This window comes from Streptomyces sp. NPDC032745 (assembly GCF_055579465.1).
This window is the reverse complement of the sequence record NZ_JBVING010000006.1, coordinates 382,187-439,857: the sequence shown is the minus strand read 5'-3', so window position 1 is coordinate 439,857 and position 57,671 is coordinate 382,187. Positions and strand designations below refer to the sequence as shown.

Annotated in this window: 45 protein-coding genes, 1 tRNA gene and 1 riboswitch (1 of these 47 cut by a window edge); of the genes, 17 read left to right on the top strand and 29 right to left on the bottom strand. The window is 72.3% G+C overall.

Going from position 1 to position 57,671, the window contains the following annotated elements; all coding sequences use genetic code 11:
- From ACZ5WG_RS19030 to hutU, 5 genes are all read right to left on the bottom strand, one after another.
- Window positions 1–32, bottom strand: the 5' portion of a protein-coding gene (locus tag ACZ5WG_RS19030; protein ID WP_468724477.1) for an LPXTG cell wall anchor domain-containing protein. It extends 631 nt beyond the left edge of the window; only the first 32 of its 663 coding nucleotides appear in the window; its start codon is at window positions 30–32; its stop codon lies beyond the left edge, outside the window.
- Between the two features lie 158 nt (window positions 33–190).
- Complete coding sequence (hutI, locus tag ACZ5WG_RS19025) at window positions 191–1,369, bottom strand: imidazolonepropionase (protein WP_468724475.1); 1,179 nt, start codon at window positions 1,367–1,369, stop codon at window positions 191–193.
- Between the two features lie 83 nt (window positions 1,370–1,452).
- Window positions 1,453–2,793, bottom strand: a complete 1,341-nt coding sequence (locus tag ACZ5WG_RS19020; RefSeq protein ID WP_468724561.1) for a formimidoylglutamate deiminase — start codon at window positions 2,791–2,793, stop codon at window positions 1,453–1,455.
- Window positions 2,784–3,974 (bottom strand): allantoate amidohydrolase, encoded by a 1,191-nt coding sequence (locus ACZ5WG_RS19015; RefSeq protein ID WP_468724559.1) that lies wholly within the window; start codon window positions 3,972–3,974, stop codon window positions 2,784–2,786. The genes ACZ5WG_RS19020 and ACZ5WG_RS19015 overlap by 10 nt, the downstream gene beginning before the upstream one ends.
- Before the next feature lie 35 nt (window positions 3,975–4,009).
- Complete coding sequence (gene hutU / locus ACZ5WG_RS19010; protein ID WP_468724473.1) at window positions 4,010–5,674, bottom strand: urocanate hydratase; 1,665 nt, start codon at window positions 5,672–5,674, stop codon at window positions 4,010–4,012.
- Window positions 5,675–5,778: 104 nt separating this feature from the next.
- Here hutU and ACZ5WG_RS19005 point away from each other — a divergent pair, with 104 nt between their 5' ends.
- From ACZ5WG_RS19005 to ACZ5WG_RS18995, 3 genes are all read left to right on the top strand, one after another.
- On the top strand, window positions 5,779–7,143 hold the full coding sequence (locus ACZ5WG_RS19005) for a type III PLP-dependent enzyme domain-containing protein (RefSeq protein WP_468724471.1): 1,365 nt from the start codon (window positions 5,779–5,781) through the stop codon (window positions 7,141–7,143).
- 87 nt (window positions 7,144–7,230) lie between these two features.
- Window positions 7,231–7,575 carry a hypothetical protein gene (locus ACZ5WG_RS19000; RefSeq protein WP_468724469.1) on the top strand — a complete coding sequence of 115 codons (345 nt, stop codon included), beginning with the start codon at window positions 7,231–7,233 and terminating at the stop codon, window positions 7,573–7,575.
- 59 nt (window positions 7,576–7,634) lie between these two features.
- Window positions 7,635–10,598 (top strand): tetratricopeptide repeat protein, encoded by a 2,964-nt coding sequence (locus tag ACZ5WG_RS18995; RefSeq protein WP_468724468.1) that lies wholly within the window; start codon window positions 7,635–7,637, stop codon window positions 10,596–10,598.
- A gap of 13 nt (window positions 10,599–10,611) precedes the next feature.
- On the opposite strand, the gene ACZ5WG_RS18990 is transcribed toward ACZ5WG_RS18995, so the two are convergent.
- A complete protein-coding gene (locus ACZ5WG_RS18990) occupies window positions 10,612–11,454 on the bottom strand; it encodes a MurR/RpiR family transcriptional regulator (protein ID WP_468724467.1) in 843 nt (280 codons plus the stop codon).
- Between the two features lie 160 nt (window positions 11,455–11,614).
- Between ACZ5WG_RS18990 and ACZ5WG_RS18985 the strand changes: the two genes are divergently transcribed.
- The gene (locus tag ACZ5WG_RS18985) at window positions 11,615–11,980 is read left to right on the top strand and encodes a hypothetical protein (RefSeq protein ID WP_468724465.1); all 366 of its coding nucleotides are present in this window, start codon (window positions 11,615–11,617) and stop codon (window positions 11,978–11,980) included.
- 307 nt (window positions 11,981–12,287) lie between these two features.
- On the opposite strand, the gene ACZ5WG_RS18980 is transcribed toward ACZ5WG_RS18985, so the two are convergent.
- Window positions 12,288–13,670 (bottom strand): cystathionine beta-synthase, encoded by a 1,383-nt coding sequence (locus ACZ5WG_RS18980; RefSeq protein WP_266672989.1) that lies wholly within the window; start codon window positions 13,668–13,670, stop codon window positions 12,288–12,290.
- Between the two features lie 134 nt (window positions 13,671–13,804).
- Between ACZ5WG_RS18980 and ACZ5WG_RS18975 the strand changes: the two genes are divergently transcribed.
- From ACZ5WG_RS18975 to ACZ5WG_RS18965, 3 genes are all read left to right on the top strand, one after another.
- Window positions 13,805–14,857 (top strand): SGNH/GDSL hydrolase family protein, encoded by a 1,053-nt coding sequence (locus ACZ5WG_RS18975; protein WP_468724464.1) that lies wholly within the window; start codon window positions 13,805–13,807, stop codon window positions 14,855–14,857.
- Window positions 14,858–15,233: 376 nt separating this feature from the next.
- Window positions 15,234–16,454: an acetyl-CoA C-acetyltransferase gene (locus ACZ5WG_RS18970; protein WP_468724462.1), complete on the top strand. Its 1,221-nt coding sequence runs from the start codon at window positions 15,234–15,236 to the stop codon at window positions 16,452–16,454.
- Between the two features lie 396 nt (window positions 16,455–16,850).
- On the top strand, window positions 16,851–17,663 hold the full coding sequence (locus ACZ5WG_RS18965) for a hypothetical protein (RefSeq protein ID WP_468724558.1): 813 nt from the start codon (window positions 16,851–16,853) through the stop codon (window positions 17,661–17,663).
- Here the strand turns inward: ACZ5WG_RS18965 and ACZ5WG_RS18960 are convergent.
- Window positions 17,647–18,012 (bottom strand): hypothetical protein, encoded by a 366-nt coding sequence (locus ACZ5WG_RS18960; protein ID WP_468724461.1) that lies wholly within the window; start codon window positions 18,010–18,012, stop codon window positions 17,647–17,649. The two genes, ACZ5WG_RS18965 and ACZ5WG_RS18960, sit on opposite strands and share 17 nt — an antisense overlap.
- A gap of 106 nt (window positions 18,013–18,118) precedes the next feature.
- On the opposite strand from ACZ5WG_RS18960, the gene ACZ5WG_RS18955 reads away from it, so the two are divergent.
- Complete coding sequence (locus ACZ5WG_RS18955; protein ID WP_112452766.1) at window positions 18,119–18,349, top strand: DUF4287 domain-containing protein; 231 nt, start codon at window positions 18,119–18,121, stop codon at window positions 18,347–18,349.
- 181 nt (window positions 18,350–18,530) lie between these two features.
- On the opposite strand, the gene ACZ5WG_RS18950 is transcribed toward ACZ5WG_RS18955, so the two are convergent.
- Window positions 18,531–19,379: a Bax inhibitor-1/YccA family protein gene (locus ACZ5WG_RS18950; RefSeq protein ID WP_468724459.1), complete on the bottom strand. Its 849-nt coding sequence runs from the start codon at window positions 19,377–19,379 to the stop codon at window positions 18,531–18,533.
- A gap of 135 nt (window positions 19,380–19,514) precedes the next feature.
- Window positions 19,515–19,595, bottom strand: a tRNA-Leu gene (locus ACZ5WG_RS18945).
- A gap of 488 nt (window positions 19,596–20,083) precedes the next feature.
- Between ACZ5WG_RS18945 and ACZ5WG_RS18940 the strand changes: the two genes are divergently transcribed.
- Both ACZ5WG_RS18940 and ACZ5WG_RS18935 read left to right on the top strand, forming a co-directional pair.
- Window positions 20,084–20,848: an ABC transporter ATP-binding protein gene (locus tag ACZ5WG_RS18940; RefSeq protein WP_468724556.1), complete on the top strand. Its 765-nt coding sequence runs from the start codon at window positions 20,084–20,086 to the stop codon at window positions 20,846–20,848.
- Between the two features lie 59 nt (window positions 20,849–20,907).
- A complete protein-coding gene (locus tag ACZ5WG_RS18935) occupies window positions 20,908–23,460 on the top strand; it encodes an ABC transporter permease (RefSeq protein WP_468724458.1) in 2,553 nt (850 codons plus the stop codon).
- An 87-nt stretch (window positions 23,461–23,547) separates the two neighbouring features.
- Here the strand turns inward: ACZ5WG_RS18935 and ACZ5WG_RS18930 are convergent, their stop codons facing one another.
- The 9 genes from ACZ5WG_RS18930 to ACZ5WG_RS18890 all read right to left on the bottom strand — a co-directional run bounded on the left by ACZ5WG_RS18930 (window position 23,548) and on the right by ACZ5WG_RS18890 (window position 34,301).
- Window positions 23,548–24,942 carry a class I SAM-dependent methyltransferase gene (locus ACZ5WG_RS18930; protein WP_468724456.1) on the bottom strand — a complete coding sequence of 465 codons (1,395 nt, stop codon included), beginning with the start codon at window positions 24,940–24,942 and terminating at the stop codon, window positions 23,548–23,550.
- Between the two features lie 197 nt (window positions 24,943–25,139).
- A complete protein-coding gene (locus tag ACZ5WG_RS18925) occupies window positions 25,140–26,525 on the bottom strand; it encodes an NAD(P)/FAD-dependent oxidoreductase (RefSeq protein WP_266666397.1) in 1,386 nt (461 codons plus the stop codon).
- Window positions 26,526–26,972: 447 nt separating this feature from the next.
- Window positions 26,973–27,914, bottom strand: a complete 942-nt coding sequence (locus tag ACZ5WG_RS18920; protein ID WP_468724455.1) for a Ppx/GppA phosphatase family protein — start codon at window positions 27,912–27,914, stop codon at window positions 26,973–26,975.
- A complete protein-coding gene (locus tag ACZ5WG_RS18915; RefSeq protein WP_468724454.1) occupies window positions 27,911–28,486 on the bottom strand; it encodes a DUF501 domain-containing protein in 576 nt (191 codons plus the stop codon). The genes ACZ5WG_RS18920 and ACZ5WG_RS18915 overlap by 4 nt, the downstream gene beginning before the upstream one ends.
- Window positions 28,487–28,560: 74 nt before the next feature.
- The gene (locus tag ACZ5WG_RS18910; protein WP_468724453.1) at window positions 28,561–29,049 is read right to left on the bottom strand and encodes an FtsB family cell division protein; all 489 of its coding nucleotides are present in this window, start codon (window positions 29,047–29,049) and stop codon (window positions 28,561–28,563) included.
- A gap of 104 nt (window positions 29,050–29,153) precedes the next feature.
- Window positions 29,154–30,440 carry a phosphopyruvate hydratase gene (eno, locus tag ACZ5WG_RS18905; RefSeq protein WP_030156501.1) on the bottom strand — a complete coding sequence of 429 codons (1,287 nt, stop codon included), beginning with the start codon at window positions 30,438–30,440 and terminating at the stop codon, window positions 29,154–29,156.
- A 276-nt stretch (window positions 30,441–30,716) separates the two neighbouring features.
- Window positions 30,717–31,409: a transglycosylase family protein gene (locus ACZ5WG_RS18900; protein WP_468724451.1), complete on the bottom strand. Its 693-nt coding sequence runs from the start codon at window positions 31,407–31,409 to the stop codon at window positions 30,717–30,719.
- 2 nt (window positions 31,410–31,411) lie between these two features.
- A riboswitch (cyclic di-AMP (ydaO/yuaA leader) is annotated at window positions 31,412–31,583 on the bottom strand.
- Window positions 31,584–31,865: 282 nt separating this feature from the next.
- Entirely contained in the window at window positions 31,866–32,906 is a 1,041-nt protein-coding gene (locus ACZ5WG_RS18895; protein ID WP_468724450.1) for a LysM peptidoglycan-binding domain-containing protein, read from the bottom strand.
- A gap of 102 nt (window positions 32,907–33,008) precedes the next feature.
- Entirely contained in the window at window positions 33,009–34,301 is a 1,293-nt protein-coding gene (locus ACZ5WG_RS18890; RefSeq protein ID WP_468724448.1) for a cytochrome P450 family protein, read from the bottom strand.
- Window positions 34,302–34,431: 130 nt separating this feature from the next.
- On the opposite strand from ACZ5WG_RS18890, the gene ACZ5WG_RS18885 reads away from it, so the two are divergent.
- Window positions 34,432–35,628, top strand: coding sequence for a globin domain-containing protein (locus ACZ5WG_RS18885; protein WP_468724447.1), 1,197 nt, complete (start codon window positions 34,432–34,434; stop codon window positions 35,626–35,628).
- Between the two features lie 34 nt (window positions 35,629–35,662).
- Here the strand turns inward: ACZ5WG_RS18885 and ACZ5WG_RS18880 are convergent, their stop codons facing one another.
- Window positions 35,663–36,667 (bottom strand): nucleoside triphosphate pyrophosphohydrolase, encoded by a 1,005-nt coding sequence (locus tag ACZ5WG_RS18880; protein ID WP_468724446.1) that lies wholly within the window; start codon window positions 36,665–36,667, stop codon window positions 35,663–35,665.
- Window positions 36,668–36,695: 28 nt separating this feature from the next.
- Window positions 36,696–37,322, bottom strand: coding sequence for a SurA N-terminal domain-containing protein (locus tag ACZ5WG_RS18875; RefSeq protein ID WP_468724445.1), 627 nt, complete (start codon window positions 37,320–37,322; stop codon window positions 36,696–36,698).
- A gap of 193 nt (window positions 37,323–37,515) precedes the next feature.
- On the opposite strand from ACZ5WG_RS18875, the gene ACZ5WG_RS18870 reads away from it, so the two are divergent.
- Entirely contained in the window at window positions 37,516–39,945 is a 2,430-nt protein-coding gene (locus tag ACZ5WG_RS18870; RefSeq protein ID WP_468724444.1) for a YfhO family protein, read from the top strand.
- A 10-nt stretch (window positions 39,946–39,955) separates the two neighbouring features.
- Here ACZ5WG_RS18870 and ACZ5WG_RS18865 read toward each other — a convergent pair whose 3' ends face one another.
- Both ACZ5WG_RS18865 and ACZ5WG_RS18860 read right to left on the bottom strand, forming a co-directional pair.
- Window positions 39,956–41,467 (bottom strand): protein kinase domain-containing protein, encoded by a 1,512-nt coding sequence (locus tag ACZ5WG_RS18865; protein WP_468724442.1) that lies wholly within the window; start codon window positions 41,465–41,467, stop codon window positions 39,956–39,958.
- Window positions 41,464–42,090: a hypothetical protein gene (locus ACZ5WG_RS18860; RefSeq protein WP_468724440.1), complete on the bottom strand. Its 627-nt coding sequence runs from the start codon at window positions 42,088–42,090 to the stop codon at window positions 41,464–41,466. Before ACZ5WG_RS18860 ends, ACZ5WG_RS18865 begins: the two co-directional genes overlap by 4 nt.
- Window positions 42,091–42,359: 269 nt before the next feature.
- Between ACZ5WG_RS18860 and ACZ5WG_RS18855 the strand changes: the two genes are divergently transcribed.
- Entirely contained in the window at window positions 42,360–43,211 is an 852-nt protein-coding gene (locus ACZ5WG_RS18855; protein ID WP_468724439.1) for a hypothetical protein, read from the top strand.
- Window positions 43,212–43,283: 72 nt separating this feature from the next.
- On the top strand, window positions 43,284–43,466 hold the full coding sequence (locus tag ACZ5WG_RS18850; RefSeq protein ID WP_468724437.1) for an antitoxin: 183 nt from the start codon (window positions 43,284–43,286) through the stop codon (window positions 43,464–43,466).
- 105 nt (window positions 43,467–43,571) lie between these two features.
- Here ACZ5WG_RS18850 and mfd read toward each other — a convergent pair whose 3' ends face one another.
- The 3 genes from mfd to ACZ5WG_RS18835 form a co-directional block, all read right to left on the bottom strand.
- Complete coding sequence (gene mfd / locus ACZ5WG_RS18845) at window positions 43,572–47,105, bottom strand: transcription-repair coupling factor (protein WP_468724436.1); 3,534 nt, start codon at window positions 47,103–47,105, stop codon at window positions 43,572–43,574.
- A gap of 202 nt (window positions 47,106–47,307) precedes the next feature.
- Window positions 47,308–49,830, bottom strand: coding sequence for an ABC transporter permease (locus tag ACZ5WG_RS18840; protein WP_468724554.1), 2,523 nt, complete (start codon window positions 49,828–49,830; stop codon window positions 47,308–47,310).
- Window positions 49,831–49,883: 53 nt separating this feature from the next.
- Entirely contained in the window at window positions 49,884–50,660 is a 777-nt protein-coding gene (locus ACZ5WG_RS18835) for an ABC transporter ATP-binding protein (protein WP_369778606.1), read from the bottom strand.
- Window positions 50,661–51,018: 358 nt separating this feature from the next.
- On the opposite strand from ACZ5WG_RS18835, the gene ACZ5WG_RS18830 reads away from it, so the two are divergent.
- Together ACZ5WG_RS18830 and ACZ5WG_RS18825 are read left to right on the top strand one after the other, a co-directional pair.
- Window positions 51,019–52,680: an MFS transporter gene (locus tag ACZ5WG_RS18830; RefSeq protein WP_468724435.1), complete on the top strand. Its 1,662-nt coding sequence runs from the start codon at window positions 51,019–51,021 to the stop codon at window positions 52,678–52,680.
- An 87-nt stretch (window positions 52,681–52,767) separates the two neighbouring features.
- Window positions 52,768–53,646: a hypothetical protein gene (locus ACZ5WG_RS18825; protein WP_468724434.1), complete on the top strand. Its 879-nt coding sequence runs from the start codon at window positions 52,768–52,770 to the stop codon at window positions 53,644–53,646.
- Between the two features lie 38 nt (window positions 53,647–53,684).
- Here the strand turns inward: ACZ5WG_RS18825 and ACZ5WG_RS18820 are convergent, their stop codons facing one another.
- Window positions 53,685–54,542: an alpha/beta fold hydrolase gene (locus tag ACZ5WG_RS18820; protein ID WP_468724433.1), complete on the bottom strand. Its 858-nt coding sequence runs from the start codon at window positions 54,540–54,542 to the stop codon at window positions 53,685–53,687.
- A gap of 81 nt (window positions 54,543–54,623) precedes the next feature.
- Between ACZ5WG_RS18820 and ACZ5WG_RS18815 the strand changes: the two genes are divergently transcribed.
- Window positions 54,624–55,193 (top strand): CGNR zinc finger domain-containing protein, encoded by a 570-nt coding sequence (locus tag ACZ5WG_RS18815; protein WP_468724432.1) that lies wholly within the window; start codon window positions 54,624–54,626, stop codon window positions 55,191–55,193.
- A gap of 76 nt (window positions 55,194–55,269) precedes the next feature.
- Here the strand turns inward: ACZ5WG_RS18815 and ACZ5WG_RS18810 are convergent, their stop codons facing one another.
- Both ACZ5WG_RS18810 and ACZ5WG_RS18805 read right to left on the bottom strand, forming a co-directional pair.
- Window positions 55,270–56,151 (bottom strand): cellulose-binding protein, encoded by an 882-nt coding sequence (locus tag ACZ5WG_RS18810; protein ID WP_468724431.1) that lies wholly within the window; start codon window positions 56,149–56,151, stop codon window positions 55,270–55,272.
- A 135-nt stretch (window positions 56,152–56,286) separates the two neighbouring features.
- A partial coding sequence (locus ACZ5WG_RS18805; protein WP_468724430.1) for an SUKH-4 family immunity protein occupies window positions 56,287–57,671 on the bottom strand: 1,385 nt, incomplete at its 5' end.

The following is a 57,671-nucleotide window of genomic DNA, read 5'->3' as shown; positions in this document are numbered from 1 at the left end:
GCAAGCGCGGTGGAGCGTTTCCGGTCGGACACCTTCGTCTTCCCCTCGGGCCACAAGTTACTGACGACACATCAGATTGGTGGCTCAAGGTACGCCCGGGACCTTACGGAGGGAAGACACGGGACAGGCCTGGATCCACGGCCTTTCGGCCGCCTGGATTCAGGCCATGTCCGGGCGCATCGGCGGTCGTTCAGGCAGCGCGGACGCCTCGCTGCCAGACGGCGGAGACGAGCGGGACACCAGGACGGTAGGCCAGGTGGACGTGGCTCGGGGCCTCCAGGAGGGCCAGGTCGGCCCGGGCTCCGGGGGCGATCCGGCCGATGTCGGTGCGGCGCAGCGCCCGCGCGCCACCGGCGGTGGCCGCCCACAGCGCCTCGTCCGGGGTCATCCGCATGTCCCGGACCGCGAGCGCGATGCAGAACGGCATGGAACTCGTGTACGAGGAGCCCGGGTTGCAGTCGGTGGACAGTGCGACGGTGGCGCCCGCGTCGATGAGGCGGCGGGCGTCGGGCCACTGGGCGCGGGTCGAGAACTCGGCGCCGGGCAGCAGCGTGGCGACGGTGGTGTCCGCGGCCTGTACGAGGGCGTCCACGTCGGCGTCGGTGAGGTGGGTGCAGTGGTCGGCGGAGGCGGCCTCCAGCTCGACGGCGAGCTGCACGCCGGGGCCGTAGGACAGCTGGTTGGCGTGCACGCGCGGGATCAGGCCGGCTGCGGCGCCGGCGGTGAGGATCGCGCGGGCCTGGTCGCCGTCGAAGGCGCCCTTCTCGCAGAACACGTCCACCCAGCGGGCGTACGGGGCGCAGGCCGCCAGCATCTCGCCGGTGACGAGGTCGACGTAGCCGGCCGGGTCCTCGGCGTAGTCGGGGGAGACGATGTGCGCGCCGAGGTAGGTGACCTCCTCGGTGTGCGCGGCGGCGATGCGCAGGGCGCGGGCCTCGTCCTCGACCGTGAGGCCGTAGCCGGACTTGGTCTCGAACGTGGTGGTGCCCTGACGGCGGGCCTCGTCGAGGTGGCGCAGCAGGTTGGCCTCGAGCTCGGCGTCGGTGGCGGCGCGGGTGGCGGCGACGGTGGTGCGGATGCCGCCGGCGGAGTAGCTGCGCCCGGACATCCGGGCGTTGAACTCGGCGGTGCGGTCGCCGGCGAAGACGAGGTGCGAGTGGGAGTCGACGAAGCCGGGGATCAGCGCCCGGCCCTGCGCGTCGAACGCCGCGTCGGTGGCGGGGGCGCTGCCGGCCGGGCCGACCCAGGCGACGGTCTCCCCGTCGATGACGACGGCTGCGTCCCGGATGAGCCCGAGGGGACTGCCGTCGCCGAGGGCGGGGTCGTTGGTGACGAGGCTGCCGATGTTGGTGACGAGGGTGGTGGTCATGGTTCCCTTCGGGAAACTGGGGCTCCGCCCCAGACCCCGCGCCTCAAACGCCGGCGGGGCTGGAATGTGGGGGAAGGACAACGTCAGCCGCGGAGGGCCGCGATCGATTCGGCCAGGGCCGACGGGACGTCCGGGACGAGAGTGTGCGATCCGTCGCGGACGATGTGGCGGCCGCCCACCACCGTGTGGCGGACATCGGCGGCCGTGGCCGCGAAGACCGCCGTCTCGGCGCCCAGCCGCGGCAGCGGACCTGCCGTGCGGACGGAGTCCAGGGCGATGGTGGTGAAGTCCGCGAGCGCCCCCGCCTCCAGGCGGCCCGCGTCCGCGAGTCCCAGCGCCGCGTGCCCGTCCGCCGTGGCGGCGGTCAGCAGTGCGTTCGCCGTCCAGTGGCCCCGGGTCCGGCTGCTCAGGCGCTCGTTGAGCTCCATCGCGCGGGCCTCCTCCAGCAGGTCGATCACCGCATGGCTGTCGCTGCCGAGCGAGAGCGGGCTGCCCGCGTGCTGGAGCCGCCTGGCCGGGCCGATGCCGTCGGCGAGGTCCCGCTCCGTCGTGGGACACATGCACGTACCGGTCGTGGTGCCGCCCAGCAGCGCGATGTCCCCGTCCGTCAGGTGCGTGTTGTGGACGCCGGTGGTGCGCGGGCCGAGCACCCCGTGGTCGGCCAGGAGCTGGGTCGGGGTACGCCCGTGCGCGGCCCGGCAGGCCTCGTTCTCGGCGGTCTGCTCGGAGAGGTGGACGTGCAGCGGGGCCTGCCGCTCCTCGGCCCAGCGGGCGACCGTGGCCAGCTGCCCGGCCGGTACGGCGCGCACGGAGTGGATCGCCGCCCCGATCAGGGCGTGCCCGCGGGGCTTGAGCGCCGAGACGCGCTCGGCCCAGGCGTCGGCCGTCCCGTCGGAGAACCGCAGCTGGTGCGGGTTCGGGGCCTGTCCGAAGCCCGACGACAGGTACGCCGTGTCGAGCAGCGTGATCCGGATGCCCGCCTCGGCGGCCGCCTCGATCAGCGCCTCGCCCATGGCGTTCGGGTCCGCGTACGGGGCGCCGCCGGGCGCGTGGTGGACGTAGTGGAACTCGCCGACGTTGGTGATGCCGGCCAGCGCCATCTCCGCGTACACCGCCCGCGCGAGCGCGAAGTACGTGTCGGGGGTGAGGTTCTGGGCGACCTGGTACATGAACTCGCGCCAGGTCCAGAAGGTCCCGGAGCCCACCTGCACCAGCGAGCGCAGCGCCCGGTGGAAGGCATGGGAGTGCGCGTTGGCCAGCCCCGGAACGGTCAGGCCGCGCAGCACCTCGGCCCCCGGCGGCGGGGTCTCGACCCCGGTCCGCAGGGCGGCGATCCGCCCGTCGGCGCCCGCCTCGAGGGCCACGCCCGGCTCGACGTGGGTGCCGAGCCAGGCGTGTTCCAACCAGTACGTCTTCACCGGCAGGCCAGTCCTTCCAGTACGTCGGCCAGCGCGAGGACGCCGGCCACGCAGTCGTCCTCGGGGGCGAACTCCCGCGGGGAGTGGGAGACCCCGGTGGGGTTCCGTACGAACAGCATCGCGGTCGGCACGGCTGCGGAGAGGATTCCGGCGTCGTGTCCCGCCCCGGTCCCGAGGACGGGGACGGAGCCGCCGAGGATCCGGTTCATCTCGTCGCGCAGGGCGTGCTCGAACTCGACGACCGGGGTGAAGGACTCCCGGACGATGGCCAGGTCGATGCCGTCCTGGTCGGCGCGCTCGCGGGCGGCCTTCTCGACTGCGGTGACCACCGCGTCGAGGGTGGCCTGGTCGGCGGCGCGGGAGTCGAGCCAGCCGCGGACGAGGGACGGGATGGCGTTGACCCCGTTCGGCTCGACGGCGATCTTGCCGAAGGTCGCGACGGCGCCGGCGAGGGCCGCCTCGGTACGGGCGGCCAGCACGGTCGCCGCGTACGTGAGCATCGGGTCGCGGCGGTCCACGAGGCGGGTGGTGCCGGCGTGGTTGGCCTCGCCGTGGAAGTCGAACCGCCAGCGGCCGTGCGGCCAGATCGCGGAGGCGATGCCGACGGCGTCACCGGACAGGTCCAGGGCCCGGCCCTGCTCCACGTGGAGCTCGACGAACGCGCCGATGCGGGCGAGGCGCTCCGGGTCGGCCCCGATGGTGTCGGGGTCGTACCCGGCGGCCTCCATGGCCCGGGGCAGGCTGATCCCGTCGGCGTCGCGGAGCTCGTACGCCTTCTCCTTGGTCAGCTGCCCGGCGGCGAGCCGGGAGCCGACGCAGGCGAGGCCGAAGCGGGCCCCTTCCTCGTCGCCGAAGTTGGTGATGGCCAGGGGCCTGGCGAACTCCGCGCCCCTCCTGCGGAGTTCGTCCAGGGCCGCGAAGGAGGACACCACGCCGAGGGGGCCGTCGAAGGCACCGCCGTCGGGGACGGAGTCCAGGTGGGAGCCGGTGACGACGGCGTCACCGGCAAGGGGGTCGCCGAGCCAGGCCCACTGGTTGCCGTTGCGGTCGGTCTCGTACGCGAGGCCGCGGGCCTCCGCCTGGGCCCGGAACCAGCTCCGGCAGTCGGCGTCGGCACCGGTCCACGCGTAGCGGCGGTACCCGCCGGAGTCGGCGTGCCGGCCGATGGGGGCGAGCTCGTTCCACATGCTGTGGAACGAGCTCGCCCCTGCGGGGTTGTCGCTCACGCGTCGTCGCCCTCGCGCATGGGGACGCGGACGCCGCGCTCGTCGGCCACCGACTCGGCGATGTCGTAGCCCGCGTCGACGTGGCGGATGACGCCCATGCCCGGGTCGTTGGTGAGGACGCGGCGGATCTTCTCGCCCGCGAGCTTGGTGCCGTCGGCGACGGTGACCTGGCCGGCGTGGATCGAGCGGCCCATGCCGACGCCGCCGCCGTGGTGGATCGAGACCCAGGAGGCGCCGGAGGCGACGTTGACCATGGCGTTGAGCAGCGGCCAGTCGGCGATCGCGTCGGAGCCGTCGAGCATGGCCTCGGTCTCGCGGTACGGGGAGGCGACGGAGCCGCAGTCGAGGTGGTCGCGGCCGATGGCCAGCGGGGCGGCGAGGGTGCCGTCGGCCACCATCTCGTTGAAGCGCTCGCCCGCCTTGTCGCGCTCGCCGTAGCCGAGCCAGCAGATGCGCGCCGGCAGGCCCTGGAAGTGGACGCGCTCGCCGGCCATCTTGATCCAGCGGTGCAGCGACTCGTTCTCCGGGAAGAGCTCCAGCATCGCCTTGTCGGTCTTCGCGATGTCCGAGGCCTCGCCGGACAGGGCCGCCCAGCGGAACGGGCCCTTGCCCTCGCAGAACAGCGGGCGGATGTACGCCGGGACGAAGCCGGGGAAGGCGAACGCACGGTCGTAGCCGGCCAGCTGGGCCTCGCCGCGGATGGAGTTGCCGTAGTCGAAGACCTCGGAGCCGGCGTCCATGAAGCCGACCATGGCCTCGACGTGCTTCGCCATCGACTCGCGGGCCCGCGTGGTGAAGCCCGCCGGGTCCTTGGCCGCGTACGCCGCCATGTCGTCGAAGTCGACGCCGGTCGGGAGGTACGCGAGCGGGTCGTGCGCGGAGGTCTGGTCCGTCACGATGTCGATCGGGGCGCCCTCGGCGAGCATCTGCGGGAGGAGCTCGGCCGCGTTGCCGAGCAGGCCGATGGAGAGGGGCTTGCGGGCGTCGCGCGCCTCGACCGCGAGCTGCAGCGCGTGCTGCAGGTTGTCGGCCTTCACGTCCAGGTAGCGGTGCTCGATGCGGCGCTCGATGGCGCGCGGGTCGACGTCGATGCAGATCGCGACGCCGTCGTTCATCGTCACGGCCAGCGGCTGGGCGCCGCCCATGCCGCCGAGGCCGGCGGTGAGGGTGATGGTGCCGGCGAGGGTCCCGTTGAACTTCTTGGCGGCGACGGCCGCGAAGGTCTCGTAGGTGCCCTGCAGGATGCCCTGGGTGCCGATGTAGATCCAGGAGCCGGCCGTCATCTGGCCGTACATGGTCAGGCCCAGGTGTTCCAGACGGCGGAACTCCTCCCAGTTGGCCCAGTCGCCGACCAGGTTGGAGTTGGCGAGCAGGACGCGCGGCGCCCACTCGTGCGTTTGCATCACGCCGACCGGGCGGCCGGACTGGACCAGCATCGTCTCGTCCTGCTTGAGGGTCCGCAGGGTGCGGACCATCGCGTCGTACGAGCGCCAGTCGCGCGCCGCCTTGCCGGTGCCGCCGTAGACGACGAGCTTGTCGGGGTGCTCGGCGACCTCGGGGTCGAGGTTGTTCTGCAGCATCCGGAGGGCGGCTTCCTGCTGCCATCCCAGGGTGCTGAGCTCGGTGCCTCGCGCAGCACGTACGGGGCGGGGTCCTGACATGGCGGTGCCTCCTCCGGTGTTGGTCAATCTATTCACATCCTGACTTCCTGAATAGATTCAGTCAACAGCTGCGGGCCGACCCGCCGGATGATTGGCTGACGGGCATGGCTGTCGAGACGCACACGGCGGCGGGCGCGGCGGACGCCGCGGCGCGCCGGGACCTGGCCGTACGGGCCGCGGTCGAGCAGGGTCTGGTGGGCGGGGCGGATGCCGCGGAGCCGCTCGTCTGCCTGCTGGACGTGACCGGGATCCGATCCTCCGCCGCCGCCCTGACCAGCGCTTTCGCGGCCGTGCTGGCGCCCGGCACCCCCGTCCTGCACGCCTTCGCGGTGAAGGCGTGCCCGCTCGTGCCGGTGCTGCGGCTGCTCGCGGACTGCGGCCTCGGCTGCGAGGTCGCGAGCCCCGGCGAGCTGGCGCTGGCCCGGGCGGCCGGGGTGGCACCGGAGCGGACCGTGCTGGACTCCCCCGCCAAGACCGTGGCCGAGCTGCGCGAGGCGCTGGCGCTCGGGATCGCCGTCAATGCCGACAACCGGCAGGAACTGGAACGCCTGGACGCGCTGGTCGCCGAAGCCCCCACGTCGGCCCCTGTGGGGATCCGGATCAACCCGCAGACGGGCGCCGGCGCGATCGACGCCCTCTCCACGGCCACCGCGACGTCGAAGTTCGGGATCGCGCTGCGGGATCCGGGGGCGCGCGAGTGGCTCGTACGGGCCTTCCTGGACCGGCCGTGGCTCACCCGGCTGCACACCCACTCGGGCTCCCAGGGCGTACCCCTCCCCCTGATCGCGGAAGGGGTCCGCGACCTCCACTCCCTGGCGGAGGAGATCAACGCGGCGGCCGGCCGCCGCCAGGTCGACACCCTCGACATCGGCGGGGGCCTGCCGGTGAACTTCACGTCGGACGCCGAGACCCCCACGTACGCGCAGTACGCGGCAGCCCTCCGGGAGGCCGCCCCGGCCCTCTTCTCCGGCCGCTACGGCCTGGTGACGGAGTTCGGCAGGTCCCTGCTGGCCAAGCACGGGCTGGTGCTCTCCCGGGTCGAGTACACGAAGACCACCGGGGGCCGCCCGATCGCGCTCACGCACGCGGGGGTCCAGCTGGCGACCCGTACGGTCTACGCCCCGGCGGCCTGGCCGCTGCGGATCCTGCCGTACGACGCGAAGGGCACCCCGAAGGCGGGCCCGCCCGTCGCCCAGGACATCGCGGGCCCGGCGTGCTTCGCGGGCGACCTGCTGGCCACGGCCCGGGAACTGCCGGAACTGGCTCCGGGGGACCTGATCGCGGTCCCGGACACGGGCGCGTACTTCTTCACGGCCCACTACGGCTACAACAGCCTCCCGCGCCCAGCGGTCCACGGCTTCACCGTGACGGCACCGGACGAGGTGCACTTCGCCCAAGTGCGCCCGGCGCAGCCCTTGTCCGCGATCGTCACGGAGGCGGGCGGCGCCTTCCGGGACGGACTGCTCTGACCGGCCCCCTCCGGGACCCGTCACCCGAACCGGTGGTCTTGTCCGAATTCCTTCTCATCGCACGGAACCCGCTGCGACGCTTCAGCCATGGCTCAATCCATGCGGTACGTAATCGTCCTCCTGGGAACGGCAGTTGCGTTCGGGCTCTGCTTCGCCTTGGCCCACTGGGACCCCTTCGGCTGGCTGCCGGACAAGGACGGCGGCGGCGTGGAGATCGCCTCGGCCTTCGCCGGCGCCATGGCGACGGCGGCCCCCGGGGCGTGGTGGGCCGCCGGCAGGCGGCGCAAGTCCGTGCGACTGCGCCTGCGCGCCGGGGAGCGCAGCGATGTGATCCAGGAGAGCGGAATCGCGGACCCCGACAAGGTGGACCAGGAGCTCGACGCCGCCCCCGGCTCGGTGGTCCGGCAGACCGGCGGGAGGGCCGCGCCATAGCCCGCAGGAAGCGGTCGCGGCAGCAGCTCACGGCCCATCGGAACAGCCTGGTCACGCAGGTGGCGGGAGACTACGTGGTCCAGGGGGACTACGTGGTCCACCGGACCGGCACCCCGGCCGCGCCGAACGCGCTGCGCGCCCTGCCCCAGGCCCCCGACGTGCTGTCCGGGCGCGAGGACAGCACCGGCGAGCTGCTGAAGGAGCTGGCACCCGGCGGAAGCAGGGCTGCCGTGGTCTCCGGCCTGGCCGGGGTCGGGAAGACCGCGCTGGCCCTGACCGTGGCCCAACAGGCCATGGAGAAGGGCTGGTTCGAGGGCGGGGTCCTGTTCGTCGGGCTGCGCGGCTACGCCCCGGACGGCACGCTCGGCGGCGGCCAGGCGGTCTCCCTGCTCCTGGGCGAGCTGGGGATCCGCGACGAGGACGTCCCGCCGACGCCGGAGGGGCGGCTGGCGCTGTACCGCTCGGAGCTGGCCGCGCGGGCGGCCGAGGGGCGCCGGGTGCTGATCGTGGCCGACGACGCGGGCGAGGTCGGGCAGGTACGGGACCTGGTTCCGGCCGGAGACACGCACCGGCTGCTGGTGACCTCCCGGGACAGCCTGATCTCGCCGGACTTCCAGGCACGGCTCGTGCCCCTCGCCGAACTGTCCGCCACGGCCGCCGCCGAGCTGGTGTCCGGGATGCTGCTGCGGATCCGTCCGGACGATCCGCGGCCGTCGAGGGAGCCGGACGCACTGACGGAGATCACCGGGCACTGCGGGCGACTGCCGCTGGCACTGACCGTCGTGGGAGCGCTGCTGGCGAGCGACCCCGGCCTGCCTCTCACCTCCCTGTCGCACCAGCTTGCCGATGCCCAGAACCGGTTGGAGGCACTGACGTACGACGACGGGCGCGCCGTGCCGACCGGGGTGCGGGCCGCGTTCGAGCTGTCGTACGCCCGGCTGCCGGACGACCAGGCCCGGCTGTTCCGGCTGTTCTCCGTCAACCCCGGGCCGGACTGCCACGTCACCTTCGTGATGGTGCTGTACGGCGAGAGCAGCGCAGAGGCGGTGGCGCTCGCCGGCGCAGAGCACCGCATGCGGGGCCTGTTGGCCCGGCTGGGCGGCACCGGGCTGATCGCGGAACATCCGACGGGCTCGGGTCGCTGGCGCATGCACGACCTGGTGCGGCTCTACGCGGCGGAGCTGGCCCGCCGGCACGCCGAGGAGGACGGGTGGGACGCGGCAGCCGAGCGCCTGATCTGCATGTACGGGGTGATGTTGGTGGGGTCGGACGGCCGCCTCCAGGGCCGGAGCGACGAGGAGTGGTCCGCGCACATCCCCGATGCGGCCACGGCCTTGCGATGGCTCGACGAGGAGCGGGACAACCTCATCGCGCTGGTCCCCTTCGCCGCGTCCCTCGGCAAGTCGGCCGACGTGAACGGATTCTGTGCGTACCTGCAGGCCTACCTCCATCGGCGCAGGCTCTTCCCGGAGGCGGTCGCACTCAACCGGCTGAGCCTCGCGGAGGCGGAGCGCTCCGGTGACGCCGCGGCAAGGGAGACGGCGCTGCGCAACCTCGCGATGGCCGTCGTCAGGGTCGGCGGGTTCGAGGAGGCCGCCGCACTGCAGGAGCGGGTCTCGGCCCCGCACCCCGGGGAAACCCCGCAGGAGAGGGCGGGCCGCCTGCTGAACGAGGCGACCCTCGCGCTGTGCGCCGGCCGGGCGGAACAGGCGGCCGCTGCAGCGCAGGAGAGCCTGCGCCTCTTCCGCGATCTGGGGGACCGGCAGGGCGAAGGGAAGGCGTGGAACAACCTCGGCACCATCCTCCAGGAGCAGGGTCGCTCCGAGGAGGCGGCCGCAGCCCAGGAGAGGGCCGACGCGGTCCTCTCGGAGGCCGGACATCCGCACACGGCGGCCGCGGCGAGGCGCAATCTGGGCCGGGCGCTCAGTGCGGCCGGGCGCCACGAGGAGGCCATCAGGGCCTATGAGGAGGCCGTGGCGATGTTCGTGGAGCTCGTCGAGGTCCACGAGGTGGGCGTGGCTTTCGGCGGGCTCGCCGAGGCTCTGGACCGCGCAGGGCGCGCCCGGGCCGCCGTCGAAGCCCACGGGAAGGCCGTCCAGTGCTTCCGGCATGCGGGCGACCGGCAGGACGAGGCACGGGCGCTGGTCCTGCACGGCCTCGCGCTGGCAGGACGCCGGGACTTCGAGGGCGCCGCGCCGGTGCACGAGCGGGCGAGCACGCTGTACGAGGAACTCGGCGACCGCTCCGGGGCGGGCTGGGCGCAGATGTGCCTGGCCAGTGCGCTCAGCCAGTGCGGCCGGGCCGATGAGGCGCGGGCCGCGCTGCTGCGGTCCGCCTCCGCCTATGCGGAGGCGGGGGACGAGGCGAGGTCCCGGCTGGCCACCCTCATGTTCGAAGGCATCCGTGCCCAGCCGAGCCGCCGGCGCGGCCGCCGCGCAGGCCGCCTCCTGCGCCGCCGGGGCCGCCGCCCCAACGGCCCCGAGGCGGCCGCCGCGCAGGCCGCCTCCTGCGCCGCCGGGGCCGCCGCCCCAACGGCCCCGAGGAGCCGTAGGAAGCGCCCGCGACGCGGGGGCCGTGCCGACCGGGCTTCACGGGCAGCGACTACGAGGAGTCCTTCGTACGGGCCGACGTGGCCATGGACCGGGCCCCCGGCCCCCGGCCCCCGGGAGGTCTCGCCCGCCTACGGCGCGGCCGGACTCACCTCCGTCGCCCCGCTGCCCGGCGGGCCCGCCGGGCCCGGCACGGCGGCCGGGAAGCCGGTGAGGTACTCCAGTGCCTCCGCCGTCTTCCTGGCCCGCCGGGCCCGGCACGCGCTCGCCGGCGGGGATCTCGACGCCTACGAGGCCGTGCGCCGCCCCGTCGCCCTGCACGTGGCGGCCCTGACCGACCGGATGACCCGGATCGCTACCACCCGCAACCCGGTCCTGCGCGCCGTACGCGACACCGCGCTCCCCCTGCTCTCCCGCATCCCCGCCCTGCGCAACCGCCTCGCGACCGAGCCGGCCGAGATCGACCACCGCTGACGGGGAACGGGCGCTACTCCACGAACAGCCCCCGCGCCGCGGCGCGGGCGTCGAAGGCCTCCAGGCGGGCCTGGGCGTCCGGAAGGGCGTCCGCCATCGCCTCCAGCAGGACCCGGCCCAGCAGCATCGGCGCGCACGCAGTGTCGAAGGCCAGTCCCGTCCCGACGGGCGCCGGGATCAGCAGGTCCGAGGAGCGGGCCACCGGGGCGAACGCCGAGTCCGCTACCGTCACCACCTTCAGCCCGGCCGCCCGCGCGTGCTCCAGGGCCTCCGCCACCTCCCGCGGATGCCGCGGCAGCGCGAAGCACAGCAGCGCCGAGGCCCCTGCCCCGGCGGCCGCGTCGATCCGGTCGGCGAGCATCGAGCCGCCCTCGTCGAGGAGCCGTACGTCGGGGTGCACCTTGGCGGCGAAGTACGCGAAGCCGCGCGCCTGCGAGGACGCCGCCCGCAGCCCGAGCACGGGCAGCGGCCTGGACGCGGCGAGCACCCGGCCCGCCTCCTCGACCGGCGCGGGGTCGGCGAGCATCGCCGACAGCTGCCGCAGGTTCTCGATCTCACCCTGGACGGCCTGCTGGTACTCGTTGTACGCGTCCTCCTGCGCGGCCTCGGCGCGCTCGGCGGGAGCCACCTCGCGCAGGTGCCGGCGCAGCGCCGGATACCCGTCGAAGCCGAGCGCCACCGCGAAGCGGGTCACCGAGGGCTGGCTCACCCCGGCCAGCTCTGCGAGCTCCACGCTCGACAGGAACGGCACGTCCGCCGCCCCCCGCACCATGCAGTGGGCGATCCGCCGCTGGGTGGGCGTCAGCCGGTGCCCCTCGAACAGCTTCTGCAGCCGCGCTGCCGGGCTGTCGCTCATCCCGACCCCTCCGTCCCCATGAATATTCAGTCACCGAGCACTCTGCATGCGGTTATGCAGCACGGCAAGCCGCGGACCGCTCCGCGAGACGGCTGAGCGGCCCCGGGATACGGGGGCTACCCCCAGTGCCGGGGCCGGCGCCCGTTCCTACGCTGGGCGCATGGAGTCCCAGGAGCTGAAGAAGGAACTCGACGCGACGTTGGACGCCCGGCGCGAGCTGGGGCCGGACTACGAGGCCGCGCTCGTGGACTCCTTCGTGGAGAAGGTCGACACCCAGGTCCGCCGCCGGCTGGCCGAGGAGCGCCTGGCCGCCGTCCGCGGGGGCCGGGGCAGCGGCGTGCCGTCGCCGCTGGACGGCGGCTTCGGCGAACGCTTCGGCTTCGCGGTCATCACGCTGGTCCTGGCGATCCCGCTGTCGGCCATCGGCGCCACGCAGGCGGGGTTCAAGGGCCTGCTGGTCGCCTGGGCGGGCGTCGTCGGCGTGAACTTCGTCCACGCGACGAAACGCCTCCGCCACCGCTCCTGAAAACGGCCTGAAAAGAGGTGTGCGCGGGGACCGCCGCACCCTCGCGAGCGCGAGGGGCGGGACGACGGCGGTCCCCGCGAAGGACACGGGCCGGGTCAGGGCCGGCCGCGTCCATGGCGTCCACGCGGTCCGGGAGCCGCTCCGGAATCGCGCCAACGCCGTTCGGTGGTGCCGGCCGGGGCGTTTGCGCTCCTGCCGACAACCACCACTGTGCCGGAGCCGTGTTAAGCCGGTGCTGCCGTCACATGACGGGCCCGTACCTTTTGCACGACATGCCGACACGGCGTCATCCCGCCACCGGCAGCGGCTACTTCGCGCCCTTCGCGAGGAACGCCAGCAGGTCCTGACGGCTGACCACACCGGTCGGCTTGCCCTCGACCAGCACGATCGCCGCGTCCGCCTCGCCCAGCACGGACATCAGCTCCGACACCGGCTCGCCCGAACCGACCTGCGGCAGCGGCCGGCTCATGTGCTTCTCGAGCGGGTCCGACAGCGAGGCCTGCTTCGCGAACAGCGCCGCCAGCAGCTCCTTCTCCACGACCGAGCCGATGACCTCGGCGGCCATCACGTCCGGGTGGCCGGCGCCGGGCTTGACGATCGGCATCTGGGAGACGCCGTACTCGCGCAGCACCTCGATGGCCTCGCCCACGGTCTCCTCGGGGTGCATGTGGACCAGGGACGGCATGGCGCCCTCCTTGTCCGCGAGCACGTCGCCGATGCGCGCCGCCGGGCCCGCCTCCTCGAGGAAGCCGTGACCGGCCATCCACTCGTCGCTGAAGATCTTGCTGAGGTAGCCGCGGCCGCTGTCCGGCAGCAGGACGACGACCACGTCGTCCGGGCCGAGCCCCTCGGCGGCCTTCAGCGCCGCGACGACCGCCATGCCGCAGGAGCCGCCGACGAGCAGGCCCTCCTCCTTGGCGAGGCGGCGGGTCATCTGGAAGGAGTCCTTGTCGGACACCGCGATGATCTCGTCCGTCACGTTCGGGTCGTACGCGGTCGGCCAGAAGTCCTCGCCGACGCCCTCGACCAGGTACGGGCGGCCCGAGCCGCCGGAGTAGACCGAGCCCTCGGGGTCGGCGCCGATGACCTTGACCTTCCCGCCGCTGACCTCCTTGAGGTAGTTGCCGGTACCGGAGATCGTGCCGCCCGTGCCGACGCCGGCGACGAAGTGGGTGATCTTCCCGTCCGTCTGCTCCCACAGCTCGGGACCGGTGGTCTCGTAGTGCGAACGGGGGTTGTTCGGGTTGCTGTACTGGTCGGGCTTCCAGGCGCCGGGCTCGCGCGCGAGGCGGTCGGACACGTTGTAGTACGAGTCCGGGTGCTCGGGGTCGACGGCGGTCGGGCAGACCACGACCTCCGCGCCGTACGCGCGCATCACGTTGATCTTGTCCATGGACACCTTGTCAGGGCAGACGAAGATGCACTTGTAGCCCTTCTGCTGGGCCACGATGGCGAGTCCTACGCCGGTGTTGCCGCTGGTCGGCTCCACGATGGTGCCGCCGGGCTTGAGGGCACCGCTCTGCTCGGCGGCCTCGATCATCCGGACGGCGATCCGGTCCTTCACGGATCCGCCGGGATTGAAGTACTCGACCTTGGCAAGGACGGTGGCCTGCAGGCCTTCGGTCACACGGTTGAGCTTCACCAGCGGGGTGTTGCCGACGAGGCTGATCATCGAGTCGTGGAATTGCACCATGTTCTCCAGGGAGGGGACTCCACGGGTTCTCCGGGAGGTCCGGCCAGACTATGCGGAAAGGGATTGGCCGACCGGCAGTACGGGGCAGGTAGGTCATCGAGGCCAGGCAGCAAAGCGAGGTGGCTCGAGAGGTGTCCAGGGCGAGGACGGCCCGCCGGATCGCGGCGGGCGCGGCGTACGGCGGCGGCGGGCTCGGGCTGGTCGGAGCCGCCGCCGTGGGGCTGGTGCTGGCGGAGGTCCAGTTCGCCAAGCGGACCGTGGGCACCGGGCTGGGCGATCCGCCGCGGGCGGACGGGCTGTACGGGAGCGAGTTCGCCAGACCGGAAGCGGGCCCCGGGCTGGAACCGGGCACCGTCCCGCTGCGGCTCGCCATGCTGGGCGACTCCACGGCCGCCGGGCTCGGCGTGCGCCGGGCCAGACAGACCCCGGCCGCGCTGCTGGCCTCGGGGCTGGCGGCGGTGGCCGAGCGCCCGGTGGAGCTGCGCAACGTGGCCGTCTCCGGGGCCATGTCCGACGACCTCGACCGCCAGGCGGGCCTGCTCCTGGACGGCGAGCTGCCGCCGCCGGACGTGTGCGTGATCATGATCGGGGCGAACGACGTGACGCGGCGCATGCCGCCGACGCAGTCGGTGCGCCACCTCACCTCGGCCGTACGCCGGCTGCGGCTCGCGGGCACCGAGGTGGTGGTCGGCACCTGCCCCGACCTGGGCACCATCGAGCCGGTGTACCAGCCGCTGCGGTGGCTGGCCCGCCGGGTCTCGCGCCAGCTGGCTGCCGCGCAGACCATAGGGGTCGTCGCCCTGGGGGCCCGTACGGTCTCGATGGGGGACCTGCTGGGCCCGGAATTCGCGGCGAACCCCCGCGAGATGTTCGGCCCGGACTCGTACCACCCGTCGGCGGAGGGGTACGCGACCGCCGCCATGGCCGTCCTCCCCACGCTGTGCGCGGCGCTCTCCCTGTGGCCGGAGTCGGACCGGCTGGAGGTGGCGCGGAACGAGGACATGCTTCCGGTGGCCAAGGCCGCGTCTGCCGCTGCCGGGCAGGCGGGCACCGAGGTCACGGCTGCCCGCGGGCCCTGGGCCCTCCTCAAGCACCGTCGGCGCCGCCGGGTCCCGGCAGAGGACGTGTCCGCACCGCCGCCCAGCCCGGACCCCGTCCCGGGCACCCAGGTGGCAGGCACCTAGGTCGTGTCGTCAAAGTCCCTCCCCCAGCTACCGCTGGGAGGTGCCCCCAGGCCGGCGGGGGCTGGCACGCACGCTCGCCGCGTTGTCGTCGGTCAACGACGTCCCCCAGCTACCGCTGGGAGGTGCCCCCACCGCGTCGCTTCCCTCCTCCGCCTTGCGAGCGCACGCACCAGACCCCGCCAGCCCCGCCCTTCCGGGCGGCCGACGCCACTTTGACGACACTCTCTAGCCCGGGAGCGGGGCGGAACAGGGCGGCTGCGGGGCGCGTTGGACCTGCGGAGCGACCGGCATCACATGCCGAAGCCGGTGACCTCGACCGTACGGGGCGGTAACTTCGCATGCGGTCCCGCAACCACGCATCCCCCTTGGAGCCCCGATGCCCGAAGCAGTCATCGTTTCCACCGCCCGCTCCCCCATCGGGCGCGCCTTCAAGGGGTCCCTCAAGGACGTGCGTCCGGACGACCTGACCGCCACGATCATCCAGGCCGCGCTCGCCAAGATCCCCGAGCTGGACCCGCGCCAGATCGACGACCTGATGCTCGGCTGCGGCCTCCCCGGCGGCGAGCAGGGCCACAACCTCGGCCGGATCGTCGCGGTGCAGATGGGCATGGACTACCTGCCCGGCACCACGATCACCCGCTACTGTTCCTCCTCGCTCCAGACCTCCCGCATGGCGCTGCACGCCATCAAGGCCGGCGAGGGCGACGTCTTCATCTCCGCGGGCGTCGAGATGGTCTCCCGCTCCGTGAAGGGCTCCTCGGACGGCCTGCCGGACACCCACAACCCGCTCTTCGTCGACGCGGAGGGCCGTACCGCCGCCGTCTCCCAGAGCGAGGGCGCGTCCTGGCACGACCCGCGCGAGGACGGCCTGATCCCGGACGCGTACATCTCGATGGGCCAGACCGCCGAGAACCTGGCCCGCCTCAAGGGCGTGACCCGCCAGGACATGGACGAGTTCGGCGTCCGCTCGCAGAACCTCGCCGAGGCCGCGATCAAGAACGGCTTCTGGGAGCGGGAGATCACCCCGGTCACCACCCCGGACGGCACCGTCGTCTCCACGGACGACGGCCCGCGCGCCGGCGTCACCCTGGAGGGCGTCCAGGGCCTCAAGCCCGTCTTCCGCCCCGACGGCCTGGTCACCGCCGGCAACTGCTGCCCGCTCAACGACGGCGCCGCCGCGCTGGTCATCATGAGCGACACCAAGGCGCGCGAGCTCGGCCTGACCCCGCTGGCCCGGATCGTCTCCACCGGCGTCACCGGCCTGTCCCCCGAGATCATGGGCCTCGGCCCGGTCGAGGCGTCGAAGCAGGCCCTGAAGCGCGCCGGTCTGACCGTCGGCGACATCGACCTGTTCGAGATCAACGAGGCCTTCGCGGCCCAGGTCATCCCCTCCTACCGGGACCTGGAGATCCCGCTGGAGAAGCTGAACGTCAACGGTGGGGCCATCGCCGTCGGTCACCCGTTCGGGATGACCGGTGCCCGCATCACCGGCACTCTGATCAACAGCCTGCAGTTCCACGACAAGCAGTTCGGCCTCGAGACCATGTGCGTGGGCGGCGGACAGGGCATGGCCATGGTCATCGAGCGCCTGAGCTGAGCCGGAGCGGAGGGTAGGGGTCGCCGCGAAGAATGAGCGGCGGCACCTGCCCGCAGCGGTGGCGAAGATCAGCGCGACCACAAGAGGCGAGCGCCTGAGCTGAGCCGGAGCGACCGTCCGTCCAGACGCCGCAAGGGATCCGCTTGATCCCTTGCGGCGTACTGACACCGAATCCAATCCCGTCGCGGCCGACCTGTGACCGAATCTCCCCCAGGATGTGACCTTTGTCCTGGGGGTTTGGCATTTCCCCAGGTCAGGGCACATTCGCAAGCTTCCGGTGTGACCAAAGCCCTGTCCAATTCGTGACGTAATGCACTGCACGCCATTCCCAGGTCGGGACACTCTGATGTAGGAAGTCGGGGGATCGAATCAATCAGGAGTTAGTCAGTGAGCGCCATGTCTCTTGCCCTGCTGCTGACCACGGCCGCCGCCGCGGCCGTGGGCGCTGCTGCGCTGCACGCTGTACACGGCCTGCGCAAGCAGGTGGCGGCCCTCCGCGGTGAGCTGGCTCCGCCGGCCCACGTCCGCGGCGGTACGACCGTCCCGCACGCCCGCAGTGCCGTGCATTCCCCCGCCGCCGAGATACGAGCCGCCGTGGCCGAGGCCCTGGCCGAGGAGCGCGAGCGCGAGCTCGCCGAGGCGCGGGCCTTCTGGGCCGCGCAGGAGGCCCGTGACGCCGCCGACGCCCCCTCCCTGCTGGGCGGGCTGCCCGGGCTCGGTGAGGACGGCCCGGCCGTCTTCCTGCCCCGCCAGGCGGACCTGGTGGGTCTGGAGCCGGTGCTCGGCGACGAGGCGGCCGACGACTACCCCGAGGATTCCGCCGAGCTGGCCGCCGCGCGCCGGCGCCACCCCTCGCACCCCGACTTCGTACCGGTCCAGGCCTCGGCCCCCGGCGCCGACCACGAGCGCACGGTCAGCCGCCTGGAGGAGCTCGCGGAGGCCCGTACGGCCCTCGCCGACGTCCGCCCCGGCCCGCTGGGCACGCTCGACGTGTACGTCTTCACCGACGGGACCACGCTGTGCATGACCCCGGGCCACCGCGAGACGGCGGAGCGCCTCGCCGAGGCCCTGCGCTCGGGCACCGCGCCGGTCCTGCTGGGCGGCTCGGGCATCTCGGGCGCCTATGCGCTGACGTTCTCCTGCGGTGACTCCCAGGACCCGGACAACAACGTCTACATCCTCGCGGACCGCGTCATCGCGTCGCTCTGACCTCCGCCTGTTCCACCAGCCGCACGGCCTCGTCCAGCACCTCGGACGAGGCCTTCGCGCTTTCCGCGGACTCTTCGGCAGCGGCCGCGCGCAGCGCCTCGGCGAGGTCCAGCCCGGCCACCGCGACCTGGTCCCCGACCACGAAGACCCCCGCGTCGGGCATGTTCCGCGCCGGAGCCGCCCCCTCGGCCTGCTCCGGCGCCTCCAGCGCCTGGGCCCGTACGGAGAGCTCCCGGGCCAGCTCCAGCGCCTCGGCGGCGGCCCCCTGCCGGAGACGGCTCTGCGGCATGGCCCGCAGCCGGTCGGCGAAACGTTCCACGGCGGCGGTCAGAGGCGAAGTATCAAGCACCCGGCCGACCTTACGCGCCGCCGCGGCACCATTGCCAACGGGCGAACTCTCCGGCACGGTGGCGTGAAGAGAACAGCACAGCACGGCGATACCTCCGGAGGCGCCCATGTCCGTAGAGTTCTCCGAGCAGACCCACCGGAACATGATCGACAGAATCCCCCAGACCACCGGTCGTGAACTCTCCGACTGGCTCCGCACCGTGGACGACGGCCCCTCCCTCGTCCGGTTCGAGGAGAAGGTCAGCTGGCTGCGCGGCGCGCACGAGCTCTCGTACGGCCAGGCCAAGGCGATCATCCACGAGTACGACCTGCGCAGGGCGGCCCGCAAGTTCGGCTGAGCCCTCCCCGTCCAGTTCCCCTCGACCCCTCGATCCCCCGATCCCTCGATACCGGGACCTCGTTCCCGACCCCTGTCCCTGCCCCCGACCCCGTACCCCTCCGAAACGCGGGAAGGCCCCGCGAGCGGTGAGCTCGCGGGGCCTTCCCCCTGCCGGTGACGGGCACAGGTGCCCGGTACGACTAGTCGTCGCCGGAGAGGATCTGGAACAGGCGCAGCAGCTCCAGGTAGATCCACACCAGGGTCAGCGTGAGGCCGAAGGCCGCCAGCCAGGCCTCGTCGCGCGGCGCGCCGTACGCGATGCCGTCCTCGACCTGCTTGAAGTCCAGGGCGAGGAAGCAGGCGCCGAGGACGACGCCGATGATGCCGAACAGGATGCCGAGGCCGCCGCTGCGGAAGCCGAGGCCGTCGCCGCCCGCGAAGACCGAGAACAGCAGGTTCGCGACCATGAGCAGCATGAAGCCCATGGCGGCCGCCATCACGAAGCCGTAGAAGCGGCGGGTGACGCGGATCCAGCGCATCTTGTACGCGAAGAGCACGGAGGCGAACACGCACATCGTGCCGAGCACGGCCTGGATGACCACGCCGGCACCGAGCGCGGCGCTGGTGGCCGAGCTGATGACGCCGAGGAAGAAGCCCTCGAAGGCCGCGTAGCCCAGGATGATCGCCGGGGAGGCCTTGCGCTTGAAGCTCTGGACGAGGCCGAGGACCATCGCGACGAGAGCGGCGCCGATGGCGATGCCGTACGACTTGTTGACGTTCGCCGGGTCGACCGGCATGGCGATCCACGCGATCGTCGCCGTGAGGATGACCGTACCGAGCGTCATGGCCGTACGGCTCACGACGTCGTCCATCGTCATGACGCCGGCGCGCGCGGGCGCCTGCGGCATGCCGGTGGCCACGTCGGTGGCGTAAGGATTCGTCGCGTACGGGTTGGTCCCGGCCTGCTGGTGCTGCGCGTCAAAGCCCGCGTAGCCCCCGCTGTCGCGGCTGAACCCCCGTCGCGAGAAGACCGGGTTGCTGCTCCTCATCTCACTCCTCCATGGCCACCGTGCGCAGCCTTGCAACAAGAGTAATGCGCTCGCAAAGAAAGCACCCTACTGCTGGAGGAGGATCTTAGGAGAAGGCACGGCGAAGCGCCGGAGATATTCAGGAGGGTGCGGGAGTGCCCGGAGCCGGACTTGAACCGGCACGGCCTAAGGCCAGCGAGGTTTAAGCTCGCCGTGTCTGCATTCCACCATCCGGGCAGGGCGTAGCGGCTCCCGTAAAAAGCACTGAACGCTGCGCCGAGCCTATCCGGAACGCCCAGGTCGCCAGCGGCGTCTCTATCCGATGTTGTCTGATTTTATTGGCGCTTGAGAGGCCGTCAGACACGAGAACACGCGGTGGGCCCGTTACGGGCGGCGATCACCCCCGAATCGGGAATGACGGGATTTCGATGGCTCGCGCCACCCTGCCCGCCACCCTTCACGCCACCCCGGGCCACCCCGGGCCACCCCGGGCCCGCCGCCCCGCCCCGAGCACCGCCGGGCACCCGGTCCGCCCCCGAGGACCACCCGGCCGGCTGTCATACCAGAGGAGGAGGCGGGCCGCCCCGCGATCAGACTCCAGTGGGCCAGGGAACGGGCACCTCGGCTGATCCCCGGCGCGACGGGCGCGGCGACGATGGAAGAGTCCCGCCGATCAGCAGACCGCACGCCGGTCCGCAGCCCGAGGAGTCGCTTCCGTGACCACCATGAACTACGCCCCCCACACCACCCAGGCCGTGGCCGCCCGGGCCACCGGCCTCTCCAAGGTGTACGGCCAGGGCGAGACCCAGGTGGTCGCCCTCGACAACGTCTCCGTGGACTTCGGGCAGGGCCAGTTCACCGCGATCATGGGGCCCTCGGGCTCCGGCAAGTCCACGCTGATGCACTGCGTCGCCGGCCTGGACACCTTCTCCGCCGGCTCCGTCCGCATCGGCGAAACCGAGCTCGGCACCCTCAAGGACAAGCAGCTGACCCAGCTGCGCCGGGACAAGATCGGCTTCATCTTCCAGGCGTTCAACCTGCTGCCGACCCTGACGGCGCTGGAGAACATCACCCTGCCGATGGACATCGCGGGCCGCAAGCCCGACAAGCAGTGGCTGGACAACGTGATCAGCATGGTCGGCCTCTCCGACCGGCTCGGCCACCGCCCCACCCAGCTCTCCGGCGGCCAGCAGCAGCGCGTGGCCGTGGCCCGCGCCCTCGCCTCCCGCCCCGAGATCATCTTCGGTGACGAGCCCACCGGAAACCTGGACTCCCGCTCCGGCGCCGAGGTCCTCGGCTTCCTGCGCAACTCCGTCCGCGAGCTCGGCCAGACCGTCGTCATGGTCACCCACGACCCGGTGGCCGCCTCCTACGCGGACCGCGTCATCTTCCTCGCCGACGGCCGCATCGTCGACGAGATGCTCAGCCCCACCGCCGACGGGGTGCTCGACCGCATGAAGGCCTTCGACGCCAAGGGCCGCACCAGCTGAGGGACTGCCCCTCCGCCAGTCCCCCTCTGCTGACCCCCGACATCCTGGACTCCTCCACCATGTTCCGTACCGCCCTGCGCAACGTCCTTGCGCACAAGGCCAGGCTGCTGATGACGCTGCTCGCCGTCGTCCTCGGCGTCGCCTTCGTCTCCGGCACCCTCGTCTTCACCGACACCCTCAAGAAGTCCCTCTCCAACCAGTCCGCCAAGAGCTACGAGGGAGTGGCCGTCTCCGTCACCTCGTACGGCCAGGGCCGCAACCAAGCAGGCGAGAAGGAGGGCGAGCCCGGCCTCAGCCAGCAGACCCTCGACAAGGTCAAGGCGCTCCCGGGCGTCGGCTCCGTCTCGGGGCGCGTCGCCGGCTTCGCCGGCGTCGGCGACGAGAACGGCAAGCTGATCGGCTCCGGCTGGTCCAACCAGGGCGCCAACTACACGCCCGTCAAGGACGGCAAGGACCCGCGCTACGCCTTCACCCAGGGCGCCGGCCCGGCCAAGGCCGACGAGATCGCGCTCGACAGGGCAACCGCGGACAAGGGCAAGTACAAGGTCGGCGACAAGGTCCGCGTCGCCACCAACGGCCCGGTCAAGGAGTACTCCCTCGCCGGTGTCTTCACCACCGAGGACGGTGCCGTCCAGGCCGGCGGCAGCCTGGTGCTCTTCGACACCAAGGTCGCCCAGGAGCTCTACCTCAAGCCCGGCTACTTCCAGGAGATGTCGGTCGGCGCCAAGAACGGCACCTCCGCCGACAAGCTGCTGGCCGATATCAAGCCGCTGGTCGACAGCAAGAACACCAAGGCGCAGACGGGTGCGGCGCTCGCCAAGGAGCAGGCCAAGGAGATCGAGAAGGGCCTGGGCCAGATGGGCACCATGCTGCTCGTCTTCGCCGGCATCTCGCTCTTCGTCGGCATCTTCCTGATCTACAACACCTTCACCATGCTGGTCACCCAGCGCACCAAGGAGCTGGCCCTGCTGCGCGCCGTCGGCGCCAGCCGCGGCCAGGTCATGCGCTCCGTGCTCGCCGAGGCCCTGGTCGTCGGCGCCGTGTCGGCCGCCGTCGGCCTGATCAGCGGTGTCGGCCTGGCGGTCGGCATGCGCTCCCTGATCGGCTCCTTCGGCGCCAAGCTCCCGGGCGGTGACCTCGTGATCGCCCCGGGCACCGTCATCGCGGCCCTGGTCATCGGCATCCTGGTCACGACGATCGCCGCGGTGCTGCCGGCCTGGCGCACCGGCCGGATCGCGCCGGTCGCCGCCATGGGCAGCGCCCACCTGCCGGCCACCGCGAAGTCCCTGGTCCTGCGCAACGTCCTCGGTTCCGTCATCAGCGTCCTCGGCGTCGGCCTGGTCATGCTCGGCGTGTCCACGGGCGGCGACAACGGCCGTATGACCATCGGCGCGGGCGCCTTCTTCATGCTCATCGGCATGATCGTGCTGCTGCCGCTGCTCTCCAAGCCGGTCATCGGGGCCGTCCGCCCGCTGCTGCAGAAGGTGTTCGGGATCCCCGGCAAGCTGGCCTCCCAGAATGCCGTCCGCAACCCGCGCCGCACCGCCGTCACCGCCGCGTCCCTGGCTATCGGCCTGACCCTGGTCACCACCCTGTCGGTGCTCGGCATCACCGTGGGCAAGGTCGTCGACCGCATGAGCACCGAAAAGCTCAAGGCGGACTACAAGGTCTCCATGGCCGACGACATGGGCAGCCTCGACAAGTCGGTGGCCGAGACCCTGGCCAAGGCCCCCGGCATCAAGGCCGTCTCCCCGCAGGCAGGTGGCTTCTTCAAGGTCGGCGAGGACTTCCGGTCGGCCTCCGGTGTCAACCCGGCCGCCATCGGCCAGCTGCTGAACATCGAGACCGTCAGCGGCTCGGTGGACTCCCTCGGCAAGGGCGAGATCCTGGTCGCCGAGAAGACCGCGAAGAAGCAGAACCTCACCGTCGGCTCCACGCTCAAGGTGAAGTACGACGACGGCCAGGAGGGCACCCTCAAGGTCGGCGCGGTCTACAAGGACATGGAGGGCCTGCTCTCCCCGTACGTCATCGACAACAAGATCCTCAGTGAGCACAGCGAGGAACAGTACGTCCGCGAGGTGTACGTCAACGTCGACGGCGGGGCGTCCAAGGCCGGCCAGCAGAAGGTCGTCGACGCCCTGGGCAAGAACCCGGCCATCACCGTCGCCACCCAGCAGGACATGCGCAACGAGATGGGCGGCATGATCAACACCATGCTGAACGTCATGTACGGCCTGCTCGGCATGGCGCTGATCATCTCGGTGCTCGGTGTGGTCAACACCCTGGCGATGTCCGTCTTCGAGCGGACCCAGGAGATCGGCATGCTGCGGGCGATCGGCCTCGACCGGGGCCGGGTCAAGAACATGATCCGCCTGGAGGCCGTCGTGATCTCGCTCTTCGGAGCGACCCTGGGCGTCGGCATCGGCATCTTCCTCGCCTGGGCGGTCGGCACCACGATGGCGAAGGCCATGCCGAACTACGAACTGGTCCTCCCGTGGGACCGGATCGGCATCTTCCTCCTGCTGGCCGCCGTGGTGGGCGTCCTGGCCGCCATGTGGCCCGCCCGCAGCGCCGCCCGGCTGAACATGCTGACGGCCATCAAGACGGAGTAACCAAAGCGAGGGCGAGGGACACGGAAGGGCCCCGGGGCACACGCCCCGGGGCCCTTCCCGCGTTCGTACGAGCGCCTGCCGTACGGGTCACGCGCCCCAGGTGCGCAGCCGCAGCGGCAGACCCGAGCGGCCGACCGCCGCGGACTTCACCGCGAGGACCTGGTTGACGCCGAGCCGGCCGTGCTCGAAGCCCAGTGCCGAGGCCGCCATGTACAGCAGCCAGACCCGGGCCCGCCCGGGTGAGGTCAGCCGTACGGCCGCGTCCCAGTGCTCCTCCAGCCGGGCCACCCAGGCGCGCAGGGTCAGCCCGTAGTGCTCGCGCAGCGCTTCCACGTCGCGGACCTCGAACCCGGCCCGCTCCAGCTCGCCCACCGTCGTGCCCAGCGGGGAGAGCTCGCCGTCGGGGAAGACGTAGGCGTCGATGAACTCGTCGACCCGGTACGCCTCTTCGTCCGGCTCCGGCGGGCGCGCGATCTGGTGGTTCAGCAGCCGGCCGCCGGGGGCCAGCAGGGCGTGCAGGGTGCGGGCGTACTCGCGGTAGCGGTCGGCGCCGACGTGCTCGGCCATGCCGATGGACGAAATGGCGTCGTACGGGCCGTCCTTGACGTCCCGGTAGTCCTGGATCCGGATGTCGACCCGGTCGGCCAGGCCCTCCTCCGCGGCGCGCTTGCGGGCGTACACGGCCTGCTCGCGCGAGAGGGTGATGCCGGTGACGCGGACCCCGTACTCCCGGGCCGCGTGCAGGGCCATGGAGCCCCAGCCGCAGCCGACGTCGAGGAGCCGCAGGCCGGGCTCGAGGCCCAGCTTCCGGCAGACGAGGTCGAGTTTGTCCCGCTGGGCCTCCTCCAGGGTGGAGCCGGGGCTCCAGTAGGCGCAGGAGTACACCATCGAGGGGCCGAGGACGTGCTCGTAGAACTCGTTGCCGACATCGTAGTGGTGGCTGATCGCCTGCCGGTCGCGGCTCCGGGTGTGCAGCGGGCCGCCGCGGCGGGGGGCCTCCTCGGGAGGCGGCGCGGGCGCCGGCCACGGCCGGGCCAGGGCGACGAGCTCGCGCAGGGCGGCCCGGGCGGCCGGGTCGCGCAGCAGCGCGGCGGTCCCGGCGGCGCCCGCCGCGGCCCGCCCGGGCAGGTGCGGCAGGTGCGGGCGCAGGGCGGCGAGTTTGCCGAGCCCGGAGCGGCGGACCGCCGGCGGGACCTCGGGGGCGGCGGCCGGATCCCGCTCCCAGAGCAGGCCGGCCACCCGGTCCAGCAGTTCGAACAGGTCGCCCTCGACGGTGATGTCGCCGGCGACCCAGGCACGGGCCAGGCCCAGTTCACCCGGTCGCCACAGGACGCGGCGCAGGGCGCGCCGATTGGCCAGCACCAGGGTGGGTCCGGTGGGCGGCCCGGCCTCGCTGCCGTCCCAGGCGCGAATCCGGACGGGCACGGGAGCGCCCAGCAGTGTCTCGGCAAGAGTGGCCAGCCGCGGCGCGGCGTCGGTCATCGTAGGCACCTCCAGAACGATCCGACCGAACGGCCTACCCATTTCCGGGGCCCGTCAATCGGACACCGCTCCGATCGGGCGTGCCGCCGGAGGGGCCGCCGCAGGGGCTGCCGGGCACGCCGAAGGGGCCGCCCGCACCACGGATGGCAGGCGGCCCCTTCGGGGACGTACTGGAGGAGTTGCCGGTCAGGCCCGGGTCAGGAGGCCTTGGCCTTCGCGGCGGGGGCTGCTGCGGCGGCCGGAGCCGGCGCCGGCTTGGCGGCCTCGTAGAACTCTTCGCGCGGGGTCTCGAGCGCACCGAGGGAGACGACCTCGCGCTTGAGGAACATGGCGAGGGTCCAGTCGGCGAAGACGCGGATCTTGCGGTTCCAGGTCGGCATGGCCATGCCGTGGTAGCCACGGTGCATGTACCAGGCGAGCCGGCCCTTGAGCTTGATCTTCATCTTGCCCATGACGATCATCGCGACGCCCTTGTGGAGGCCGAGGCCCGCCACCGCACCCTTGTTGGAGTGGGCGTACTCGTGCTGCGGGAAGCCCCGCATGCCCGAGATGACGTTGTCGCCGAGGACCTTGGCCTGGCGCAGCGCGTGCTGGGCGTTCGGCGGGCACCAGGCGTTCTCGACGCCGGCCTTGCGGGCGGCCATGTCCGGGACCTGGGCGTTGTCGCCCGCGGCCCAGATGTAGTCGGTGCCCTGGACCTGGAGGGTCGGGGCGGTGTCGACGTGGCCGCGCGGACCGAGCGGCAGGCCGTAGCGGGCCAGCGCCGGGTTGGGCTTGACGCCTGCGGTCCACACGATGGTGTTGGAGTCGACCTCGAGGCCGTTCTTCAGCACCACGTGGCCGTCCACGCAGGAGTCCATGGAGGTGTTGAGGTAGATCTCGATGCCGCGCGACTCGAGGTGCTCCTTGCCCCAGGTGCCGAGCTTGGGCCCGACCTCGGGGAGGATCTTGTCGGCCGCGTCCACCAGGATGAAGCGCATGTCCTCGCGCTTGATGGTGGTGTAGTACTTCGCGGCGTCGCGGGCCATGTCCTCGACCTCGCCGATCGTCTCGGCACCGGCGAAGCCGCCGCCGACGAAGACGAAGGTGAGGGCCTTGCGGCGGACGTTCTCGTCCGTCGTGGACTCGGCCTTGTCGAGCTGCTCGAGGACGTGGTTGCGCAGGCCGATGCCCTCTTCGACGCCCTTCATACCGATGCCCTGTTCGGCGAGGCCGGGGATCGGGAAGGTGCGGGAGACGGCGCCGAGCGCGATCACCAGGTAGTCGAAAGGCAGCTCGTACGCCTCGCCGACGAGCGGCGTGACGACGGCGACCTTGCGGTCCTGGTCGATGCTGGTGACCCGGCCGGTGAGAACCTCTGCCTTGGGCAGCACGCGTCGCAGCGGGACGACGACGTGCCGAGGCGAGATGCTGCCTGCGGCCACTTCGGGGAGGAAGGGCTGGTAGGTCATGTACGACCGCGGGTCGACGACCGTGACGGTCGCCTCGCCATAGCGCATCTTCTTCATGATCCGCTTGGCCGCGTACAGGCCTACGTACCCACCTCCTACAACGAGGATCCTGGGACGCTCCGTGGTGCTCATGGAACGAGTATCCAGCACCCAAAGGGGTGTCGCTCGTGAGCCCCTTCACAAGGTGCCGGAAGGCCTCTGCTACACTGCGCGGCCCACGTGACGGAGGTCATGGCGCCGAACGGGAACCAGGGTGTAACGGGAGTCGTTGTTCACCCGTCCTGAACTGGCCTCCAGGCCCATAAGCGGAGTAGACCACCGGGTTGGTGGATACCTACCGACGAGGCCGGACCGCGCCCTCGAAACACACGAACGTTCAGGCAAAAAGGGCCTGCGAGCCCCGGGAGCCCCCCGAAGGGCCCTTCCCGCGGCCCATCAGGCCCCTTTTCCTTGTGAAGAACTTCACGAACTTTCTGTGCACGAGGGGACCTAAGACCCCCGTAAGGGCCCGCAGAGGTCCTCGGCAGGCCCTCCGCGACCCTCGCACGAGCCCCGCACAAGCCCCCCGCGACCCGCCCGTCAGGCGATGGACCAGGCGATTCCGTCGAGGATGTCGTGCTCCGAGACCACGACTTCCGAGGCGCCGATGCGCTCCATGATCGCGAGCAGCACCAGGGTGCCCGCGCCGATGACGTCCACCCGGCCCGGGTGCAGGACCGGGATCGCCGCGCGTTCGGCGTGCGTGGCCGTCAGCATCCGCCCACTGATCTCCCGGACCGTCTCGTACGGGACGCGCGCGTGGTGGATCGCCGAGGAGATGTACTCCGGCAGCCCGAGGGCGATCCCGGCGACCGTGGTCACCGAGCCGGCCAGGCCCACCAGCGTGCGCGCCTCGGACAGCGGGACCGTCTGCTCCACGAGGTCCAGCGCCGCCTCGATGTCGGCCCGTATGGCGGCGATCTGCTGCTCGGTCGGCGGGTCGGTGACCGCACCGTCCACGACCAGGTGGCGCTCGGTCATGCGGACGCAGCCCACGTCGACCGAAAGGGCCGCCCGTACGTGCTCCTCGCCGACCACGAACTCGGTCGAGCCGCCGCCGATGTCCACCACCAGGAACGGCTTCTCCATGTGCGTGGTGCCCGTCAGCTCCTTGGTGGCACCGATGAAGGAGAACTCCGCCTCCTGGTCACCGGAGATCACCTCGGGCTCGACGCCCAGGATGCCGAGGACCCCCTGCACGAACTCGTCCCGGTTCTCGGCGTCGCGGGAGGCCGAGGTCGCCACGAAGCGCAGCCGCTCCGCACCCAGCTCCTTGATCACCGCCGCGTACTCGCGGCAGGCCGCGAACGTGCGCTCGAGCGCCTCCGGGGCCAGCCGGCCCGTCTTGTCCACGCCCTGGCCGAGGCGGACGATCGTCATCCGCCGGTCCAGCTCGACCAGCTCGCCGGTCAGCGGGTCGCAGTCCGCGACGAGCAGGCGGATGGAGTTGGTACCGCAGTCGATGCCGGCGACCCGGGTCACGCGTCCGGCTCCTTCTTGTCCGCGGCCTCCGCGGCCTCCGCGGCCTCCGCCTTCTCCGCGCACGGGGTGACGCAGGCGCCCTTGGCCCACCACTCCGGCAGCATCGCCAGCGCCTCGTCGCCGAACGGGTTCACCCCGGGGCCGGCGGCGAGCGAGTGGCCGACCAGCACGTGCAGGCACTTCACCCGGTCCGGCATCCCGCCGGCGCTCGGGAAGCCCTGCAGCACCTCGATGGCGTCGCGGCGACGGATGTAGTCCTCGTGCGCGGCCTGGTAGGCGGCGGCCAGCTCGGGGTCCTCGGCGAGGCGGGCCTGCATCTCCTTCATCACACCGTTCGCCTCGAGCGTGCCGATCGCGGAGGCCGCGCGCGGGCAGGTGAGGTAGTACAGCGTCGGGAAGGGCGTGCCGTCGGGGAGGCGCGGGGCGGTCTCCACCACGTCCGGCTGGCCGCAGGGGCAGCGGTGGGCGATGGCGCGCAGCCCGCGCGGCGGGCGGCCGAGCTGCTGCTCGAACGCCTCGATGTCCGCGTCGGTCGGCTCGGTCCGGTCGGTCTGGGGCGGGGGCGTCTGCATGCCTGGAGGAAGTCTCTTCGTTCTCGTGGATGGGTGCGGTGCTCGGGGTGCGGTACTCGGAGTGCCGTTGCTCGTCACTCGCCGGGGCGGTCGGCCTTGTCGACGCCGTCCCAGACGTTCGAGTACCAGGGCCGGCCGGATCCGGCCGTTCCGGTGCGGTGCCGCTCGGCGGCCCCGGCCCCGGGGTCGGTCATGATGTAGCTGATCTCGCCCGGGCGGACGAAGTGCAGGTGCTTGCGCGCCTGCTGCTCCGCGTACGCGTTGTCCTGCCAGCGGGCCTTCTCGTCGCGGAGGCGTTCGAGGCGCCGGCTCGCGGCCTCGGCGGCCCGCCGCTGCTCCGCGATCTCCGAGCGCTGGGAGACGTACTGGCGCATCGGATACGCGAGGGCGACGACCAGCGTACAGAGGACGAGCACCAGGAGCGCGGCCCGGCCGGTGAGCCGGCTGCGGCGGACCTGGCGGCGCGTCTGCGAGCGGTAGACGTGGGCTGCGGTCCGCTCGCCGAGCTGCTTGAGCCTGGTCGCGGTGGAGAAGGTGGAGAACCGATCCCGGTTCCCGGCCATTGATCCCGCCTCCCCTTGTACCCGGTGCGCACTACGCAATACGTCCCCGCACACGGTACGGGACCGAGTGCGGGGACGTACGGAAGCAAGAGCGTGGTTAACCCTTAGCCCTTGAAGCGCGGGAAGGCGGAGCGGCCCGCGTACACCGCGGCGTCGTCGAGGATCTCCTCGATGCGCAGCAGCTGGTTGTACTTGGCGACGCGGTCCGAGCGGGCCGGGGCGCCGGTCTTGATCTGACCGCAGTTCACGGCGACGGCGAGGTCGGCGATGGTGACGTCCTCGGTCTCACCGGAGCGGTGGGACATCATGCACTTGAAGCCGTTGCGCTGGGCCATCTCGACGGCGTCGAGGGTCTCGGTCAGCGAACCGATCTGGTTCACCTTGACGAGCAGGGCGTTCGCGGAGCCCTCCTCGATACCGCGGGCCAGGCGCTCGGGGTTGGTGACGAAGAGGTCGTCGCCGACGATCTGGACCTTGGCGCCGAGGCGGTCGGTGATGACCTTCCAGCCGGCCCAGTCGTCCTCGTAGAGCGGGTCCTCGATGGAGACGAGCGGGTACGCGGAGACGAGCTCCTCGTAGTACTCGGTCATCTCGGCGGCCGAGCGGGACTGGCCCTCGAACTCGTACTTGCCGTCCTTGTAGAACTCGGACGCGGCGACGTCGAGCGCGAGCGCGATGTCCTTGCCCGGGGTGTAGCCGGCCTGCTTGATGGCCTCGACGATGAGGTCGAGCGCGGCGCGGTTGGACTCCAGGTTCGGGGCGAAGCCGCCCTCGTCGCCCAGGCCGGTGGAGAGGCCCTTGGTGTGCAGGACCTTCTTGAGGGTGTGGTAGACCTCGGCACCCCAGCGCAGGGCCTCGGAGAAGGACTCCGCGCCGATCGGGGCGATCATGAACTCCTGGATGTCCACGTTGGAGTCGGCGTGCGACCCACCGTTGAGGATGTTCATCATCGGAACGGGCAGCAGGTGCGCGTTCGGGCCGCCGAGGTAGCGGAAGAGCGGGAGGTCCGAGGCCTCGGACGCGGCGTGCGCGACGGCGAGGGACACGCCGAGGATGGCGTTGGCGCCGAGCGAGCCCTTGTTGTCGGTGGCGTCCAGGTCGAACATGGCCTGGTCGATCAGGCGCTGCTCGGTGGCGTCGTAGCCGACGAGCTCCGGGCCGATCTGCTCGATGACCGCGAGGACGGCCTTCTCGACACCCTTGCCCATGTAACGGTTGGGGTCACCGTCACGGAGCTCAATGGCCTCGAAGGCACCGGTGGAGGCGCCGGACGGAACTGCAGCACGGCCGGTGCTGCCATCGTCGAGGCCCACCTCGACCTCGACCGTGGGGTTGCCTCGGGAGTCCAGGATTTCCCGGGCTACGACGACGTCGATGGACGGCACGAGCATCTCCTTCTGGGATGTGACGCTGGGTGTGCGGTGGCATGTCAGGCCGTGGGACGGCCTCGCCGACTAGAGCCTAACCGGCTCCGGGCACTGGGCCGGCCGACCGCCCGCCTCCTGGGACGAAAAAGGGCCCGAATACCCGCCTTCCGGTACATAGGACTCCTGACCACCGGCGTCCCGGCCGGACAAAACGCCGCCGCCCGGCGCGTGGGGGGAAGACGCGCCGGGCGGTGGGGATGCTGCGTGTTGTGCTCGGTGCCGCAGTTGTTACGGCAGGGTTCAGCTGAGCTTCAGCTTCTGACCCGGGAAGATCAGGTCGGCGTCCGAGACGATGTCCTTGTTGAGCTCGAAGAGCTTCTCCCAGCCGCCCTTGACGCCGTTGGCCTCGGCGATGGTGCCCAGGGTGTCGCCGGGCTTGACCTCGTACGAGCCGTTGCCGGTCTTCGGGGCCGGGGCCTCGGAGCGCTCGGAGCGGGTCGTCGGAGCCTCGGAGCGCTTCGTCTCCTTCTTCGGCTCGGTCTTCTTCGGCTGGGTCTTCTTGGTCTCGGTCTTCTGCTCCGTCTTCTTCGGGGTGTCGGTCGTACCACCGCCGGTGTAAGAGGAGTTGGAGAGGCCGACGCCGCAGGACGGCCACGCGCCCTTGCCCTGGCCCTTGAGGACCTTCTCGGCGACGGCTATCTGCTGCGACTTGGAGGCCTGGTTGGCCTGCGCGGCGTACGCCTTGCCGCCGTACGCGGCCCAGGTGGAGGACGAGAACTGCAGGCCGCCGTAGTAGCCGTTGCCCGTGTTGATGGACCAGTTGCCGCCGGACTCGCACTGCGCGACGCGGTCCCACTCGGTGGCGGTGGCGGCGGAGGCCGAGCCGGCCGCCATCAGCGGGGCGGCGACGGCGACGCCGGTGACGCCGGCGAGCGTGACGATGCGGGCGGCCTTGGAGGCGCGGCGGTGCTTGCCCTTGCCGGAAAGCAGCATGGAGTTCTCCTCACCGACGCCTGCGAGGTGAGCTGTCGGGTTCGGGCGGATGAGTGCCCGGCCGTGCGACGTGGCGCACGACTTAACCCCTAGCCGTTTCCGTGACCGTCTCTCAACGGCCGGTCCCGGCGCCTACCTTGGTTCCCCCGCTCCTGCCTTCGGCGCTTGACGCGACGACTGTTCCCTCCGGCCGCCGGCAGGATTCGGCGATGCGGTCGAAGGAGCCCGCGGTGGCGGGCGACTCAGAAGGTAGGCAGGTCTCTCCCCGATGTTCAACGAGGAACACCGGGGAGAAACGGCCCCTACTTGCGCTCCCTTTACTGCCGTTTGCGCAGGTGAGGACGGGGTTTGCGGAAGGCTCCAGGCGGGACACGCCAGTTGACCGGAAGAGACACATGTCTCACTTGCAGATAACGGACATTCAGCTCTTTCCGGGTGTCCGAAGTGCCGCTATTCCTAGCTTAGATCCAGGTTCTGGCCGGGCTTGATCAGATCGGCGTCATTGCCGATGACCTGCTCGTTGGCCTGGTAGAGCGCGTTCCAGCCGCCCTTGACCTTCTTGGCAGACGCGATGGTGGCCAGGCTGTCGCCCGCCTGGACGGTGTACGAGGGCGCCGACGCCCCCTCAGATGCGGCGGTCAGCTCGAGGGCTGGCGTACCACGGTGCTTGCCGGTGCCGGAGGTGTCCGGGATGGCACTCGGGTCGGTGGAGGCGCCCGGGGTACCCGGGGCCGCGGGGGCGCCGGGGTCGGCCGGGGTGACCGGAGCAGTCGGGTCCGCCGGGTTCCCGGGCGTGGTCGGGCTCCCCGGGGTCGTCGGCGCGGTGGGCGTCGTCGGGGCCGTGGGGGTACCCGGGTTCGCGGTCGGGTCGCCCGGGAGCCCCGGGACGGTCGGCGACGTGGACGGCACGTCCGGGTCGGGCATGACGGGCAGTCCGCTGTTCGGTGCGAGCGGCGCCGGCGGGAGCGTGAAGACCGGCGTGGGGGCCTGGGTCGGGGCGCCGAAGTCCCTCGCCTTGGCGCCGGAACCGCCGGCCGGGACCGAGTCGTCGGGGCGCGAGGCGCTCGGGGCGACGGGGCCGAGCGTGCCGGGCAGGCCCGGGTCCACGGCCGCGGCGGGGGCCTGCTGGGTCAGCCCGGCCGACTCCGAGCACTGCCCCCACGCCCGGGGGCCCTGGGTGCCCAGGACCCGCTCGGCGACGGCGATCTGCTGCGAACGGCTGGCGAGGTCGGGGCGCTCGGCGAAGTCGAGGCCACCCGAGGAGTTCCACTGCTCCTGCGTGAACGAAAGTCCGCCGTACGACCCGCTGCCGGAGTTGGCGCTCCAGGAGCCGCCGCTCTCGCACTCGGCGACCTTGTCCCACGTGGAGGTGTCCGCCGCGCTCGCGCCGGTGGCGGCGAGGAGTGGCAGGGCCAAGGCGGAACCGGTGACTCCGGCGGTGACGACTATCGCGGGTACCTGGCGGGGGCGTCTGTGGCGGCCGTTCCCGGAACGCATGAGCTGCACCTTTCGCATAACGACTGGGTAACGGCAGAACCTAGCCGTCTTAGCACGTCAGTAACAACTCCTGGCGGGGGCTGACTTACGGTCAGGGACCCTTCAGATGTTTCGAGCTGTGAACCTGACGGGAAGAGTGCGCAGGCCACGCATGATCAGACCCCCGCGCCAGCGAAGCTCGTTGGGCGGAACAGCGAGTTCCAGATCTGGCAGACGCGTCAGCAAAGTCGCAAGCGCCGTCTGCCCTTCAAGTCGTGCGAGCGGAGCACCCAGGCAGTAGTGGATGCCGTGCCCGTATCCGAGGTGCTGGTTGTCACTGCGGGAGAGGTCGAGGGTGTCCGGATCGGCGAACCGCTCGGGGTCCCGGTCGGCCGCGGCGAGGACGACGAGCACCGGATCGCCGGCTGCGATCTCCTGGCCCCCGAGGGTCAGCGGCTCGGTGGCGAACCGCCAGGTGGCCAGCTCCACGGGACCGTCGTAGCGGAGCAGCTCCTCGATGCCGGTCTCCAGCAGGCCGCTCTCCCCGGCGGCGAGGGAGTCCTGGAGGCGGGTGCGCTGATCCGGGTTCATGAATAGGGCATGCACCCCGTTTCCGATCAGATTGACCGTGGTCTCGAAGCCCGCGAACAGGAGGATGAAGGCCATCGCCGTGGCCTCGGCCTCCGTCAGGTGGTCCCCGTGGTCACTCGCGCGGATCAGGTCGGAGATGAGGTCATTGCCCAGATCGTCCCTTTTACGGTGGATGAGTTCACCGAGATAGGTCCGCATCTGCTTCACGGAGCGGGCGACCCCGCCGCGCGGGCCGCCGCCGTGCCGGATCATCATCCCGGCCCAGTCACGGAAGTCGTCCTGGTCCTCGCGCGGTACGCCGAGCATCTCGCAGATGGCATAGATGGGGAGCGGGAAGGCGAACTCGTGGATGAGGTCCGCTTCCCCCTCGCCCGCGTCCCCCGCCTTTTCAACGATCTTGTCGATGAGGTGGTCGGTCAGCTCCTGCACCCGCGGGGTGAACTCGGCCACCCTGCGCGGGGTGAACGCCTTCGACACCAGCCGCCGCAACCGGGTGTGGTCCGGCGGGTCGATGTTGAGCAGATGCGTCATCAGCTCCGCCTTGCGCTCCCCCGGGATCCCGGTCTTGCCCTTGGCGTGCGCCGGCTCCGCGTGGTGCGCCGGGTTCTTGCTGAGCCGCTGGTCCGCGAGGGCCTGCCGGGCGTCGGCGTACCGGGTGACCAGCCAGGCCTCGACCCCGCTGGGGAGTTTGGTGCGGTGCACCGGGGAGTGCTCGCGCAGCCAGGCGTACGCCGGGTACGGATCGGTCGCGAACTCCCAGTCGAACAGGGTCGGGCCCTGGGGAGGAGTGCTGTCTGCGGGGGCTGCGGAGGTCGGCTCGTGCACCCGCTGACCGTATCCCGCGGGCCGGCCGGTATCCCATATGGGTCGTTCGCCGCGGCTGTCCGTAGATCTGCCATCGCTTGACCTCGCGTTCCCCGGCCCTCCTACTTTCGGTTCTGTGGATGCGAGGATCTTGAAGAGCAGTTTCGCGGTGGTGGAGAGAAGGGCCGAGCACGCGGTCAAGTACTTCTACTCCCACCTCTTCTGGCACAACCCCGGGATCCGAGAACTCTTCCCGGCCTCCGCCGAGGACATGGAACGCCAGCGCGACCGGCTCTTCGCCGCGCTGACCCACGTGGTCGCCCACCTCGACGACGAGGGCCTCCTCCCCTATCTCCACGACCTCGGCCGCGACCACCGCAAGTTCCTCGCCAGGCCCGAGCACTACGCGGCCGTCGGCTCCAGCCTGCTCGCCGCGCTCGCCCGGACCTCCGGCGAGGCGTGGACCCCGGGCGTGGAGAAGGCCTGGTCCGAGGCGTACCAGGTGATCGCCGACGCCATGATGGAAGGGGCCGCTTCGAGCGAGGACCCGCCGTGGTGGGACGCCGAGATCGTGCGCCACCTCCAGTACGGGGAGGACATAGGGGTGCTGACCCTGCTCCCGCACACCTCCTTCCCCTATCTCCCCGGCCAGTACGTGAGCGTGAGCAGCGAGCGGGTCCCGACGACCTGGCGCACGTACTCCATAGGCAACGCCCCGCGCCCGGACGGCACCCTCGACCTGCACGTCAGCCGCATCGAGCACGGCCGGCTCAGCACCGCCCTGGTCCGCGAGGCCCGGCCCGGCGAGATGCTGCGGCTCGGCGCGGCCGGCGGGCAGCTGACCTTCCGCCGCGCCGACCGGCCCGTCAGCCTCATCGCGGCGGGCACCGGCTGGGCACCGATCCGGGCCATGCTCGAGGAGCTCGCCGGGCGGCCGCCCGATCAGGACGTACGGCTCTTCGTCGTCGCCCGGGACGCCGCCCACCTCTACGACCGGCCGCTGATCGACGCGTACGCGGCCGCCTTCGGCTGGCTCGGCGTCACCTACATCACGCCCGCCCCCGGGCAGCACCGCAACCAGGCCACCGGGCGGCTCGCGACCGCGCTCGGCCACCGGGCGCTCTGGCCCGACCAGGACGTCTACCTCAGCGGCCCGCCGCCGTTCATCGAGGAGACCGCCTACCTGCTCCGGGAGCTCGGCGCCCTCCCCGGCCGGATCTTCCACGACTCCGTACCCGCCGCCGGCACCGGCCACGGCCCGAACGGCCGGCCCCTGGGCTTCGGGGAGTGGTTCCTGAGCCGCCCCGCCCCGCACTGGCACAACCCGTCGGGGCGCGCGCCCCGCTAGGTCGTGTCGTCGAAGCGTCGCCGGGCGCCGCGGGCTACTCGCCGACGCCCTCGGCGGCGCGGATCGCGTCCCGGTAGACGCGGGCCGCGGCGCGCAGCGCGCTCTCGGGGTCGACCCCCGCCGCCTCGGCGCGCGCCGCCAGCTCCAGCAGTTCGTACCCGATGCCCTCGCCGCGGGGCAGCTCCACGGCCACGCCGCCCGTGCGGACCCGGCCGGCGAGCTTGGCCGCGAGCGCGAGACCGGGCTGACCCAGCGGGATCCCGTCGGTGACCGACTCCCGCTGCTTCTCGACCGCCTTGGTGCGCTGCCAGTGCGCGCTGACGTCCTCCGGGGTCTGCGCGTCCGCGTCCCCGAAGACGTGCGGGTGCCGGTGGATCAGCTTCTCGACGAGGCTGCCGGCCACGTCGTCGACGGAGAACGGCTCCTCGGAGTGCTCCTCGGCGATGCGCGCGTGGAAGACCACCTGGAGCAGTACGTCGCCGAGCTCCTCGCGCAGCGCCTCCCGGTCCCCGTCCTCGATGGCCTCGACCAGCTCGTACGCCTCCTCCGTGGCGTACTTGACCAGTCCCTCGTGGGTCTGGCGCGAGGTCCAGGGGCATTCCCGGCGGACCCGGTCCATCACCTGGACGAGGTCGAGCAGGCGGGCGCCGGGCAGATCGTAGGAGCCGGGCAGCAGCTCGAGGTCGGGCATGTCGACGCGGCCGGAGCCGGCGAGCCGGGCCAGCCCGTCGGTGAGCCGCTGGTCGCCCTCGCCGCCCGGGATCACCACGACCGTGCGGCCGCCGGCGCAGGCCTCGACCAGCGCGTGCGCGTCCGGGGTCTCGTGCGCCACCTCGACGCCCGCCTCGCGCAGGTACGGCAGCTGCGGGTGGGCCGGGTCGGCGCACAGCACCCGGTCCGCGGCGTGCAGGGTCTGCCAGGCCGGCCAGGACAGCAGGCCGGGGGCGACCCGGTGGCTGGCGGTCAGCAGGACGATCCGGCCGGCGCCGGTTTCGTCGGCGGGCACGGCAGGGGCGGGTTCGGGGGCGTGGTCGTTCACCCTCCGAACCTACCTCTGTACCGGCGGCTCAGGCTCCGGCGGGGGCCTGCTCGGGCCGGGTCCGCTGGACGATCCACGGGGTGTCCTGGTCACCGAGCACGATCTGCTGCGCGTCCCAGACGCCGTAGCGCGGGTTCACCTCGATGTGCAGCGCCTTCGCGGCGGAAGCGAGCTTCTCGACGGCCTTGTCCTGGCTGCCGTAGTGGTCGAAGAGCTTGTCGCGCAACAGCTTGAAGCGGGCGTCGGCGTCGAGCTGGCCGGGCGCCAGCTGGGCCTGCTCGAGGGCCGCCGCGGCCAGCTTCTCGCTGCCGCCGGCCTTCTCCAGCTGGGCCTTGCGGAAGTCCTGGACCTCCTTCTCGCCGACGCTCACGCCCGCGTCCTTCGCGGCGCGTTCCAGGACGACGGTCTGGATCATCTTGTTGAGCTTGACGCGTTCCAGGCCGGGCGAGGCCTGGATGAGCTGCGCGGCGGTCGGCCCGGACCCGTTCTGCGCCGCGCGGACGTCGCCCACCTGGGCCTGGAGGGCGGAGGTGGTGATCCGTTCGCCGCCGACGACGGCCGCGGTGCCGGGGCGGGCCTGGCCCGAGCAGGCGGACAGCAGGGGGGCCGCCGCGAGCAGGGCGGCGGAGACGGAGAGCGCAGTGCGACGGTGCAAAGGAGCCTCCAGGGCCGGGAGATTGTGCGTCGGTGCACAAGGGCCGTGCGGTGATCGATGGTATGCAGTCAAGCTGATCCGAGCCACTGCTTCGACCAACGATTCCGGGGGTGTTGGGGGTACGCGTCTGTTGATGTCGCCGCCACCCGGTGGCAACCCTGTGGTCGACCGGCGGTGCCAAGGTCGGCCCACCATGTCGACACCGCACCGCTCGCCGCGCCGCCGGAGCCTGCACGGCTCGGCCCTCGCCGCCCTGATCACGGTGGTGGCCGTGTGCGCCGGGGACGCGGCCGCCCGCGTGTTCCCGTACGGACACCGCCACCGCAGCATCAACGACCTCGGCAACCAGTTCGTCCCCTTCCACGCCCACCTGTGGGACCTGCTGCACGGGCGGGCGGAGGGCGGGCTGCTGCTCAACTGGCAGTCCGGCTACGGCACGAGCTTCCTGCCCGACTTCGGCACCTACCTCTCGAGCCCGTTCGCGGTGCTCGTCGGCCTGTTCCCGCGCGAGGACATCGACCTCGCGGTGTACGTGGTCACGGTGCTCAAGATGGCCGCCGCGGCGGCGGCGATGGCGTGGCTGCTGCGCACGCAGCGCCGCGGGCCGTGGTGGGCGGCGGGGCTGCTGGCGGCCTCGTACGCGCTGTGCGGCTGGTCGGTGATCGAGGCCTCGTACAACCCGATGTGGCTGGACGGGCTGATCGCGTTCCCGCTCCTGTGTCTGACGGGTGAATGGGCGCTGCGGGGGCGCCGGCCGGCGGTCTCCGTCCTCGTGGTGGCGCTGTGCTGGACGGCGAACTTCTACACGGCCTACATGGCGACGCTGGGTGCGGCGCTGGTGCTCCTGTTGCGGGTGGTGCTGACGCGCCAGGGGGTACGGGCGCGGCTGCGGGTGCTCGGTCGCGGGGCGGGGGCGACCCTGCTGGGCATCGCGGTGTCCGCCCCGGTGCTGGTCCCCCTGTTCCTGAGCTCGAAGCAGGCGTACCCGGGGTGGACCCGGCAGTTCGCGCCGGTGTCCTGGCCGGATCTGTTCGCGCGGGTCCTGCCCGCCACCTACTCCTTCTCCTCGCCGGCGCTCTTCGTGGGTACGGGGACGCTGCTGCTGGTGGCGGCCCTGCCGTTCCACCGGGCGGTGCCGCTGCCCACCCGCCTGGGGTGGGCGGGGCTGACGGCGGCCGTCCTGCTCTCCTTCCAGTGGACGCCGACGCACCTGGCCTGGCACGTGTTCGCGACCCCGAACGGCAGCCCGTACCGGCAGACGTTCGTGCTGGCCGGGGTGGCCGTGATCGCCGCGTGGACCGGACTGGCGACGGCCGGGCTGCCGGGCCCGCGGGCGCTGGCGGCCGGGTCGGCGGTGCTGGCCGCGGCGGCCGTGGCGGCGAGCGGCAGCACGCTGGCGACGACGTGGGGGTTCGCTCTGTTCTGCGGCGGGCTGGCGCTCGCGGCGGGGGCCTGGTGGTGCCTGCGCCACCGCAGGCTGGTCCTCCCGGCGGCCGGGCTGCTGGCGCTGGTGCTGGTCGGCCAGGCCGCGGCGACGACGGCGTTCGGGCACAAGGGCAAGCTGGGCGGCCTGGACGACTACCCCTCGTGGGGGGCGGCCCACACGGCTCGCGCCGAGGCGCTGGCCGGCGCCGAGGGCTGGCCGGCGTACCGCACGGACCCGAGCCGGCCGGCCCTGTCGGGCAACGATCCGCTGCTGCTGGGCGGGGAGGGCGGCGCGTACTACAGCAGCCACACCCCGGACGTGTTCACGCGGACGATGGTGGCCCTCGGGGCGGGCTGGACCTCGCGCGGACGCAACGTGCAGAGCATCGACAACCTGGTGACGGACGCGGTGTTCTCGGTCGGCGCCCGCCTGCAGCCGGACGGCACGATCGGCCGCGCCCAGGTACCCCCGCTGATCACGATCCGTCCGCCGGGGCCCAAGCCGTCGTACGCCGAGGGCGACGGGCCCCCGTTCGCCAACCAGGAACTCCTGCTGGGCGCCCGGGTGTACGAGGACCCCGTCTCCCCCGGGGTGTGCCGCGCGGGCACCGAGGCCTACCTCTGGGCCCCGGAGTACAACGCGACGGCCCGCCTCGCGGACGGCCCCGCCTTCCGGCTGAACGGCAACGCCCCCCGCAACCGGGCGGCCCTCCAGCCGCTGGGCGCCTCCCGGGGGGCCTCCTCGGCGCTGGTCTTCGACGCTGCCGCGCCCTCGCGCTGGGCCCTGTCCTGCCTGGACCGCGCCCGCCTGGTCCCGGCGGTGGCCGCGCTCCGCGCGACGGCGCCGACGTCCCTGCGGGTCGGCTCGTCCGGCGTGCGCGCCACCGTCCCGGCGGGCACCACGGGCACGGCGGTCCTGTCGTCCCCGGCGATCGCGGGCTGGACCTGCAACGACCGACCGGCCACGCCGTACCTGGGCCTGGTCTCCGTCCCCGTGACCCCGGGTACCACGACGATCACCTGTGCGTTCCGCCCCCCGGGCCTGCTGCCGGGCACGGCCGTCGCGGCGACGGCCCTCCTGCTGCTGGGCGCGTTCCTCGCGGCTCAGCGGCGCCGCAGGCCCCGGACCGGCAGGCCGGACGTGCCGGGCGCCCGGGAGGCCGGCGCCTCCGCGGAGCTCGCCGCGACCGGGGCCTGAGCCGCGGGCGTCAGCGGACCTGGCTCAGCCAGTGCAGGGTGCGTCGGACCTCGGTCGAGAAGGGGTGCGCCGGGCCGTGGACGCGCTCCGCGTCGAACAGGAGACGGGCCAGGGTGTCGTGGGCCGCGGGGCGGTCCCCCATGGAGAGCAGCAGCTGGGCTATCCGGCGGCGGACCTCCAGCGGGAGACCGGGATCCGGGTTGGCGTAGTGGTTCTCGAACAGCGGGAGCAGGGAGCGGTATTCGGCCAGGGCCGCCCCGGGGGCGCCGAGCTGCTCCAGGCACTGGGCCGCGTCGTAGCGGAAGCGCAGCGACTGGGGGTCGCCGGCCGGGAACTCGTCGGCGAGGCGGCGCAGTTCGGGCAGGGCGCGGCGGTACTGGCCGTCGTCCATCAGCGTGGCGGCGTACTGCTTGCGCAGGGAGCGGACCACCGGTGAGTGCTCGCCGTGCTCGGCCGCCGCGGCCGGGAGGATCCCGCCGAGGATGTCCACGGCCTGGGTGAGGCGGCCCTGGTCCAGGAGGCTGCGGGCCTCGTCCACCGCGGCCGGGATGTCCGGCTTCCGGGGCGGCGTCGGCGGTGCGGTCGGCTGCGGCGGGACGGTGGAGGCGCGGTCCGGCCAGGGGGCGTGGGGGCGCAGGAAGGGGCGGGTCGGGTCGAGCGTGCCCTTCGGCGTGCCCTCCTTGGGCAGCAGCGATGCGAGGGCCTCGTACACGTGCTGTGCGGAGGCGGGCCGGTCCTGCGGGTCCTTCGCGAGGAGGTGGAGCAGGACCGCCTCGAGCTGGTGCGGGATCTCGGGGCGCATCCTGCGGACCGGGACCGGCGGCTCGTACAGGTGGCGGTGCAGTACGCCGAGTGCGGTGGACCCGGCGAACGGGACGTTGCCGCTGAGGAGTTCGTACAGCAGCACGCCCAGGGCGTAGAGGTCGGTGTGGGGGCCCACCGCGCCGCCCATCGCCTGCTCGGGCGCCATGTACGCCGGGCTGCCGATCGGTGTGCCGGTGCTGGTGAGGCGGGTGGTGTCGGTGTCCATCACCGAGGCGACACCGAGGTCGAGGACCAGCACGGTGCCGTCCGGGCGGATCATCACATTGCGCGGCTTCAGGTCGCGGTGCACGATCGGCACCGCGTGCACGGCCGACAGCACCCCGCACAGCTGGGCGACCACGGCGACCGCCCACGGCCAGGGGTACGGGTCGTGCTGGGCGAGGTGGTCGGCGAGGTCGGTGCCCTCGACGTAGCCCATGACGAGGAACAGCTCGTCGCCGTCGCTGCCCGCGTCGTGGACCGTGACCAGGCCCGGGTGGTCCACCTGCGCCGTGACCCGGCACTCGCGCACGAAGCGGCGGCGCAGCTCGTCGGCGACGGAGCCGGGGCCCGCCACCTTGTCGGGGCGCAGCAGCTTGACGGCGACGCGGCGGTCCAGCCGCTGGTCGTACGCCGTCCAGACCTGGCCCATGCCGCCCTGTCCCAGGATGGAGGCGAGCTGGTAGCGCTCGCCGATGATCCGGTCGTCGTCCGTCACCGGGCCGGGCCCTCACCCTCGTTGCCGGGCGTGTTCGGGTTGGCCTGCGCGTTCGGGTTCGCCTGCGGGTTCGGGTTCGCCTGCGGGTTCGGGTGCGGGTGCGGCGTCTGCTTGCGCAGCAGTTCGCTCAGCTCGTCGAGCTCGGCGCGCACCTGTCCGATCCGCGGCGGGGTGGCCGGCCCGGGAGCCGGTGCGGGGGCCGGGGTCGGAGTCGGGGTCGGGGTCGGGGTGTGGTGCTGGGCCGGCGGGTATCCGTACGCCGGCCGGGCCTGCTGCTGCGGCGGAACGTACGGCGCGGGCTGCGCCGGGTACCAGGGGGCGGTCGGGGCCGCCGCCGCGCGGGCTCCGTAGTGGCGGATGTCGGCGACGAGGAAGTACACGCAGGTCAGGAAGCCGGTGATGATGATGCCGAAGGCGCCGGTATTGCCCTGCCAGCCGTCGGTGTTGGGCGTCGGGTCGGCGCCGATCAACGCGATCCAGGCGACGCTGAGCGCGCAGTTGACGGCCAGCAGCCACCAGTCCCGGGGCTTGCGGGTGACGACCGCGAGCCGCAGCATCGTGCCCCAGCCCAGGAAGCCGCAGCTCAGGACGGGCAGCAGGGCGAACAGCACGCGCAGTGCCACGATTCCCCCGGTACTGGGCTGGGGGCCTTGCTGCGGCGGGAGGCCGGGGCCGTGCATCGCTGCTCCTGACGGACCGTGTCGACGAAGTTTCGGGTCTGAGCGTATACAGCGTTTCCGGCCGCCAGTGAGGGGATGCGCGCAACCGTTGCAGGGTCGCCGCACACCTCCGGCCGCCGCGGGCCGTGCCGCCGGAGCGGAAATCGTCGGGGCCCCCTGAGCGGCGGCGACTACCCTCGGCAGTCGAATTGTTGTTCCAAGGGGGAATCCACATGCGGAGCCGGACCATCGGCGTGTCGGTACTGGCCACGACGGCCCTGTTCGGGCTGACGACGGCCTGCCTGCCGGGGGGCGGGGGCAAGGCCGCCGACGTCGGCAGGGCGGCCCGCGCCGCCGAGCAGGCCTCGGGCGGGGCCACGCCGTCGCCGACGGCCACGGGCAAGGACAAGGGCACCGGCGTGCTCGCGGACCTGTCGGGCGCCGAGATCCTGAGCCAGTCGTACGAGGCCATGCGCAAGGTCGAGTCGGCGCACGTCTTCGCGAAGGTGCGCGAGGAGGGCAAGCCGATGGAGTTCGAGCTGTCCCTCGACAAGAAGGGCAGCTGCAACGGCGTGATCCGGTACGAGGGCATGGGCCGGATGAACCTCATCAAGTCCACCGACCTCATCCACTTCAAGGGCGACGAGGACTACTGGCGGGGCGCGGCCGCACAGAAGCACACCCCGAAGAAGGAGGTGGACGCGATGGTCGCGATGCTCGCCGACCGCTGGCTGAAGGTTCCGGTCTCCGACCCCCGGGCCGCCTCGATGTCCCACGTGTGCGACCTGGGCAAGCTGACGGGCGGCAGCGGCCGGGCCAACCCGCTGGCCCGCAAGGGCGAGACGGTCACCATCGACGGCAAGCAGGCGCTGGCGATCACGACGGCGGCCAAGGAGGGTACGGAGACCGACTACATAGCCACGCAGGGCACCCCGTACATGCTCAAGTCCACCGTCACGGGGGACGAGACGGGGGAGGTCCTCTTCTCCGCGTTCGGCACGCCGGTCGACACGGCCCTGCCGGCCGGGGCGGACGTCCTGGACCTGTCGAAGCTGGGCGGCGGCGTCCCCGGCGAATCGGTCTGAGACCGACCTCGGCGGGCGGATCCCCTGAAACGCGCGTAGCGTCGCAAAAGGGATACGGAAGGGAGCCCTCGCATGGGGATCTTCGACAGGGCCAAGGAAATGCTGCACGGCCACAGCAAGCAGGCGAAGCAGGCGTCCGACGCCGCGGAGCAGCAGATCAACCAGCGCACCGGCGACAAGTACGCCAAGCAGGTCGACCAGGGTCAGCAGCAGGTGGAGAAGCAGCTGGGCATCGACGACGACCCGAACAGGTAGCCCGCGCCCGAGCAGCCGGCGGCGCGGCCGGGGACCCGCAGGTCACCGGCCGCGCGCCTCGCCGTACACAGGCGCCCGCGGGCGCCTACGGGCGCCTACGGGCGCCTACGACCCGAGGATCGTGGTGAGGAATTCCCCGGTCCAGGCCAGCAGTTCCCGTCCGACCAGCGGCTTTCCGCCCACCCGGGCGGTCTTCGGCCGCGGGATCAGCACCTGCGAGGTGGCCGGCTTGAGCACCGAGCCCGGGTAGAGCCGCTTGAGCCGCAGCTCCTGCGACTCGCGCAACTCCACCGGCCCGAAGCGGATGTTCACGCCCTGGAGGGTGATGTCGCCGACCCCGCAGGCCCGCGCCAGCATCCGCAGCCCCGCCACCAGCAGCAGGTTCTCCACCGGCTCCGGGAGCTTGCCGTAGCGGTCGTGGAGCTCCTCGCGTACGGCCTTGATGTCCGCCTCGGAGTTCGCCGACGCGATGGACCGGTACGCCTGGAGGCGCAGCCGCTCGCCGGGAGCGTAGTCGTGCGGGACGTGCGCGTCGACCGGCAGCTCGATCTTGACCTCCAGCGGCGGCTCCTCCTCCACCCCGCCTTCGACGGCCGCCCGGTAGTCGGCCACGGCCTCGCCGACCATGCGGATGTAGAGGTCGAAGCCGACGCCCGCGATGTGGCCGGACTGCTCGCCGCCGAGCAGGTTGCCCGCGCCGCGGATCTCCAGGTCCTTCATCGCCACGTACATGCCGGCGCCCATCTCGGTGTGCTGGGCGATCGTCGCGAGCCGCTCGTGCGCGGTCTCGGTCAGCGGCTTCTCCGGCGGGTAGAGGAAGTAGGCGTACCCGCGCTCGCGGCCTCGTCCGACGCGGCCGCGCAGCTGGTGCAGCTGGGAGAGGCCGAAGTTGTCGCCGCGCTCCACGATGAGGGTGTTGGCGTTGGAGATGTCGATGCCGGACTCGACGATCGTCGTGGAGACGAGGACGTCGAACTTCTTCTCCCAGAAGTCCACGACGACCTGTTCCAGGGCCTGTTCGGACATCTGCCCGTGTGCGGTCGCGATCCGCGCCTCGGGGACGATCTCGCGCAGCTTGGCGGCCGCCCGGTCGATCGACTCGACCCGGTTGTGGATGTAGAAGCACTGGCCCTCGCGCAGCAGTTCGCGCCGGATGGCCGCGCCGATCTGCTTCTCCTCGTACGGGCCGACGAACGTGAGGACCGGGTGGCGCTCCTCGGGCGGGGTGGTGATGGTCGACATCTCGCGGATGCCGGTCACCGCCATCTCCAGGGTGCGCGGGATCGGGGTCGCGGACATCGTCAGCACGTCGACGTTGGCGCGCAGCTTCTTCAGCTGCTCCTTGTGCTCGACGCCGAAGCGCTGCTCCTCGTCGACGATGACCAGGCCCAGGTCCTTGAACTTGGTCTCCTGCGAGAACAGCCGGTGGGTGCCGATGACGATGTCCACCGCCCCCTCTTTCAGCCCCTCCAGGGTGGCCTTGGACTCGGTGTCGCTCTGGAAGCGGGACAGCGCCTTCACGTTCACCGGGAACTGGCTGTAGCGCTCGGAGAAGGTCCCGAAGTGCTGCTGCACCAGCAGCGTGGTGGGGACGAGGACGGCGACCTGCTTGCCGTCCTGGACCGCCTTGAACGCGGCCCGGACAGCGATCTCGGTCTTGCCGTAGCCGACGTCGCCGCAGATGAGGCGGTCCATGGGGACGGACTTCTCCATGTCCTCCTTGACCTCGGCGATGGTGGTGAGCTGGTCGGGGGTCTCCGCGTACGGGAAGGCGTCCTCCAGCTCGCGCTGCCAGGGGGTGTCGGGGCCGAAGGTGTGACCGGGGGCCGCCATGCGCGCGCTGTACAGCCTGATCAGGTCGGCGGCGATCTCCTTGACCGCCTTCTTGGCGCGCGCCTTGGTCTTGGTCCAGTCGGCGCCGCCGAGCCGGTGCAGGGTCGGGGCCTCGCCGCCTACGTACTTGGTGACCTGCTCCAGCTGGTCGGTCGGGATGTAGAGGCGGTCGCCGGGCTGGCCGCGCTTGGCGGGGGCGTACTCGACGAGGAGGTACTCGCGGGTGGCGCCCTGCACGGTGCGCTGGACCATCTCGATGTAGCGGCCGACGCCGTGCTGCTCGTGGACGATGTAGTCGCCGACCTCCAGGGTGAGGGGGTCGATGGACTTGCGGCGCCGGGTCGGCATCCGGCCCAGGTCCTTGGTGGCGGTGCGCTGGCCGGTCAGGTCCGTCTCGGTGAGGACGGCGATCTTGAGAGCGGGGTCGAGGAACCCGTTGTCGAGGGAGCCGCACGCGACGTGGACGATCGACGGCTCCAGGGTGCGCAGATCGGCCTCGAGCCGGGCCGCGATGCCCTCGCCGCCTAGCACCTCGACGGTGCGGGCGGCCGGGCCGTGGCCCTCGGTGAGGTAGACGGTGTGCCAGCCCTCGGCGATCCAGCCCTTGGTGTCGGCGAGCGCGCGGGCGGTGTCGCCGCGGTAGGCCTCGGGGGCGTGCATGCCGAGCTTGAGGGTGTCGCCGGCGCCGTTGGCCTCGTCGGCGGCGAAGGGGGACACCGACCACCACATCATGCCCAGCTCGCGCGCGTGCTCCCGTACGTCCGCGATCCCGCGCAGCGAGGCCGCGCCGACGTCGATCGGGGCCTCGCCACCGCCGGCGGTGGCGGCCCAGGAGGCCATCAGGAACTCCTGCGAGGTCGCCACCAGGTCGGCGGCCCGGGTGCGTACCCGCTCCGGGTCGCACACCACGGCCATGGACCCGGCCGGCAGGACGTCGATCAGCAGTTCCATGTCGTCGACCAGGACCGGGGCGAGGGACTCCATGCCCTCCACCGCGATCCCCTCGGCGATCTTGTTCAGCAGTTCGCCGAGCTCGGGGTGGGCCTCGGCGAGGGCCGCGGCCCGCTCCCGCACCTCGTCGGTCAGCAGCAGCTCCCGGCAGGGCGGGGCCCACAGCCCGTGCTCGGCGACCTCCAGGGAGCGCTGGTCGGCGACCTTGAAGTAGCGGATCTCCTCGACCTCGTCGCCCCAGAACTCCACGCGCAGCGGGTGCTCCTCGGTGGGCGGGAACACGTCGAGGATGCCGCCGCGCACGGCGAACTCCCCGCGCTTCTCGACGAGCTCGACGCGCGAGTACGCGGCCGCGGCCAGCGCCTCGGTGATCTCCCCCAGATCGGCGCTCACGCCCTGGCGCAGGCTCACCGGGACCAGGTCGCCGAGCCCCTTGACCTGCGGCTGGAGCACGGACCGGATCGGCGCGACGACGACGGAGACGGGCCCTGCGGCCGGGTCGTCCTTGCTCGGGTGCACGAGGCGGCGCAGCACGGCGAGCCGCCGGCCCACGGTGTCGCTGCGCGGCGAGAGCCGCTCGTGCGGAAGGGTCTCCCAGGACGGGTACTCGGCCACTTCGTCGGGCGGCAGGAACGAGCGCAGCGCGGCGGCCAGGTCCTCGGCCTCCCGCCCGGTGGCGGTGACCGCGAGCACGGTCCGCTCGGTCCTGGCGGCCAGCGCAGCGATGGCGAAGGGCCGCGCGGCCGGCGGTCCGACGAGGTCCACGTGCATCCGGTTGCCGTCGCCGGCCGCGGTGACCGCCTCGGCGAGGGCCGGGTCCCGGGTGACGGCGTCGAGCAGTCCGTGCAGGCTCATGAAAGGAGGCTTCCGTCCGGTGAAGGGGCAACGCGAAGGGCCCGACACGTCTCACGGGCCGGGGCTTCCCACCCTACGACGACGCCCCCTCGCCCGCGCGAGGGATTGCGGTCACTCCGGCGAGTGACGCTGTGACCGCCGACGGCCCCGGCCGGCCCGGATGGGCCGACCGGGGCCGTCGGCCCCCCGTACGACCGCGCAGCTACTCGCTCGCGATCGCGTTCAGTACGTTCATCCGCCCTGCCCTGAAGGCCGGGACCAGTGCGGCGAACAGGCCCACGAAGGCCGACCCGGCGAAGACACCGATGATCGTCGGCCAGGGGATCTCCAGCACCTTCAGGCCCTGGAGGGCGAGCAGCTGCTGCGCGGCGGCTCCCCAGCCCATGCCCAGGCCGAGGCCCAGGAGGGCGCCGAAGAGGGCGATGACCACCGACTCCAGGCGGATCATGCGGCGCAGCTGGCGGCGGGAGAGACCGATGGCGCGCATCAGGCCGATCTCGCGGGTCCGCTCGACCACCGAGAGGGCGAGGGTGTTCACGACACCCAGGACCGCCACGATGATCGCGAGGCCGAGGAGCCCGTAGACCATGTTCAGCAGCTGGCCGACCTGGTCCTTGAGGGCCTTCTTGTAGTCGGTCTGGTTGCGCACGTCGTACTGCGGGTACTCCGCCAGCGCGGCCTTGACGGCCGCGTACGCGGCGTCGGACTTGCCGTCGGCCTTGGCCAGCAGCATGAAGGGCAGCGGCATCCGGTCGGCCGGCACGAACTCCTGGGCCGTCGCGGTGCTGATGTACATCACGCCCTTGTCGATGTTGCCCTCGTCGGAGGTGATCGCGGCGACCTTCAGCTTCGCCGTCCGCCCCTCGGTGAAGGCGACCGTCAGCTCGTCACCGACCTTGACGTGGTGCTCGTTCGCGTAGATCGAGCCGACGGACATCGCGCCCTTGCCGTACGCCGCCGCGTGCTCGCCGGCCACCATCTTGCGCCGTACGTCCTGGACGTAGGTGGGGTCGGTGACACTGAGGCCGTCGTCCTTGACAGAGCCGTCGGGGGCGGTGATCTTCGCCGCCACCTGCCGGTACGCGGTGACGTGGTCGAGGCCCTTGGTGGCGCGCAGCGCCTGCTCGGCCTGCGGTACGACCGGCTGCTGGGCCTGCGACTGGACGATGTAGTCCGCGCCGACCGACTTGTCGAGCTCGTCGGTCGCGGAGGCCACCATGGAGGAGCCGACCACCGAGAGGCAGGCGACCAGCGCCAGTCCGATCATCAGCGCGGCGGCGGTGGCGCCGGTGCGGCGCGGGTTGCGCAGCGCGTTGCGCTCGGCGAGCCGGCCGACGGACCCGAAGGGCCGCAGCACCACGCCCGAGAGCAGCCGGACCACGCCGCCGGCGAGCAGCGGGCCGATCACGATGAAGCCGATGAGGGTGAACAGCACGCCCAGGGCCAGCCAGAGCGAGCCGGGCACGGCCTTGTCGGCGGCCGCGGCGAGGAACAGTCCCGCGCCGCCGATGCCGGTCAGGACCAGGCCCAGGACCGCCCGGATACGGCCGGCCTTCTTGTCGCCGGGGGTGCCGGCGTCGCGCAGGGCGGCCATCGGGGAGACCTTGCCTGCCCGGCGGGCCGGGATGAACGCCGAGACGACGGTGACGATGATGCCGAGCACCAGGCCCACGACCGGGGTGGACCAGGCGACGGTCAGGTCGTCGGTGGACAGGTGCATGCCCATCTGGCCCATGAGCTTCATCAGGCCGACGGCCAGGCCCACACCGGCACCGACGCCGAGGAGCGAGCCGACGAGGCCGAGCAGCAGGGCCTCGACCACCACGGACTTGAGCACCTGGCCGCTGTCGGCGCCGATGGCCCGCATCAGGCCGATCTCGCGGGTGCGCTGGGCGACCAGCATCGAGAAGGTGTTGAAGATCAGGAAGATGCCGACGAGGAAGGCGATCCCGGCGAATCCGAGCATCACGTACTTCATGACGTTGAGGAAGGAGCCGACGTCCTTGCGGTTGGCGTCCGCGGCCTCCTTCGCGGTCTGCAGCTTGTACGTGTCGGCGCCGACGGCCTTCGCGATGTTCTGCTTGAGCTGCTCGTCGCTGACCCCGTCCTTGGCGGTGACGTTGACGTGCGTGAAGAGGCCGGGGGCGCCGAGCAGCTTCTCCTGCGCGGTCGCGGTGTCGAAGTAGACGATCGCGGCGCCCGGGTTGGTCACGGTGAAGGTGGCGATACCGCTGATCCGGGCGCGGATGTCGCCGGTGACGGCGATGGTCCGCAGCTCGTCACCGATCTTGAGGTGGTGCTTCTCGGCGGTGTCGGCGTCGACCATCATCTCGGTCGGGCCGCGCGGGGCCCGGCCGGAGGTGATCTTCATCGACTTGAGCTCGTTGTCGTTCCAGTTGCCCGCGATGGTCGGGGCACCGGTGGTCGAGCCCATGTTCTCGTTCTTGGCGTTGACGACCGTGACGGACAGCGAGACGACGCCGCCTTCGGCGCCCTTGACGCCCTCGGCCTTCTTGACCTGCTCGACGACCGAGGCGGGCAGCACCTCGGGCTTGCCGCGGTCCGGGGTGTCCTCGCCGCCCTTGGCCTCCTTGGGGCTGACCGTGACATTGGAGTTGGTGACGGCGAACAGCTTGTCGAACGTGGTGTTCATGGTGTCGGTGAACACCAGGGTGCCGCAGACGAACGCGACGGAGAGCATGACGGCGACGGCGGAGAGCGCCATCCGCCCCTTGTGCGCGAGGAAGTTGCGCCTCGAGGTCTTCAGGACGGTGTTGCTCACGAGGTCCGCCCGCGCGCGTCGAAGTCCTTCATGCGGTCGAGGACCTGGTCGGCGGTGGGCCCGTACATCTCGTCCACGATCCGGCCGTCGGCCAGGAAGATCACGCGGTCCGCGTACGAGGCGGCCACCGGGTCGTGCGTGACCATCACGATGGTCTGGCCGAGCTCGTCGACCGAACGGCGCAGGAAGCCGAGGACCTCGGCGCCGGCCCGGGAGTCCAGGTTTCCGGTGGGCTCGTCGCCGAAGATGATCTGCGGGCGGGCCGCGAGGGCGCGGGCGACGGCCACGCGCTGCTGCTGGCCGCCGGAGAGCTCGGTCGGACGGTGCTTGAGGCGGCCCGCGAGGCCGACGGTCTCCACTACCCGGTTCAGCCACTCCGCGTCGGGCTTGCGGCCGGCTATGTCCATGGGGAGCGTGATGTTCTCCAGGGCGTTGAGCGTCGGCAGCAGGTTGAACGCCTGGAAGATGAAACCGATCCGGTCGCGGCGCAGCTGCGTGAGCTTCTTGTCCTTGAGACCGGTGATCTCGGTGTCGTCCAGGTGGATCTGCCCGCTGGTCACCGTGTCGAGACCGGCGAGGCAGTGCATCAGCGTGGACTTGCCGGAACCGGAGGGGCCCATGATCGCCGTGAACTGGCCGCGCTTGATGTCCACGTCCACCTCGTCGAGGGCGACCACACGGGTCTCCCCGGCGCCGTAGGCCTTAACGACCTTGCGAGCCCGGGCCGCGACGGCTTCATGCCCTCCAGTACCCCCGTGCCTGGTTTCGGTCATAGCCGTTGTCACGGTGCTTCCCCTCGTTCGTCGCGTTGCTGCGCGTGTGGCCGGTTCCGGCCTGCCGGCCGGATCCTGCGTGTGATGCCGTCGTGAAGTCTGCGGGGCGGAGGCGGTCGGCGCGCTGGTGCCCATCGCCGTATCCACCGGGGGGTTAACCCCACCCCCGCTCATATGAACCAGTTAAGGACCTCCCTGGGCCGTCCTCCTCCTCCGCCGGGACGAACGGCCCCTGGACCCTTGTGAGGAGCAACCCCTAGGGGTTCTCCACCCTTTGGGGGATCAGCTCTGGGGGATACCGCCGGATACGCCGTGATGAGAGGGTGTTCCCCGCAGGTACGTGCACGGTGAAAGGATCTTGGTGGGCGCGGAGGAGAGCACGGGAGAGCGCGCCGGGGACGCCGCCGGGGAGAGCGGCGACGCCGACGCCGGGCGTGCGGTTTCCGCCAGGACGGGCAAAGCCGGCGCCGGGCCGGGAGCGGGGGCCGGAACAGCAGCCGGAGCCTCGGCGGCCGACGGCGGCGGCAGCCGGCCGCCGCGCACCGCTCTCGTCGCCGCCCTCATGCTGAGCATGGCCCTCGCCGCCCTCGACAGCTCCATCGTCTCCACCGCCGTCCCCCAGATCGTCGGCGACCTCGGCGGGTTCTCCGTCTTCTCCTGGCTCTTCGCCGGCTACCTGCTCGCCGTCACCGTCACCCTCCCCGTCTACGGGAAGCTCTCCGACACCCTCGGCCGGGGGCCCGTCCTGCTCTTCGGCATAGCCCTGTTCATCGTCGGCTCCCTGCTGTGCGCCGTCGCCTGGAACATGGCCGCCCTCATCGCCTTCCGCATCGTCCAGGGGCTGGGCGGCGGCGCCCTCCAGGGCACCGTGCAGACCCTGGCCGCCGACCTGTACCCGCTCAAGGACCGCCCGAGGATCCAGGCCAGGATGTCCTCCGTCTGGGCCGCCTCCGCAGTGGCCGGCCCCGCACTCGGCGGACTCATCGCCTCGTACGCCGACTGGCGCTGGATCTTCCTCATCAACCTGCCGCTGGGCGGCCTGGCCCTGTGGATGCTCGCCCGCCACCTCGTCGAGCCCGTACGCTCCCCCGGGCGCCGCGGCCCGGTCGACTGGGCGGGGGCCCTCGGCGTCTTCGCCTGCGGCGGACTGCTGCTCTTCGCGCTGGTTCAGGGCGGGGTCGCCTGGCCCTGGCTGTCCGCGCCCTCCCTCGGGCTGCTGGGCGCGAGCGCGGTGCTGGCGGCCGTGGTCGTCCGGATCGAACGCCGGGCCGCGGAACCGATCATTCCCGGCTGGGTCTGGCGCCGGCGCACCATCGCCGCCGTGAACCTGGCCCTCGGCGCACTCGGCGTGCTCATGGTCGCCCCGATGGTCTTCGTCCCCACCTACGCCCAGTCCGTGCTCGGCCTCGGGCCCGTCGGCGCCGGTCTCGTCATGTCCTCGATGACCCTCACCTGGCCCGTGTCCGCCGCCTTCAGCCAGCACGTCTACCGGCGCATCGGCTTCCGCAACTCCGCCGCCGTCGGGATCTCGCTGGCCGCCGTGATCCTGTTCTCGTTCACGCTGCTCCCGTATCCCGCCCGGCCCTGGCAGCCCACGCTGATCATGCTGCTGCTGGGCGCCGCCCTCGGCCTCTTCCAGCTGCCGCTGATCATCGGGGTCCAGTCCACCGTGGGCTGGTCCGAGCGGGGTACCACGACGGCCTCGGTGCTGTTCTGCCGCCAGGTCGGCCAGAGCCTCGGGGCCGCGCTGCTCGGGGCCGTCGCCAACGCGACCATCGCCGCCCGGCTGGCCGACGCCCCGATGACCGGACTGCCGGACCACCTCGACGACGTCTCCAAAGCCCTCGACCGGCCCGGGCTGCTCCCGCAGGCCGCCGCCGACTACCTGCGCGCGTCGGTGGCCGCCGCCGTGGACCACATCTTCCTCGGCGCGACCGCCGCGGCCGTGGCGGCCCTGCTGGTCCTGCTCCTGGTGGCTCCGCGACGGTTCCCGATACTGGCGGAGCATCAGGAGAAGTAGCGGCGCACCCGGCTCCCGCTTGTCATGACCCCGGTCAACGGAGTACACCTCGAAGCCTGAATCCGAGATCCGTTCCGGGGGGACGACATGGTTTCCGCACTCTTCGCACTGGCCTTACTGGCCGCCGTGGCCGGGCCGATCGGCCTGCGGCTGCGCCGCCGTCCGGGCTTCGTCACCGGCCGCGACGGCCGGCTCTCCACCTCCACCACCCTGGCACTGGCCTGGACGGTGATCCTCGTCTGGCTGCTGCTCACGATCCTCGCGTACGGACTCACGGCCGGCGGCGGCGCCGCCTGGTTCGCCGGTGAGCACGGCCCGCTGTCCTCCCTGACCACCGTGTACCTGCCGCTGCTCGGGGGCCCGTACGTGGCCCTGATCGCGGCGAAGACGGTCGTCGGCATCCGCCTGGAGAACGGCAGCATGGCCAAACCCGCCCCCAAGCCGACGGCCTCCGGGAAGCGGCCGCTGCGCGAGCTGATCGCGAACGACAGCGGGCGCACCGACCTGGTGGACCTCCAGTACGTGGCGCTGAGCGCGGTCACGATGCTGTACGTGGTGCTGTTCTTCCTCTCCGACGTGGGCGGCGGGCTCCCCCACCTCCCCGCCGAGATCTGGGCGCTGACGGGCGCACCGGCCGGGGCGTACCTGGTGAACAAGATGGCCACGCGCGCGAATCCGGTGATCACGGGCGTGTCGGTGCAGGGCGCCGCCCTGGTGGTGGAGGGCGGCGGCTTCGGCCCCGAAGCCCGGGTGGAGCTCGACTCCACCGCCCTGGCGAGCGAGTACGACCCGGCGACGGGCACCCTGACGGCGCAGCTGCCGGCCGCCGCGCCCCCCGCCTTCACGGTGGTGGTCACCTCCCGCGGCCTGCGCAGCGACCCGTACCGCCACGCACCGGCGGCAGCGGCTCCGGCAGCGGCTCCGGCACCGGCACCGGCACCGGCCCAGCGGTCGGCGGGCCGGTAGTCGGCGGGCCAGTACGCCCGCGTCGGGGGCGGGTCAGGTCACGGGAGGTTCGCGAGGAACTCCCCGATCAGCGGGGCGATCTGCGCGAGGTGGGTCTCCAGTGCGAAGTGCCCCGCCCCCTCGAAGACGTGCACCTCGGCATCCGGCGCATCGCGCAGGTACGCCTTCGCCCCCGCCGGGGTGAAGAACGGGTCCCCCGCGCCCCAGACGACCAGGACCGGCACCCGGGCGGCGCGCAGCCAGGCCTGCCAGGCGGGGTAGTGGGCGAAGTTCGACGCGTAGTCGAAGGCGAGGTCGGCCTGCGCGTCGGCACGCCCCGGCAGCCCGAGGTAGTGCACGTCGAGCGTCCGGCCGTCCGGGGAGATCAGGCTCGTGTCGGCGACGCCGGTCTCGTACTGGAAGCGGGTGCCCTCCGGGGTGAACAGCCCCCGCACCCGCGCCTCGTCGCCCGGCACGTCCCGCCGCAGTCCGGCGAACTCGCGGGCCGCGTCGGAGAGTCCCTCCTCGTACGCGTTGCCGTTCTGCACGATCAGGCCCGTCACCCGCCCGGGCCGCCGCGCGGCGAGCCGCAGCCCGACGGGGGCGCCGAAGTCGAAGACGTACAGCGCGAAACGGTCCAGCCCGAGGGCGTCGGTGAAGCCCTCCACGATGTCGGCGAGCCGGTCGAAGGTGTACGTGAACCCGTCCGGGGCCTCGGTCCGGCCGGAGCCGGGGTAGTCGGGGGCGATCAGCCGGTACGGGGTGCCGCCGAGCGCGTCCATCAGCCGGGCGAACTGGTGCGAGGAGGTGGGGAAACCGTGCAGGAGCAGCAGGACCGGGCCGTCGGCGGGGCCGCTCTCGCGGTAGGCGACGCGGACCCCGTGCACCTCGGCGGTGCGGTGGTGGACGAGCTGCATCACATGCCTCCAATGGCTTGGGTGCCATTAGTCTCGCCGGAGATCGCTAATGGGTCAAGCGATTCGAGTAGCATTAGTTCCATGACAGCGCCCGCGACGGAACCGACGTTCCCGCTCACCGGTGAGCCCCTCGCCCTGGACCTCCTCAACACCCGGCCCGCCGGAGCGGGCGACCTGATCGCCGGCCCGGAGGGGCTCGCGGCCTGGCTGGCCGTCCAGGAAGGCCGGCTCGGGCCGGCCGGGCAGGTGGGCCCGGCGGAGGTGGCAGCCGTGCACGCCGTACGGGAGGCGGCCGGCGCGGCACTCGCGGCCGCACGGCGCGGCGAGCAGCCCCCGGCCGGCGCGCTGCACGCGCTGAACGAGGCCTCGGCGGGCGCCCCGGCCCACCGCACGCTCGCCTGGACCCCGGATACCGGCCTGACGGCCGCCCCGCACCGCACGGGCACCCCGGCCCGGCGGCTCGCGGCGCAGCTGGCGGACGCGGCGGCCGATCTCCTGACGGACCCCCGGGTGCAGGACGTACGGGAGTGCGAAGGGGCCGACTGCGTCCTGCTGTTCCTGCCGGCGCACCCGAGGCGGCGCTGGTGCGTGGCCTCGGCCTGCGGCAACCGCGCCAGGGTCGCCCGCTACTACGCCCGCCACAAGTCCTGACCGGGCGCCGGCGCCGGCGCCGGGCTCGGGACTCCCGACGCGGGACTCGGGCGCCCCCGGGATCCGCCCCGCCGGGTCAGCCCTCCGCCGGCGCACGCCCCGTCAGAGCCGCAAGGCTCGAGCGCACGTGGTTCATGTGGGCCCGCATCTCGTCCTGCGCCTCCGCGTGCTCCCGCAGGATCCGGTCCGTTTCCCGGCCGGTCCTCTCCTCCCGCACCCGGGCCTCCGCCAGCAGCTCCGCGGCCCGCGCCTCCGCGTCCTCCTGCCCGTGCCGCGCCGACTCCTCCGCCTCCGCGTAATCGCGCCGCGCCTCCGCCAGCCGGCCCTCCGCGTACCGCTCCAGCTCCGCCTGGCGCGCCTCCAGATCGGCCTCCTGGGCCGCCAGCTCCCGTTCCGCCGCGTCCCACCGCTCCACGTGCTCCTGCTCGCGGTCCGCCAGCAGCGCATCCGACCGGCGCCGCATCTCCGCCAGCGCCGTCTGCGCCTGCGAGCGCCACTCCGCCGCATCGTCCCTGGCCTCCGCCCGGACCGCGTCGGCCTCCCGCTCCGCCCGCAGCAGCCCCTGCCGCGCCCGGACCTCCGTCTGCTCGCGCACCGCCTCCGCGTCCTGCCGCGCCAGCTCCGCCACCCGGTCCGCGTACGCCTCGGCCGCCCCCGTCGCGTCCGCCGCGTCCACCCGGGCGTCCCGGCACACGGCGTCCGCCTCCTCCTCCACCAGCAGCAGGATCCGCCGGGCCCGCTCGCTCAGCTCGTCGTACGTCTGCGGGGCCAGCTCCGCCACCGCCTCGCGCAGCCGCCCCGCCTCCGCCTCCATCCGCTTCGCCAGGACGGTCAGCCGCGCCACCCGCTCCCACGCCTCGTCCCGGCTGCCGGAGAGCCGGGCGAGATACCGGTCGACCTCTTCCGTGCGGTAACCGCGACCTCGTACGGTCGCGAAACCCGGTCCGTGAGGTGACATGGGTGCAGTCATCCTGGAAGCGCCTCTCTCGGGGGGATTCCTGTCAAGGATGCGCCATTTGCTCTCAGAAGCCGGAATGGCCGGGCCGAGACCCTGTACGAGGGTCCCGGCCCGGCCATTCAACTGATCATCCGATCAGAGCAATCCGTCCCACATCTGCTCCAGAAGCACCGACCACCAGCTCTCCGGCGACGCCAGCGCCGCGCTGTCGAGCCCGGCCAGATTCGTCTGGAAATCGACGGTCCAGTGCCCCGCCTGCTCCGGCGTCAGATGCTGGCGCAGACGCCACATGTGACCCAGCATCGCCAGCGAACGGGCGAACTGCGGCAGGCTCGAATTCACGAACTGCGGCGGCACCGGCGCACCGCCCGGACCGGCCTCCACCGGAACCGCCACTATGTGCGCCGTCCCGTACTGCACACACAGCGCCTTGCCGAAGTCACTGCCCACGACCAGGTACGAACCCGCATCCGACGCCGGCTGCACCTGTCGCTGCGCAGCCAGCTCCGCCAGCGTCGGCACCGGCTGGCCCGGCACCGCCTGCGCCCAGAAGAACGGCCCGAAGTCCGTCGGCAGACCCGCCCACACCAGCGTCTGCGCCACGATCTCCGGCACACCCTGACGGGACACCGCCCGCTGGTCGAAGCGGAACACACCCTGCGGACCGAACGCCCCTGCCAGCTCCGCACCGATGGCGTCCAGCGGAATCGCCGGCTGGAGCGGCACCTGCTGCAGCGGTGCCCGTACCGGCGCAGGGCGCGCCGGGCCGTCCGCCACCTGGTGCAGCTCACCCTGGTGGGTCAGCAGATGCCGCATGCCCTGCTGACGACCCGCGTGGTCCTTGCCGTACGGGGCCACGCTCGTGATCCGGACCTGCGGCCAGGTCTCCCGGATCATCCGCGCGCAGTAACCGCCCGGCAGCTCGCACGACTCCAGCTCGGTGTGCAGCTCCAGCACCTGCTGCGGCGGCACGTTCATCGCACGCAGCTCGTGCAGGATCTGCCACTCCGGGTGCGGGGTACCCGGCGCGGAACGCCGGATGAGCTGCTGCTCGGAGCCGTCGGGCGCGCGGTAGCGCAGCACGGCCTGGTAGCCCGGGCCGACCGTGGGCACACCGGCGGGCGCCGGGGGCTGCGCCACGGGACCGGGACCGGCCTGCGGCTGCCCGGGCGGGCCGGGAGGCGCCGGCGGCTGACCCGTCACGGCCGGACCCGCCAGCATCGTCGCGGCATGGTCGAGCCCGCCCGCGGGCGCACCGGGAGCCCCCGGCGGACCGGGGGGCTGGGGTACGCCGGGACCCGCGAGCATGGTGGCGGCCTGATGGGCCGAGCCACCGGGAGCCCCGGGCGGGCCGGGAGGCGCCGGCGGCCGACCCGCACCGGGAGCACCGGGGGGGCCGGGAGGCGCAGGCTGACCCGTCACGGCCGGACCGGCCAGCATCGTCGCCGCATGATCCAGCCCACGCCCCAGCGAACCCGGAGCACCGGGCGGACCCGGAGGCGCCGGCGGCTGACCCGCAC

Coding starts and splice junctions, on each gene's coding strand:
- hutU (WP_468724473.1), bottom strand. CDS start 5,674: ATGTCAGGACCCCGCCCCGTACGTGCTGCGCGAGGCACCGAGCTCAGC.
- ACZ5WG_RS18955 (WP_112452766.1), top strand. CDS start 18,119: ATGTCCGTAGAGTTCTCCGAGCAGACCCACCGGAACATGATCGACAGA.
- ACZ5WG_RS18810 (WP_468724431.1), bottom strand. CDS start 56,151: ATGTCACCTCACGGACCGGGTTTCGCGACCGTACGAGGTCGCGGTTAC.
- ACZ5WG_RS19015 (WP_468724559.1), bottom strand. CDS start 3,974: ATGTGGAACGAGCTCGCCCCCATCGGCCGGCACGCCGACTCCGGCGGG.
- ACZ5WG_RS18990 (WP_468724467.1), bottom strand. CDS start 11,454: ATGAGCGACAGCCCGGCAGCGCGGCTGCAGAAGCTGTTCGAGGGGCAC.
- ACZ5WG_RS18950 (WP_468724459.1), bottom strand. CDS start 19,379: ATGAGGAGCAGCAACCCGGTCTTCTCGCGACGGGGGTTCAGCCGCGAC.
- ACZ5WG_RS18835 (WP_369778606.1), bottom strand. CDS start 50,660: ATGACCGAAACCAGGCACGGGGGTACTGGAGGGCATGAAGCCGTCGCG.
- ACZ5WG_RS18840 (WP_468724554.1), bottom strand. CDS start 49,830: ATGGCGCTCTCCGCCGTCGCCGTCATGCTCTCCGTCGCGTTCGTCTGC.
- ACZ5WG_RS18855 (WP_468724439.1), top strand. CDS start 42,360: ATGCGGAGCCGGACCATCGGCGTGTCGGTACTGGCCACGACGGCCCTG.
- ACZ5WG_RS18965 (WP_468724558.1), top strand. CDS start 16,851: ATGTCTCTTGCCCTGCTGCTGACCACGGCCGCCGCCGCGGCCGTGGGC.
- eno (WP_030156501.1), bottom strand. CDS start 30,440: ATGCTCGTGCCGTCCATCGACGTCGTCGTAGCCCGGGAAATCCTGGAC.
- ACZ5WG_RS18895 (WP_468724450.1), bottom strand. CDS start 32,906: ATGCGTTCCGGGAACGGCCGCCACAGACGCCCCCGCCAGGTACCCGCG.
- ACZ5WG_RS18935 (WP_468724458.1), top strand. CDS start 20,908: ATGTTCCGTACCGCCCTGCGCAACGTCCTTGCGCACAAGGCCAGGCTG.
- ACZ5WG_RS18870 (WP_468724444.1), top strand. CDS start 37,516: ATGTCGACACCGCACCGCTCGCCGCGCCGCCGGAGCCTGCACGGCTCG.
- ACZ5WG_RS18985 (WP_468724465.1), top strand. CDS start 11,615: ATGGAGTCCCAGGAGCTGAAGAAGGAACTCGACGCGACGTTGGACGCC.
- ACZ5WG_RS18900 (WP_468724451.1), bottom strand. CDS start 31,409: ATGCTGCTTTCCGGCAAGGGCAAGCACCGCCGCGCCTCCAAGGCCGCC.
- hutI (WP_468724475.1), bottom strand. CDS start 1,369: ATGACCACCACCCTCGTCACCAACATCGGCAGCCTCGTCACCAACGAC.
- ACZ5WG_RS19005 (WP_468724471.1), top strand. CDS start 5,779: ATGGCTGTCGAGACGCACACGGCGGCGGGCGCGGCGGACGCCGCGGCG.
- mfd (WP_468724436.1), bottom strand. CDS start 47,105: ATGAGCCTGCACGGACTGCTCGACGCCGTCACCCGGGACCCGGCCCTC.
- ACZ5WG_RS18930 (WP_468724456.1), bottom strand. CDS start 24,942: ATGACCGACGCCGCGCCGCGGCTGGCCACTCTTGCCGAGACACTGCTG.
- ACZ5WG_RS18820 (WP_468724433.1), bottom strand. CDS start 54,542: ATGCAGCTCGTCCACCACCGCACCGCCGAGGTGCACGGGGTCCGCGTC.
- ACZ5WG_RS18925 (WP_266666397.1), bottom strand. CDS start 26,525: ATGAGCACCACGGAGCGTCCCAGGATCCTCGTTGTAGGAGGTGGGTAC.
- ACZ5WG_RS18825 (WP_468724434.1), top strand. CDS start 52,768: ATGGTTTCCGCACTCTTCGCACTGGCCTTACTGGCCGCCGTGGCCGGG.
- ACZ5WG_RS18850 (WP_468724437.1), top strand. CDS start 43,284: ATGGGGATCTTCGACAGGGCCAAGGAAATGCTGCACGGCCACAGCAAG.
- ACZ5WG_RS18815 (WP_468724432.1), top strand. CDS start 54,624: ATGACAGCGCCCGCGACGGAACCGACGTTCCCGCTCACCGGTGAGCCC.
- ACZ5WG_RS18940 (WP_468724556.1), top strand. CDS start 20,084: ATGAACTACGCCCCCCACACCACCCAGGCCGTGGCCGCCCGGGCCACC.
- ACZ5WG_RS18910 (WP_468724453.1), bottom strand. CDS start 29,049: ATGGCCGGGAACCGGGATCGGTTCTCCACCTTCTCCACCGCGACCAGG.
- ACZ5WG_RS18970 (WP_468724462.1), top strand. CDS start 15,234: ATGCCCGAAGCAGTCATCGTTTCCACCGCCCGCTCCCCCATCGGGCGC.
- ACZ5WG_RS19000 (WP_468724469.1), top strand. CDS start 7,231: ATGGCTCAATCCATGCGGTACGTAATCGTCCTCCTGGGAACGGCAGTT.
- ACZ5WG_RS18915 (WP_468724454.1), bottom strand. CDS start 28,486: ATGCAGACGCCCCCGCCCCAGACCGACCGGACCGAGCCGACCGACGCG.